51 protein-coding genes and 4 tRNA genes (2 of these 55 only partly in view) are annotated in these 56,778 nt (G+C 71.0%); 39 read left to right on the top strand and 16 right to left on the bottom strand.

The window, feature by feature from the left end; translation table 11 throughout:
- The 4 genes in view from nuoK (AB0C46_RS16985) to nuoN are tightly spaced (at most 13 nt apart) and all read left to right on the top strand, a layout consistent with a single transcriptional unit that may run on beyond the window.
- A protein-coding gene (gene nuoK / locus AB0C46_RS16985) for an NADH-quinone oxidoreductase subunit NuoK (RefSeq protein WP_018090964.1) crosses the window boundary here: on the top strand, positions 1 to 57 show its 3' portion. Its footprint begins 243 nt before the window's first position; the window shows 57 of its 300 coding nt (coding positions 244-300); its start codon lies beyond the left edge, outside the window; it ends in the stop codon at positions 55 to 57.
- A 13-nt stretch (positions 58 to 70) separates the two neighbouring features.
- Positions 71 to 1,954, top strand: coding sequence for an NADH-quinone oxidoreductase subunit L (nuoL, locus tag AB0C46_RS16980; RefSeq protein ID WP_362828572.1), 1,884 nt, complete (start codon positions 71 to 73; stop codon positions 1,952 to 1,954).
- A 3-nt stretch (positions 1,955 to 1,957) separates the two neighbouring features.
- Entirely contained in the window at positions 1,958 to 3,616 is a 1,659-nt protein-coding gene (locus AB0C46_RS16975; protein ID WP_362828571.1) for an NADH-quinone oxidoreductase subunit M, read from the top strand.
- Positions 3,613 to 5,265 (top strand): NADH-quinone oxidoreductase subunit NuoN, encoded by a 1,653-nt coding sequence (gene nuoN, locus AB0C46_RS16970; protein ID WP_362828570.1) that lies wholly within the window; start codon positions 3,613 to 3,615, stop codon positions 5,263 to 5,265. The genes AB0C46_RS16975 and nuoN overlap by 4 nt, the downstream gene beginning before the upstream one ends.
- 82 nt (positions 5,266 to 5,347) lie before the next feature.
- On the opposite strand, the gene AB0C46_RS16965 is transcribed toward nuoN, so the two are convergent.
- The 3 genes from AB0C46_RS16965 to fahA all read right to left on the bottom strand — a co-directional run bounded on the left by AB0C46_RS16965 (position 5,348) and on the right by fahA (position 7,857).
- A complete protein-coding gene (locus AB0C46_RS16965; RefSeq protein WP_362828569.1) occupies positions 5,348 to 5,833 on the bottom strand; it encodes a hypothetical protein in 486 nt (161 codons plus the stop codon).
- Between the two features lie 171 nt (positions 5,834 to 6,004).
- The gene (locus tag AB0C46_RS16960; protein ID WP_362828568.1) at positions 6,005 to 6,658 is read right to left on the bottom strand and encodes a GPP34 family phosphoprotein; all 654 of its coding nucleotides are present in this window, start codon (positions 6,656 to 6,658) and stop codon (positions 6,005 to 6,007) included.
- Positions 6,655 to 7,857 (bottom strand): fumarylacetoacetase, encoded by a 1,203-nt coding sequence (gene fahA, locus AB0C46_RS16955; protein WP_362828567.1) that lies wholly within the window; start codon positions 7,855 to 7,857, stop codon positions 6,655 to 6,657. The genes AB0C46_RS16960 and fahA overlap by 4 nt, the downstream gene beginning before the upstream one ends.
- Before the next feature lie 398 nt (positions 7,858 to 8,255).
- On the opposite strand from fahA, the gene AB0C46_RS16950 reads away from it, so the two are divergent.
- The 5 genes from AB0C46_RS16950 to AB0C46_RS16930 all read left to right on the top strand — a co-directional run bounded on the left by AB0C46_RS16950 (position 8,256) and on the right by AB0C46_RS16930 (position 14,508).
- Positions 8,256 to 9,458 (top strand): FAD-dependent oxidoreductase, encoded by a 1,203-nt coding sequence (locus AB0C46_RS16950; protein ID WP_362828566.1) that lies wholly within the window; start codon positions 8,256 to 8,258, stop codon positions 9,456 to 9,458.
- 489 nt (positions 9,459 to 9,947) lie between these two features.
- Entirely contained in the window at positions 9,948 to 10,961 is a 1,014-nt protein-coding gene (locus tag AB0C46_RS16945) for a polyprenyl synthetase family protein (RefSeq protein ID WP_362828565.1), read from the top strand.
- 261 nt (positions 10,962 to 11,222) lie between these two features.
- A complete protein-coding gene (locus tag AB0C46_RS16940; protein WP_362828564.1) occupies positions 11,223 to 12,488 on the top strand; it encodes a DUF2092 domain-containing protein in 1,266 nt (421 codons plus the stop codon).
- A gap of 93 nt (positions 12,489 to 12,581) precedes the next feature.
- On the top strand, positions 12,582 to 13,646 hold the full coding sequence (locus AB0C46_RS16935; protein WP_362828563.1) for an ABC transporter ATP-binding protein: 1,065 nt from the start codon (positions 12,582 to 12,584) through the stop codon (positions 13,644 to 13,646).
- A complete protein-coding gene (locus tag AB0C46_RS16930) occupies positions 13,633 to 14,508 on the top strand; it encodes an ABC transporter permease (protein WP_362828562.1) in 876 nt (291 codons plus the stop codon). Before AB0C46_RS16935 ends, AB0C46_RS16930 begins: the two co-directional genes overlap by 14 nt.
- Here the strand turns inward: AB0C46_RS16930 and rarD are convergent.
- The 7 genes from rarD to AB0C46_RS16895 all read right to left on the bottom strand — a co-directional run bounded on the left by rarD (position 14,498) and on the right by AB0C46_RS16895 (position 24,134).
- Positions 14,498 to 15,529, bottom strand: coding sequence for an EamA family transporter RarD (gene rarD / locus AB0C46_RS16925; protein ID WP_362828561.1), 1,032 nt, complete (start codon positions 15,527 to 15,529; stop codon positions 14,498 to 14,500). The genes AB0C46_RS16930 and rarD overlap by 11 nt on opposite strands.
- A 266-nt stretch (positions 15,530 to 15,795) precedes the next feature.
- Positions 15,796 to 16,656 (bottom strand): SDR family oxidoreductase, encoded by an 861-nt coding sequence (locus AB0C46_RS16920; protein WP_362828560.1) that lies wholly within the window; start codon positions 16,654 to 16,656, stop codon positions 15,796 to 15,798.
- 326 nt (positions 16,657 to 16,982) lie between these two features.
- Complete coding sequence (locus tag AB0C46_RS16915; RefSeq protein WP_362828559.1) at positions 16,983 to 18,077, bottom strand: 2-oxoacid:ferredoxin oxidoreductase subunit beta; 1,095 nt, start codon at positions 18,075 to 18,077, stop codon at positions 16,983 to 16,985.
- Positions 18,070 to 20,022: a 2-oxoacid:acceptor oxidoreductase subunit alpha gene (locus AB0C46_RS16910; RefSeq protein WP_362828558.1), complete on the bottom strand. Its 1,953-nt coding sequence runs from the start codon at positions 20,020 to 20,022 to the stop codon at positions 18,070 to 18,072. Before AB0C46_RS16910 ends, AB0C46_RS16915 begins: the two co-directional genes overlap by 8 nt.
- Before the next feature lie 295 nt (positions 20,023 to 20,317).
- The gene (locus AB0C46_RS16905) at positions 20,318 to 20,977 is read right to left on the bottom strand and encodes a response regulator transcription factor (RefSeq protein ID WP_362828659.1); all 660 of its coding nucleotides are present in this window, start codon (positions 20,975 to 20,977) and stop codon (positions 20,318 to 20,320) included.
- Between the two features lie 197 nt (positions 20,978 to 21,174).
- The gene (locus AB0C46_RS16900; RefSeq protein WP_362828658.1) at positions 21,175 to 22,488 is read right to left on the bottom strand and encodes a sensor domain-containing protein; all 1,314 of its coding nucleotides are present in this window, start codon (positions 22,486 to 22,488) and stop codon (positions 21,175 to 21,177) included.
- 368 nt (positions 22,489 to 22,856) lie between these two features.
- Entirely contained in the window at positions 22,857 to 24,134 is a 1,278-nt protein-coding gene (locus AB0C46_RS16895) for a sensor domain-containing protein (RefSeq protein ID WP_362828557.1), read from the bottom strand.
- Between the two features lie 232 nt (positions 24,135 to 24,366).
- On the opposite strand from AB0C46_RS16895, the gene AB0C46_RS16890 reads away from it, so the two are divergent.
- The 14 genes from AB0C46_RS16890 to AB0C46_RS16825 all read left to right on the top strand — a co-directional run bounded on the left by AB0C46_RS16890 (position 24,367) and on the right by AB0C46_RS16825 (position 40,238).
- On the top strand, positions 24,367 to 25,488 hold the full coding sequence (locus AB0C46_RS16890; RefSeq protein ID WP_362828556.1) for a secretion protein snm4: 1,122 nt from the start codon (positions 24,367 to 24,369) through the stop codon (positions 25,486 to 25,488).
- Positions 25,489 to 26,300: 812 nt separating this feature from the next.
- Positions 26,301 to 27,872 (top strand): hypothetical protein, encoded by a 1,572-nt coding sequence (locus tag AB0C46_RS16885; RefSeq protein ID WP_362828555.1) that lies wholly within the window; start codon positions 26,301 to 26,303, stop codon positions 27,870 to 27,872.
- 282 nt (positions 27,873 to 28,154) lie between these two features.
- On the top strand, positions 28,155 to 28,556 hold the full coding sequence (locus AB0C46_RS16880) for an NADH-quinone oxidoreductase subunit A (RefSeq protein WP_176740708.1): 402 nt from the start codon (positions 28,155 to 28,157) through the stop codon (positions 28,554 to 28,556).
- Positions 28,547 to 29,209 carry an NADH-quinone oxidoreductase subunit B family protein gene (locus AB0C46_RS16875; protein WP_362828554.1) on the top strand — a complete coding sequence of 221 codons (663 nt, stop codon included), beginning with the start codon at positions 28,547 to 28,549 and terminating at the stop codon, positions 29,207 to 29,209. Before AB0C46_RS16880 ends, AB0C46_RS16875 begins: the two co-directional genes overlap by 10 nt.
- Positions 29,206 to 30,747 (top strand): NADH-quinone oxidoreductase subunit C, encoded by a 1,542-nt coding sequence (locus AB0C46_RS16870; RefSeq protein ID WP_362828553.1) that lies wholly within the window; start codon positions 29,206 to 29,208, stop codon positions 30,745 to 30,747. The genes AB0C46_RS16875 and AB0C46_RS16870 overlap by 4 nt, the downstream gene beginning before the upstream one ends.
- Entirely contained in the window at positions 30,744 to 31,712 is a 969-nt protein-coding gene (locus AB0C46_RS16865; RefSeq protein WP_362828552.1) for a complex I subunit 1 family protein, read from the top strand. Before AB0C46_RS16870 ends, AB0C46_RS16865 begins: the two co-directional genes overlap by 4 nt.
- On the top strand, positions 31,709 to 32,317 hold the full coding sequence (locus tag AB0C46_RS16860; protein ID WP_362828551.1) for an NADH-quinone oxidoreductase subunit I: 609 nt from the start codon (positions 31,709 to 31,711) through the stop codon (positions 32,315 to 32,317). The genes AB0C46_RS16865 and AB0C46_RS16860 overlap by 4 nt, the downstream gene beginning before the upstream one ends.
- Complete coding sequence (locus AB0C46_RS16855; protein ID WP_362828550.1) at positions 32,314 to 32,937, top strand: NADH-quinone oxidoreductase subunit J; 624 nt, start codon at positions 32,314 to 32,316, stop codon at positions 32,935 to 32,937. Before AB0C46_RS16860 ends, AB0C46_RS16855 begins: the two co-directional genes overlap by 4 nt.
- Positions 32,937 to 33,299: an NADH-quinone oxidoreductase subunit NuoK gene (nuoK, locus tag AB0C46_RS16850; RefSeq protein ID WP_362828549.1), complete on the top strand. Its 363-nt coding sequence runs from the start codon at positions 32,937 to 32,939 to the stop codon at positions 33,297 to 33,299. Before AB0C46_RS16855 ends, nuoK (AB0C46_RS16850) begins: the two co-directional genes overlap by 1 nt.
- Positions 33,296 to 35,293, top strand: a complete 1,998-nt coding sequence (locus AB0C46_RS16845) for an NADH-quinone oxidoreductase subunit L (RefSeq protein WP_362828548.1) — start codon at positions 33,296 to 33,298, stop codon at positions 35,291 to 35,293. Before nuoK (AB0C46_RS16850) ends, AB0C46_RS16845 begins: the two co-directional genes overlap by 4 nt.
- A 98-nt stretch (positions 35,294 to 35,391) precedes the next feature.
- Positions 35,392 to 37,026, top strand: a complete 1,635-nt coding sequence (locus tag AB0C46_RS16840; RefSeq protein ID WP_362828547.1) for an NADH-quinone oxidoreductase subunit M — start codon at positions 35,392 to 35,394, stop codon at positions 37,024 to 37,026.
- Positions 37,026 to 38,582, top strand: coding sequence for an NADH-quinone oxidoreductase subunit N (locus AB0C46_RS16835; protein ID WP_362828546.1), 1,557 nt, complete (start codon positions 37,026 to 37,028; stop codon positions 38,580 to 38,582). Before AB0C46_RS16840 ends, AB0C46_RS16835 begins: the two co-directional genes overlap by 1 nt.
- A gap of 266 nt (positions 38,583 to 38,848) precedes the next feature.
- Positions 38,849 to 39,712, top strand: a complete 864-nt coding sequence (htpX, locus tag AB0C46_RS16830; protein WP_362828545.1) for a zinc metalloprotease HtpX — start codon at positions 38,849 to 38,851, stop codon at positions 39,710 to 39,712.
- Positions 39,713 to 39,845: 133 nt separating this feature from the next.
- Positions 39,846 to 40,238, top strand: a complete 393-nt coding sequence (locus tag AB0C46_RS16825) for a YccF domain-containing protein (RefSeq protein ID WP_362828657.1) — start codon at positions 39,846 to 39,848, stop codon at positions 40,236 to 40,238.
- A gap of 145 nt (positions 40,239 to 40,383) precedes the next feature.
- Here AB0C46_RS16825 and AB0C46_RS16820 read toward each other — a convergent pair whose 3' ends face one another.
- The gene (locus AB0C46_RS16820; RefSeq protein WP_362828544.1) at positions 40,384 to 40,872 is read right to left on the bottom strand and encodes a YajQ family cyclic di-GMP-binding protein; all 489 of its coding nucleotides are present in this window, start codon (positions 40,870 to 40,872) and stop codon (positions 40,384 to 40,386) included.
- Positions 40,873 to 41,062: 190 nt separating this feature from the next.
- Between AB0C46_RS16820 and AB0C46_RS16815 the strand changes: the two genes are divergently transcribed.
- A tRNA-Tyr gene (locus AB0C46_RS16815) sits at positions 41,063 to 41,144 on the top strand.
- A 215-nt stretch (positions 41,145 to 41,359) separates the two neighbouring features.
- Here AB0C46_RS16815 and AB0C46_RS16810 read toward each other — a convergent pair.
- Positions 41,360 to 41,752 (bottom strand): nuclear transport factor 2 family protein, encoded by a 393-nt coding sequence (locus tag AB0C46_RS16810; RefSeq protein ID WP_362828543.1) that lies wholly within the window; start codon positions 41,750 to 41,752, stop codon positions 41,360 to 41,362.
- A 98-nt stretch (positions 41,753 to 41,850) separates the two neighbouring features.
- Between AB0C46_RS16810 and AB0C46_RS16805 the strand changes: the two genes are divergently transcribed.
- The gene (locus AB0C46_RS16805) at positions 41,851 to 42,294 is read left to right on the top strand and encodes a MarR family transcriptional regulator (RefSeq protein ID WP_362828542.1); all 444 of its coding nucleotides are present in this window, start codon (positions 41,851 to 41,853) and stop codon (positions 42,292 to 42,294) included.
- Positions 42,295 to 42,376: 82 nt separating this feature from the next.
- On the opposite strand, the gene AB0C46_RS16800 is transcribed toward AB0C46_RS16805, so the two are convergent.
- Entirely contained in the window at positions 42,377 to 43,039 is a 663-nt protein-coding gene (locus AB0C46_RS16800) for an NAD(P)H-binding protein (protein ID WP_362828541.1), read from the bottom strand.
- A 77-nt stretch (positions 43,040 to 43,116) separates the two neighbouring features.
- On the bottom strand, positions 43,117 to 44,379 hold the full coding sequence (locus AB0C46_RS16795) for an amidohydrolase family protein (RefSeq protein ID WP_362828540.1): 1,263 nt from the start codon (positions 44,377 to 44,379) through the stop codon (positions 43,117 to 43,119).
- Between the two features lie 182 nt (positions 44,380 to 44,561).
- Between AB0C46_RS16795 and AB0C46_RS16790 the strand changes: the two genes are divergently transcribed.
- The 6 genes from AB0C46_RS16790 (at position 44,562) to AB0C46_RS16765 (ending at position 47,098) form a co-directional block, all read left to right on the top strand.
- Positions 44,562 to 44,634 (top strand) — tRNA-Thr (locus AB0C46_RS16790).
- A gap of 46 nt (positions 44,635 to 44,680) precedes the next feature.
- A tRNA-Met gene (locus AB0C46_RS16785) sits at positions 44,681 to 44,753 on the top strand.
- 89 nt (positions 44,754 to 44,842) lie between these two features.
- Entirely contained in the window at positions 44,843 to 45,007 is a 165-nt protein-coding gene (gene rpmG, locus AB0C46_RS16780) for a 50S ribosomal protein L33 (protein WP_006604855.1), read from the top strand.
- A gap of 84 nt (positions 45,008 to 45,091) precedes the next feature.
- Entirely contained in the window at positions 45,092 to 45,544 is a 453-nt protein-coding gene (locus tag AB0C46_RS16775) for a MaoC family dehydratase N-terminal domain-containing protein (RefSeq protein ID WP_362828539.1), read from the top strand.
- A gap of 1 nt (position 45,545) precedes the next feature.
- The gene (locus AB0C46_RS16770) at positions 45,546 to 45,980 is read left to right on the top strand and encodes a MaoC family dehydratase (RefSeq protein WP_362828538.1); all 435 of its coding nucleotides are present in this window, start codon (positions 45,546 to 45,548) and stop codon (positions 45,978 to 45,980) included.
- Positions 45,981 to 46,042: 62 nt separating this feature from the next.
- Positions 46,043 to 47,098 (top strand): UDP-N-acetylmuramate dehydrogenase, encoded by a 1,056-nt coding sequence (locus AB0C46_RS16765; RefSeq protein WP_362828537.1) that lies wholly within the window; start codon positions 46,043 to 46,045, stop codon positions 47,096 to 47,098.
- Between the two features lie 18 nt (positions 47,099 to 47,116).
- Here AB0C46_RS16765 and AB0C46_RS16760 read toward each other — a convergent pair whose 3' ends face one another.
- Both AB0C46_RS16760 and AB0C46_RS16755 read right to left on the bottom strand, forming a co-directional pair.
- Positions 47,117 to 48,160, bottom strand: a complete 1,044-nt coding sequence (locus AB0C46_RS16760; RefSeq protein ID WP_362828536.1) for an adenosine deaminase — start codon at positions 48,158 to 48,160, stop codon at positions 47,117 to 47,119.
- Between the two features lie 125 nt (positions 48,161 to 48,285).
- Positions 48,286 to 49,521: a pyridoxal phosphate-dependent aminotransferase gene (locus tag AB0C46_RS16755; RefSeq protein WP_362828535.1), complete on the bottom strand. Its 1,236-nt coding sequence runs from the start codon at positions 49,519 to 49,521 to the stop codon at positions 48,286 to 48,288.
- 182 nt (positions 49,522 to 49,703) lie between these two features.
- Here AB0C46_RS16755 and AB0C46_RS16750 point away from each other — a divergent pair.
- From AB0C46_RS16750 to rpoB, 8 genes are all read left to right on the top strand, one after another.
- A tRNA-Trp gene (locus tag AB0C46_RS16750) sits at positions 49,704 to 49,776 on the top strand.
- Between the two features lie 108 nt (positions 49,777 to 49,884).
- Positions 49,885 to 50,181 carry a preprotein translocase subunit SecE gene (gene secE, locus AB0C46_RS16745; RefSeq protein ID WP_159481505.1) on the top strand — a complete coding sequence of 99 codons (297 nt, stop codon included), beginning with the start codon at positions 49,885 to 49,887 and terminating at the stop codon, positions 50,179 to 50,181.
- Positions 50,182 to 50,254: 73 nt separating this feature from the next.
- The gene (nusG, locus tag AB0C46_RS16740; protein ID WP_362828534.1) at positions 50,255 to 51,121 is read left to right on the top strand and encodes a transcription termination/antitermination protein NusG; all 867 of its coding nucleotides are present in this window, start codon (positions 50,255 to 50,257) and stop codon (positions 51,119 to 51,121) included.
- A gap of 168 nt (positions 51,122 to 51,289) precedes the next feature.
- Positions 51,290 to 51,724: a 50S ribosomal protein L11 gene (gene rplK / locus AB0C46_RS16735; protein ID WP_030074757.1), complete on the top strand. Its 435-nt coding sequence runs from the start codon at positions 51,290 to 51,292 to the stop codon at positions 51,722 to 51,724.
- Positions 51,725 to 51,807: 83 nt separating this feature from the next.
- Complete coding sequence (rplA, locus tag AB0C46_RS16730; RefSeq protein ID WP_362828533.1) at positions 51,808 to 52,524, top strand: 50S ribosomal protein L1; 717 nt, start codon at positions 51,808 to 51,810, stop codon at positions 52,522 to 52,524.
- A 444-nt stretch (positions 52,525 to 52,968) separates the two neighbouring features.
- Positions 52,969 to 53,520 carry a 50S ribosomal protein L10 gene (rplJ, locus tag AB0C46_RS16725; RefSeq protein ID WP_362828532.1) on the top strand — a complete coding sequence of 184 codons (552 nt, stop codon included), beginning with the start codon at positions 52,969 to 52,971 and terminating at the stop codon, positions 53,518 to 53,520.
- 84 nt (positions 53,521 to 53,604) lie between these two features.
- Positions 53,605 to 53,991 carry a 50S ribosomal protein L7/L12 gene (gene rplL, locus AB0C46_RS16720; RefSeq protein ID WP_362828531.1) on the top strand — a complete coding sequence of 129 codons (387 nt, stop codon included), beginning with the start codon at positions 53,605 to 53,607 and terminating at the stop codon, positions 53,989 to 53,991.
- A gap of 622 nt (positions 53,992 to 54,613) precedes the next feature.
- On the top strand, positions 54,614 to 56,778 hold the 5' portion of the coding sequence (gene rpoB / locus AB0C46_RS16715) for a DNA-directed RNA polymerase subunit beta (protein ID WP_362828530.1). 1,321 nt of this gene lie beyond the right edge of the window; the window shows 2,165 of its 3,486 coding nt (coding positions 1-2,165); the start codon lies at positions 54,614 to 54,616; its stop codon lies off the right edge, out of view.

The following is a 56,778-nucleotide window of genomic DNA, read 5'->3' as shown; positions in this document are numbered from 1 at the left end:
ATCTTCCGCACCCGTCATACGGCCTCGGTCGACGACGCCAGCCTGATGAAGCTGTAAGGGGTCGCACAAAGTGGAGAACTTGATCGCGCTGCTTGTCGCGGCACCGCTGGTCGGTGCGGCCCTGCTGTTGTGCGGCGGCAAACGATTCGACCGCACCGGCCACTTGATCGGCACGCTGTTCTCGGTGGCGTCGTTCGCCATCGGGGTGGCGCTCTTCGCCGGCATGCTGGGCAGGGGCGCCGAGGACCGTGCCCTGCACCAGCACCTGTTCAGCTGGATCCCGGTCGGCGGCTTCCAGGCCGACATCGCTTTCCAGCTCGACCAGCTGTCCATGACGTTCGTCCTGCTGATCACCGGTGTCGGCTCGCTGATCCACATCTATTCGATCGGCTATATGGAGCACGACGAGCGGCGCCGCCGCTTCTTCGGCTACCTCAATCTCTTCCTCGCAGCGATGCTGCTGCTCGTCCTCGCCGACAACTACCTTCTGCTGTACGTCGGCTGGGAGGGCGTCGGTCTCGCCTCGTACCTGCTCATCGGGTTCTGGCAGCACAAGCCGAGCGCGGCCACGGCCGCCAAGAAGGCGTTCCTGGTCAACCGCGTCGGCGACATGGGCCTGTCCATCGCGATCATGCTGATGTTCACGACGTTCGGGACCTTCGCCTTCGGCCCGGTGCTCGCCGCCACCGGTGACACGTCCGAGGGCAAGCTGACCGCCATCGGGCTGATGCTGCTGCTGGCCGCCTGCGGCAAGTCGGCGCAGGTACCGCTGCAGTCCTGGCTCGGCGACGCGATGGAGGGCCCGACCCCGGTCTCGGCCCTGATCCACGCCGCCACGATGGTCACCGCCGGGGTGTATCTGATCACCCGCTCCGGGGCGGTCTTCAATGCCGCGCCGACCGCCCAGCTGGCGGTCGTCGTGGTCGGTGCGGTCACCCTCCTCTTCGGTGCGATCGTCGGTTGTGCCAAGGACGACATCAAGAAGGCGCTGGCCGGTTCGACGATGTCGCAGATCGGCTACATGATCCTGGCCGCCGGCCTGGGCCCGATCGGCTACGCGTTCGCGATCATGCACCTGGTCACCCACGGCTTCTTCAAGGCGGGCCTCTTCCTCGGCGCCGGTTCCGTGATGCACGGCATGAACGACGAGGTGGACATGCGCCGTTACGGCGGTCTGCGGAAGTACATGCCGGTCACCTTCGTCACCTTCGGCCTCGGCTATCTGGCGATCATCGGCTTCCCCGGTCTGTCCGGCTTCTTCTCCAAGGACAAGATCATCGAGGCGGCGTTCGCCAAGGGCGGCACCGAGGGCTGGATCCTCGGCGGCGCGGCCCTGCTGGGCGCCGCGATCACCGCCTTCTACATGACGCGGGTGATGCTGATGACGTTCTTCGGCGAGAAGCGCTGGGACCCCAGCGAGGTGCATCCGCACGAGTCGCCGAAGGTCATGACGGTCCCGATGATCGTGCTGGCCATCGGATCGGTCTTCGCGGGCGGGCTGTTCAGCATCAACGAGGCCTTTGTGACGTGGCTGGAGCCGGTCACCTCGTTCGCGCACGGCCACTCCCCGGTCAGCGCCACCACGGTCACCGCCTCGACGATCGTGGTGCTGCTCATCGGGGTCGGCATCGCCTGGCTGATGTACGGCCGCAAGCCCGTCCCGGCGCTCGCCCCGCGCGGCTCGCTGCTGACCCGGGCCGCCCGCCGCGATCTGCTCCAGGACGACTTCAACCACGTCGTGTTCGTGCGCGGCGGTGAAGAGCTCACCGGCACACTCGTCCAACTCGACCGCTCCGTCGTGGACGGCGCGGTCAACGGCACGGCGGCTTCGATGGGCGGACTCTCCGGCCTGCTGCGCCGGTTGCAGACCGGATTCGTCCGTTCGTACGCGGTCCAGATGCTGGGCGGGGCCGCCGTTCTCGTCGCCGCGACCCTGCTGATGAGGGGTGTCTGAGCCATGTCGTTTCCCCTGCTGACGGCGGTGGCCGTGGTGCCGGCGATCGGTGCGATCGCCACCGCCGCGCTGCCCGCCGCCAAGCGCACCGCGGCCAAATGGCTCGCGCTGGTCTTCTCGCTGGTCACCTTCGCGCTGGCGCTGCTGGTCGCGTTCCGCTTCGACCCGGGCGCCAAGGGCCCCTTCCAGCTCACCGAATCGCACGCCTGGATCAGCGACTTCGGTGTCCGCTACGAACTCGGCGTGGACGGGATCGCGGTCGCCCTGATCGCGCTGACCACCCTGCTGATCCCCTTCATCATCCTGGCGGGCTGGCATGACGCCGACCCCCTGGAGGAGGCCACGCCCAACCGGCGCTGGCGGCCCACCCAGGGCTTCTTCGCGCTGATCCTGGCGGTCGAGGCGATGGTGGTCATCTCCTTCGAGGCCACCGATGTCTTCCTCTTCTACATCTTCTTCGAAGCCATGCTGATCCCGATGTACTTCCTCATCGGCGGCTTCGGGGACCGGGCGGGCGGGGACGGCGAGGAGCGGGCCGCGAACCGGCGGTCGTACGCCGCGGTGAAGTTCCTGCTCTACAACCTCGCCGGCGGACTGATCATGCTGGCCGCGGTGATCGGGCTGTACGCCGTCACCGCCGACCAGCTCGGCACCGGCACCTTCTCGCTGCAGCAGATCGTCGAGGCACGGGCGGCCGGCAAGCTGGAGATCGCCACCGGCACCGAACGGCTGCTCTTCCTCGGCTTCTTCTTCGCGTTCGCGGTGAAGGCGCCGCTGTGGCCGCTGCACACCTGGCTGCCGGGCGCCATGGGCGAGTCCACCGCGCCGGTCGCGGTGCTGATCACCGCGGTGGTCGACAAGGTCGGCACGTTCGCGATGCTCCGCTTCTGCCTCCAGCTCTTCCCGGAGGCCAGCAGCTGGGCGACCCCCGCCATCCTGGTGCTCGCGCTGATCAGTGTGCTCTACGGCGCGCTGCTGGCGGTCGCCCAGCGGGACATCAAGCGGCTGATCGCCTATGCCTCGATCTCCCACTTCGGCTTCATCATCCTGGGCATCTTCGCGATGACCACCCAGGGCCAGAGCGGCGCCACGCTCTACATGGTCAACCACGGCATCTCCACCGCCGCCCTGATGCTGGTGGCCGGTTTCCTGATCAGCCGCCGCGGCTCGCGGCTGATCGCGGACTTCGGCGGTGTCCAGAAGGTCGCCCCGGTCCTCGCCGGTACGTTCCTCATCGGCGGCCTCGCCACCCTGTCGCTGCCCGGCCTGGCACCGTTCGTCAGCGAATTCCTGGTCCTGGTCGGCACGTTCAGCCGCTATCCGGTGATCGGCATCATCGCCACCCTGGGGATCGTCCTCGCCGCGCTGTACGTCCTCGTGCTCTACCAGCGGACGATGACCGGGCCGGTGAAGGCCGAGGTGAAGAGCATGCCCGATCTCCGGGTGCGGGAGCTGGTGGTGGTGGCGCCGCTGATCGCGCTGCTGCTCTTCCTCGGGGTGTATCCCAAGCCGCTCACGGACCTCGTCAACCCGGCGGTCGGCCACACCCTGTCCGTCGTGGACAAGAAGGACCCCAAGCCCCCTGTGCAGGTGGACGCCGTGACCGGCCAACACCGGCCCGGCCATACCGTGCATGATCAAGACGTGGAGGCCGCGAAGTGAGTTCCGTGGCAAGTGTCCACAGCCTGTGGACAGTGGCGGCCGGTGCACCGGGCAAGATCCCGGCACCGCACATCGAGTACGCCCAGCTGTCGCCGACGCTGATCGTCCTGGGCGCGGCGGTGATCGGCATCGTCATCGAGGCGTTCGTGCCGCGCCGCCACCGCTACTACTCCCAGCTGCTGCTGGCCGTGGTGGCGCTGGCGGCCGCGTTCGCCGCGGTGATCGGACTGGCGGCCGGCGGCTTCGGCTCGGCCAAGGCGCATATCGCCGCCATGGGCGCCCTCGCCGTCGACGGTCCCGCACTGTTCCTGCAGGGCACGATCCTGCTGGTGTCCCTGGTCGCCGTCTTCACCTTCGCCGAGCGCCGGCTCGATCCGGCGGCGCACGGCAACCGCGTGGACTCCTTCGCCGCGCAGCCCGCGGCCGTCCCCGGCGGGGCCGCCGAACAGGCCGCGGTCAAGGCCGGGTTCACCACCACCGAGGTCTTCCCGATCGCGCTCTTCGCGGTCGGCGGCATGCTGGTCTTCCCGGCGGCCAATGACCTGCTGACCCTCTTCATCGCGCTGGAGGTCTTCTCCCTCCCGCTGTACATCCTGTGTGCGCTGGCCCGCCGCCAGCGGCTGCTGTCGCAGGAGGCCGCGGTGAAGTACTTCCTTCTCGGCGCCTTCTCGTCCGCCTTCCTGCTGTTCGGTGTGGCCCTGCTGTACGGCTACGCGGGCACGGTCACCTACGCCGGGATCGCCGAGGTGATCTCGGTCGGCGCCAAGCAGATCGATCCGGCGCTGGCCGGCACGATGGGCAGTGACGCACTGCTGCTGATCGGTGCGGCTCTGGTGCTGATGGGGCTGCTGTTCAAGGTCGGCGCGGTCCCGTTCCACATGTGGACCCCGGACGTCTACCAGGGCGCCCCGACCCCGGTCACCGGCTTCATGGCGGCCGCCACCAAGGTCGCGGCGTTTGGTGCGCTGCTGCGCCTGCTGTATGTCGTCCTGCCGGGGATGCGCTGGGACTGGCAGCCGGTGATGTGGGGCGTCGCGATCATCACGATGCTGGGCGGGGCGATCGTCGCCATCACCCAGACCGACATCAAGCGGCTGCTGGCCTACTCCTCCATCGCGCACGCCGGCTTCATCCTCGCCGGTGTCATCGCCACCAGCGAGGAGGGCATCTCCTCGGTGCTCTTCTACCTCGGCGCCTACTCCTTCGTGACCCTCGGCGCCTTCGCCGTGGTCACCCTGGTGCGGGACGCCGGCGGTGAGGCCACCCAGCTGTCCAAGTGGGCGGGGCTCGGCCGCCGTTCGCCGCTGGTGGCCGCGGTCTTCGCGGTCTTCCTGCTGGCCTTCGCGGGCATCCCGCTGACCTCCGGGTTCACCGGAAAGTTCGCGGTCTTCAAGGCGGCGGCGCAGAGCGGCGCGGGCTGGCTGGTGGTGGTCGGTGTGCTCTCCTCCGCCATCGCCGCGTTCTTCTACATCCGCGTCATCGTGCTGATGTTCTTCAACGAGCCCAAGGCGGACGGCCCGACCGTCGCGGTGCCCAGCCCGCTGACGACCACGGCCATCGCCGTCGGCGTCGCGGTCACCCTGGTGCTCGGCCTGGCGCCGCAGTACTTCCTCGATCTGGCCGGCCAGGCCGGGGTCTTCGTGCGCTGAGAACGGGCGGCGCGGTACGGCAACGGCCGCCGCCCGGGACCCTCGGGGGGTTCCGGGCGGCGGCCGTTCGCGTGGCGGGCGGTCAGCTCTTGGGCATCCCGCTCGGCATCTCCGGCATGTCGGGGATCTTCACGCTGCCGTCGCTGGACTTGGTGTACTTCTCGGTGGGGCCGTTCTTCCAGTCGACGGTCAGGGTCTTGCCGTCCGCGCCGGGCTTGAGGGTGCCCATGGTGCGGGTGGTGTCCCCGTCGGTGCACTTGACCGCGGCCATGGTCATCCCGGCCATCTCCTGGACCTTGCCCAGACAGGCGGCCTTGTGCCCGTTGCTGAACGCGACGGTGCCCTTGGTGATCACGAGGATCAGCGGGCTGCTCTTCGGGCCGGACTTCCAGGCGCCCTCGACCGCGCCGGAGCCCCCGGGCTTGTCGGCGCCTCCCGGAGTCGACGGCGCGGCGTCCGGCGACTTGCTCGGCTTGCTGTCGTTGCCGTTGCCGCCGCTGCTTCCGCAACCGCTGAGCAGCATCGCGGCGATGGCTGCCGCCCCGGCGATCTGCGCTGCCTTGCGCACGTACGTCTCCTCCGTTGTGGGACAGGAGACGTGAGGCTAGCAGCGGCTCCGGGCGGCCGTCCGAGCCGTGGCCCGGATTGCCGCGGCGCCGGTACGGAGTTGGTGTGGTGCTGTGACGAAGGGGCGTCCATGAGGTGACAAGAAGGGATGTTGAGTGCGTATCGGTCTGATTCAGGCGGATCCCGCATTCGACGCCGCCTCCTTGTCCTGGCGGACCGCGCGCTGCACCGCACGGGTCGTCCAGAACTCCCGCGCGAACCGCTTCATCTCGCGGAGCACGGGACGGTAGCCGCGGCTCAGCAGGAGCCGGCGGTCCAGGTCGGTCGCCGAGGCCAGCGCGGCCATCAGCCGGCCCCGGCGGTCCGGGAACCCGGCGTGGAGCGCCTCGGCGAAGCGCTCCCGGGCCGGGCCGACGAGGTCCACCGCCCCGGCCGGGAAGCGTTCGTACGGGAACAGGCCCAGAGCGCGCCGGGTCTCCCGGCGCAGTGCGCCGCGCTCCTCCAGCCGGCGCACACACAGCTCCTGGACCGGCCGGCCGGCCCGGCGCACCCAGCGCTCCGCCTTGATGCCCCGGCCCCGCTTGTCCGGGCCGGGCAGCGCCGCCAGCGCGCCGTCCAGCACCGGATCGCCCAGCGGCAGGGGGTTGGTCACCGTGATCCGGTCGCCGCTCCCGACGGTGATCCGCCCGGCCTCCTCCAGATCGGCCAGCGCCGCGCCGGCCAGTCCGTACCGCAGGTATCTGGCGTGGTTCAGGAACCGGCCGCGTTCCGGTTCGAGGGCGAGCAGCAGCAGCTCCTCCGGGAGGGTGAGCGGCGCGGTGGTCATACCGCGGGCAGGATGCGGCCGGTGACCTCGCCCAGGCCGATCCGGGCGCCTTCGGCTCCGGGGGCCCAGGCCGTGAGGGTGACCTCGTCGCCGTCCTGGAGGTAGGGGCCCTTGCCCTGGGTCAGTTCCAGCAGGCAGCCGAGCTGGTCGGGGTCGGGCCCGGAGACGGTGCCGGAGGCGAACAGATCGCCGGTGCGCAGCGAGGCGCCGTTGACGGTCATATGGGCCAGCTGCTGGGCGGCCGTCCAGTACATGGCGGAGAACGGCGGCCGGGAAACCGTCTCGCCGTTGATGCGCACCTCGATACGGATGTCGATGCCGCCCGGCTCCGCACCCGAGTCGTCGAGGTAGGGCAGCAGCGGGAAGTCCCGGGCGGGCGGTGCCGTACGGGCCGCGTCGAGGGCGTCGAGCGGGGTGACCCAGGCGGAGACGGAGGTGGCGAAGGACTTGCCGAGGAAGGGGCCGAGCGGCACGTACTCCCAGGCCTGGATGTCGCGCGCGGACCAGTCGTTGAGGAGGCAGACACCGAAGACATGGTCGCGGAAGGCGCCCAGGGCGACGGGTTCGTGGAGCGTGGAGGGCGCGCCGACGACAAAGCCGACCTCGGCCTCGATGTCGAGACGGACGGACGGGCCGAAGGTGGGCGCCTCGTCCGCGGGGGCCTTGCGCTGGCCGTGCGGCCGTACGACCGGGGTGCCGGTGACGACCACGGTGCCCGCCCGGCCGTGGTAACCGATCGGCAGATGCTTCCAGTTGGGGGTCAGCGCCGCGTCGTTCGGGCGGAAGATCCGGCCGACGTTGGTGGCGTGGTGTTCGCTGGCGTAGAAGTCGACATAGTCGGCGACCTCGAAGGGGAGGTGCAGCGTGACCTCGGCCAGCGGGTGGAACAGCGGCGCCACTTCGCCGTGGTGCGCGGGGTCGGTCACGGCGCTGCGGACGGCCGCGCGGATCTGCTGCCAGACGGGACGGCCGGCGGCCAGCAGCGGGTTGAGGGTCGGCGCCGCGAGCAGTTCGGCGTGCGGATGGATGGCGGCGGGCAGCGCGCTCGGCAGGGCGCTCAGATCGAGGACCCGGTCGCCGTAGCGGACACCGAGGCGGCGCCGGTCGGGCGCGTCGGCGGTGCTGAAGACGCCGTAGGGGAGGTTGTGCGGGCCGAAGGGATCGCCTTCCGCCAGGTCGAACGGGCTCTGCTCGGGCATGGACAGCTCCTCGCGTTCGTCGTCGCCGGTGGGCGGCCGGGGCCTGGTGGCCCGCGGGCCGTGGGGCCGTCGATCAGAGTACGGCCGGGCGGTGATCAGTGGGGCGGTCCCGGGGCGCGATGGCGCGGATGCGTACGCAGAGCGTGGGCGGTGGCGCGGTGTGCTGCACCCCACGCATCGGTCATGTCGGGAAAAGCCTTGCCGCACTGCGCAATTCAGGCCTAACTTCCTTGCCCTGGTCCGCGGCATCCGTCCGCTGTCACCGCGTCCGCTTCGTCCGGACGGGGGAGGGCGGGGCCACCGGGCGGGAGGGGCCGGACCGGCGGGTGACGGGCTGTTGATCCCCACCGGCGACGCGGCGGCCGGGCTGCCGTTCTTCACGCGAGGGAGGGACCGAAGTGAGCACTCCGGTAGCGGTCATCGGGGCCGGTCCGTACGGTCTGTCGGCGGCCGCGCACCTCCAGGCGTACGGCCTGCCGGTGCGGGTCTTCGGACAGCCGATGGTGAGCTGGCGCACGCAGATGCCTGCGGGCATGCTGCTCACGTCGACGCCCGCGGCATCGAGTATCGGCGTCCCCCGGCCCGGCCACACGCTCGGCGACTTCTGTGCGGCGACGGGGGAGGGGCCCTACGCCTCGGACCGGGACCTGCTCCCCGTCGAGACCTTCGTCCGGTACGGCCAGTGGGTGCAGCAGCGGCTGGTGCCCGGTCTGGAGCAGGTCCGGGTGGTCTCGGTCGACCGGCGGGGCGACGGCTTCGAGCTGAAGCTGGACAGCGGTGAGCAGTTCGGCGCGCGGGCGGTGGTCGTCGCCACCGGCCTGAGCGGGCTGGCGCAGCTGCCGCCGGAACTGGCCGCCGCGCTCCCGGACGGCCCGTCCGCCACCGGGCCGGTCTCGCACAGCTCGCAGCACCACGATCTGTCCGTGCTGGCCGGCCGGGACGTGGTCGTGATCGGCGCCGGGCAGTCGGCGCTGGAGAGCGCGGTGCTGCTCACCGAGGCGGGCGCGGCGGCCGTACGGGTGGTGGCGCGCGGCCCCGCCGCGGTGGGCTTCGGCGCGCCGCCGGACCGCCGGCCGCGGCTGCGGCCGCCGTCGCCGTTCGGCAACGCCTGGTCGCGGTATGCGCTGACGCACCACGCCGGTGCCTTCCGCCGGCTGCCGGGGCCCGTCCGGCGGTATCTGGTGCGCCGGGTGCCCGTCCCGCTGGGGGCGTGGTGGCTGCGGGACCGCTTCACCGACCGGGTGCGGGTGACGCAGGGGCGGCGGATCGTACGGGCCACGGTCCGCGACGGCCGCCCCGTACTGGCGCTGCGCGGCGCCGACGGGCAGGGCGGGGAAGTCGTCGCCGACCATGTGCTGGCCGCGACCGGCTACCGGATGGATCTGGCGGCACTGGACTTCCTGGGCCAGGGGCTGCGCACCGGGATCGTGGCGCGGGCCGGCGGTCCGCTGCTGGGCGCCGGCTTCGGCTCGTCCGTGCCGGGGCTGTACTTCACGGGGCTGCCGGCGGCCGCGTCGTTCGGGCCGGTGATGCGCTTTGTGTGCGGCACGCAGTTCGCCTCGCCGCGGCTGGCGCGGGCGGTGGCGCGGGCGTACGGGTGAGGCGGGGGCGTCCGCGCGGGCCGGCCCCGGGGTGCCCCCGCGCCCGGGGCGTGCTCCGGAGCCCCGTACGCCGGAAGGCCGCCCCGCCCGGTCAGGGCGGCCGGCGGTGCGGCGGATGCGGAAGTCGTCCTGGACCACGGTGATTTCGGACGGGGCGGTGAGCGGTGTGCCCCCGCTCCGGGCGGGGCGGGGACGGGGTGGGGGTTTTCCGGCCATACCCGGTTCGTGGGGGCCTTGCCGGAGCGGAAGCGGACCGGGGATGCTTGCCGTTGCCGGTCCGCTCTTCCTTGTCACGCCCGCGTCTCTTCCTCGTCATACCCGCGTCAACAGATGATCCGGAACATCCCGGCCGGGGGTCGCCGTGCTTCCCGGGCGGTTCGGGGGGCGGGCGCTCACGGTGATCGAACTGCGACCGGATACGCTGGCCAGTGGTGGAGACAGCGACAGATCGACATTCAGTTTGATCGTCAGCAGACAGGAGTACCCCTCGTGACCGTCGTCGGGCCCTTCGGGCTGAGCGTGCGGGACCAGGCTCTTGAGGCCGATGTCCAGGCCGGGTTGGCGGCTGTCGAGGAGGGCCTGCTGGAGGCCACCAAGAGCGACGTGCCGTTCATCACCGAAGCCGCGCAGCATCTCGTGCGCGCGGGCGGCAAGCGGTTCCGGCCGCTGCTGGTGACGCTGGCCGCCCAGTTCGGTGACCCCTACAGCCCGGGTGTGGTGCCCTCCGCCGTCGTCGTGGAGCTCACGCATCTGGCGACGCTGTACCACGACGACGTGATGGACGAGGCCGATGTGCGCCGCGGGGTGGCCAGCGCCAACGCCCGCTGGGGCAACTCCGTCGCGGTGCTGACCGGCGACTTCCTGTTCGCCCGCGCTTCGCACATCCTCGCCGACCTCGGGCCCGAGGCGGTCCGGATCCAGGCCGAGGCGTTCGAGCGCCTGGTGACCGGCCAGATCCTGGAGACCGCGGGCCCGCGCGACGGCCGTGACCCCATCGACCACTACCTGGACGTGCTCGCGGGCAAGACCGGCTCGCTTGTCGCCGTCGCCTGCCGCTTCGGCGCGATGATGTCGGGCGCCGAGGAGCCGGCGGTCAACATCCTCACCCAGTACGGCGAGCGGCTCGGTACCGCCTTCCAGCTGGCCGACGACGTCCTGGACATCGCCAGCGACTCGCATGAATCGGGCAAGACACCCGGTACGGACCTGCGCGAGGGCATCCCGACGCTGCCGGTGCTGCGGCTGCGGGCGCGGGCCGAGAGCGCCACCGGCACCCCCGAGGACCGCGCGCTGTGCGAGCTGCTGGCCGGCGACCTCACCGACGACGCCCGGCATGCCGAGGCGCTGGCCGGTCTGCGCGCCCACCCGGCGCTCGAAGAGGCCCGCCGCGACACCGTGCGCTATGCGGAGGAGGCCCGCGCGATGCTGGCGCCGCTGCGCTCGTGCATGGCCAAGTCGGCCCTTGAGGGGCTCTGCGACGCGGTGGTGCACCGGGCGGGCTGAGCCCTCCGGACACGCCTGCCCCCTACGGACGGCCCCCGCATCCCCTAGGGAATGCTCCGCCTCCTGTCGTACGGCTTCCCACCTGAGGTGATCGTGCGTCATACCTCAGCAGTAGGACGAATTGCTCCCGAGGGCTGACGTTTTGCGCCGCGCGATTTGGTGAGATGGAACCACTTGAGCGCGGCGGACAGGTCACCATGAGCCCCAGGGGGGAACGCGTGGACAGCACAGCAGCCGCCGCACACGACGGAGGTAGGGCAGATGCCACGGAACGAACCGACCGAGGTCACCGACGGATGGGACGGGGAGCGCTCCCCGAGGCGCCGTAAGGCGGTGCGGTACGGCGTGCCGGTCGCGGTGGCGGGCGTGGCGGCGGCCACGATCGGGCTGGTCCCGGCGTTCGCTGGCTCCGGTTCTCCGGACCTGCCGAAGATCTCGGCACAGGACCTGATAGCCAAGATCGCCAAGTCGGATGTCCAGCAGCTCTCCGGCACGGTCCGGGTCAGCACCGACCTCGGTCTGCCGTCGCTGCCGGGCGCCGGTGGCGGAGCGGGCGGCTTCGGCGGTGCCCCGGGCGGCGGCGAGAAGGACGGGGACGGTGCCTCCGCGGCGCCCCAGAACAAGCTGATGGAGCTGGCGTCCGGTGCGCACACGCTGCGCGTCGCGGTCGACGGCCCCGAGAAGCAGCGGGTGTCGATCGTCGACAAGGCCGCCGAGTACAGCCTCGTCCACCGAGGCAATGAGGTCTGGGCGTACGACAGCGGCAGCAACACCGCCGTGCACAGCACCGCGCCCGACGCCGGCCGGCACGGCAAGCAGCACCGGGCGCCCAAGGACCTCCCCAAGGACCTGAAGAACGCCACCCCGCAGGACCTCGCGAAGCAGGCCCTGAAGGCGGCCGGTGACACGACCTCGGTCACCGTCGACGGCACCGCCAAGGTCGCCGGACGGGACGCCTACCAGCTGCTGATCAAGCCCAAGCAGAGCGGCTCCACGGTCGGCTCGATCCGGGTCGCGGTGGACGCCGAGAACGGCACGCCGCTGAAGTTCACCCTGACTCCCAAGAGCGGTGGCGCGGCCGCCGTCGACGTCGGCTACACCAACGTCGACTTCGCCAAGCCCGCCGCGAGCACGTTCGCCTTCACCCCGCCCAAGGGCGCCAAGGTCGTCGACGGCGACAAGGAGCGCGCGACGGCGCAGCGCGGGCACGGCAAGGACGCCCCGTCCCGCAAGGACCTCGCCAAGGACATGGGCGGGCTGAACGTCATCGGCGAGGGCTGGACGTCCATCGCCACGATCAAGGGCGAGGGCGCCGGTCTGCCCTCCGGCAAGGGCGAGGACAAGGGCGCGGGCGGTGACGCCGCGAAGTTCCTGGACAGCATCGGTGACAAGGTCAGCGGCTCGTTCGGCTCCGGCCGGGTCTTCAGCACCCGCCTGGTCAATGCCCTGATCACGGACAACGGCACGGTCTACGTCGGCGCCGTCGACAAGCAGGCCCTGATCAACGCGGCCAACGCCGCCAAGTAACGGGCCACCACGGCCTCGCGGGACCGCCGCGCCACCCCTTCACGGGTGGCGCGGCGCCGCCCGTGGGCCTTCCGTACGACGTCGGGGGAGCCGATGCCAGCACCGCCCGCACCGGGGCCCGATGGTGTGCGCCCGCCCGCCGACGGGCCCGGGTCCGGGCGTCCGCCGACCGGGGACCCGGCGATCGAGACGCGCGGGCTGACCAAGGCGTACCGCGGCGGGCGGCTCGCCGTCGACGGCCTCGATCTGGTCGTACCGCGTGGCAGCGTCTTCGGCTTCCTCGGCCCCAACGGCTGCGGCAAGACCACCACCATCCGCATGCTGATGGGCTTGATCGAGGCGACCGCCGGCCACGCCCGGGTGCTCGGGCAGCCGATGCCCGCCGCGGGCCGCCGGGTGCTGCCCAGGGTCGGCGCGCTCATCGAGGGCCCGGCGCTCTACGGCTTCCTCAGCGGGCGGGACAACCTCCGCCGGTTCGACGCCGCCGACCCGGCCGCCGATCCCCGCACCCGCGGTGCGCGGGTCGACCGGGCACTGGAGCGGGTGGGCCTGGCCGCGGCGGCCGGCAAGAAGGCACGCGCCTACTCCCTCGGTATGAAGCAGCGCCTCGGCCTGGCCGCGGCCCTGCTCCAGCCCCGTGAACTGCTGGTGCTCGACGAGCCCACCAACGGCCTGGACCCGCAGGGCATGCGGGAGATCCGTGCCCTGGTCCGCGAGCTGGCGGCGGACGGTACGACCGTCTTCCTCTCCTCCCATCTCCTCGACGAGATCGAGCAGGTCTGCACCCATGCCGCGGTGATGGCCCGCGGCCGGCTGATCACCCAGGGCACGGTCGCCGACCTCTCCGCCACGGTCCTGGGCCCGCGCGGCCACGGCAGGCTCACGGTCACCACGCCCGACACCGCGGACGCGGCCCGTGTGCTGAAGGAGCACGGGGTGACCGTCGTGGAGGTCACCGACGACCGGGTGACGGGCGAACTCCCGGCTCCGGACGCTCCTCTGGGCGGGCCGGACGGCGGGGCGCCGCGGGAAGTCGCGGACCTCAACGCCGCGCTGGTGCACGCCGGGGTGCGGGTCCGTGGCTTCGGCACGGCGCGGGCCTCGCTGGAGGATGTCTTCGTGTCGCTGACCGGGGAGGGCTTCGATGTCGCAGGCTGAGGCGGTGCGGCGAACGCCCCGGCCGCTGTGGTCGCTGGGGCTGCTGCGCAACGAGATCGCCATGACGTTCCGGCGCTGGCGCACCCTCGCGCTGCTGGCGGTGCTCGCGGGCGTACCGGTCCTGGTCGGCATCGCCCTCAAGATCGAGACCGGCGACGGCGGGCCGGGCGGCGGTGGCGGCGGCGAGGCCGGCCCGGCGTTCATCTCCCAGGTCACCCACAACGGCCTCTTCCTGGTCTTCACCTCGCTCGCGGTGACCCTGCCGTTCTTCCTGCCGATGTCCGTCGGCGTGATCGCGGGCGACTCCCTCGCCGGCGAGGCGCACGGCGGGACGCTGCGCTATCTCCTGGTCGCCCCCGCGGGCCGCACCCGTCTGCTGCTGGTCAAATACGCCACGACCCTGACGTTCTGCCTGGTGGGCGCCCTGGTCGTAGCGCTCTCCGCACTGGCGACCGGCGCGCTGCTCTTCCCCCTGGGCGAGGTCACCCTGCTCTCGGGCACCTCGGTGTCCTTCGGTGAGGGGCTGCTGCGGGCGCTGGCCATCGCGGTCGCGGTGGCGCTGTCGCTGACCGGGGTGGCCGCCGTCGGCCTGTTCGTCTCGGCGCTCACCACCAGCGGTATCGCGGCCATGGCGACCACGGTCGGCCTGCTGATCACCGTGCAGATCCTGGACACCATCCCGCAGTTGCACGCCATCCAGCCGTATCTCTTCCCGCACTACTGGCTGTCCTTCGCGGATCTGCTCCGCGATCCCGTCTACTGGGACCAGCTGCAGAAGAACCTCGGCCTGCAGGCGCTGTATGTCCTGGTGTTCGGCTCGGCGGCCTGGGCGCGCTTCACCACCCGGGACATCACTGCATGAGGCCGGGGGGCCGCGGCGGCGCCGTCTGCTCCCCGTCGTGCTGTGCCGCCGCCGCGGCCCGGGGCGCTCTGGTGGCCTGCGCCGCCCCGGCAGCCGCCTCGCCCGCGCGGGCCGCGGCCTCGGCCAGCGCCGTCCGCGCCCGCCGCGCGGTCCGCAGTGCGTCCCAGGTCAGCAGCGCCAGGGCCAGCCACACCAGGGCGAACCCGGCCCAGCGCTCCGGCGGCATCGCCTCGTGGAAGACCGTGAGCCCCAGCACGAACTGGAAGGTCGGCGCCAGATACTGCATCATCCCGATCGTCGTCAGCGGCAGCCGCACGGCCGAGGCGCCGAAGCAGATCAGCGGCACCGCCGTCGCGATACCGCAGGCCGACAGCAGCAGCGCCTGACCCACCCCGCCGGTGGTGAAACTGGACTCACCGCGCAGGCCGAGGAAGACCAGAAAGCCCAGCGCGGGCAGCAGCTGCAGGGCCGTCTCGGCGCTGAAGCCCTCGATCCCGTCGAGCTTGATGCCCTTCTTGACCAGCCCGTACGTCGCGAACGAGAAGGCCAGCGCGAGCGCGATCCAGGGCACCCGGCCGTAGGCGACGGTCATCACGATGACGGCGAGGGCGCCGATCCCCACCGCCGTCCACTGCAGCGGACGCAGCCGCTCGCGCAGCACCAGGACGCCGAAGGCGATGCTGACCAGCGGATTGATGAAGTAGCCGAGCGACGCCTCCAGCACCTGCCCGGCGTTGACCGCCCAGATGTAGAGGAACCAGTTCACCGAGATGACCAGGGCACAGAGGACGATCAGCCCGAGCCTTCGGGGCTGCCGCAGCAGCGGACCCCACCAGGACCAGCGGCGGAGCACGGCCAGCAGGAGGACGGCGACGGGCAGCGACCACACCATGCGATGGGCCAGGATCTCGGACGGTGAGGCGTCGTCCAGCAGACGCCAGTAGAGCGGCAGCAGGCCCCACATGGTGTAGGCGGCGAGGCCGTAGGCGAGTCCGGTGCGCTGATCGCTTCGAGGCTGCAAGGGGCCCTCCTGGTGGTGCTGCGTCGCCGCTGCGAAAGTAGCGCCGCCCGGACCACCTGTCATGCCCGTCTTGACATACGGCCATGACGGGCCGCGCGGCGGGCGGTACGGGCCGTACGGACGGTGCACGGGGTGCGGCTGGGGGGCGGTGCTGGGGGCGGTGCTCGGGGCGCGGCTGGGGGCGCGGCCGGGGGGCCGGCTCCGGGCGGGGCCGTTTCAGGTGGGCGGTCCCTTCAGCCCTTTCAGCCTTTCAGCCCCTCCAGCCCCTAAAGCCCCTTCAGCGCCTCCGCGATCGTCTCGGCGATCGGCGTGGTCGGACGGCCGATGAGCCGGGACAGCTCGCCGGGCGTCGCGGCCAGCTCACCGCGGGCGATCCCGGCGTCCGCGTCGGCGACCAGCTGTGCGCCCAGCGCCGGTACGCCCGCCTCCACCAGCAGCGCCACATACTGCTCCGGCGGCAGGTCGCGGTACGGGATGCGCCGGCCGGTCTGCCGCGAGACCTCGGCCGCGAACTCGGCCATCGTCCAGGCGGTGTCGCCGCTCAGCTCGTACACCGTGTTCGCGTGGCCGCTGCCGGTGAGGACGACGGCGGCCGCCTCGGCGTAGTCCCGGCGCGCGGCGGTGGCCACCCGGCCCTCGCCCGCGCTGCCGACGACGGCGCCGGTCTTCAGGGTGGTGGCGAGCGCGCCCGTGTAGTTCTCGTGGTACCAGCCGTTGCGCAGCAGGCAGTACGGCACCCCGGACGCGAGCAGCGCCTGCTCGGTGGCGAGGTGTTCCTCGGCGATGGAGAACGTGGCCGTCGGCCCGCCCAGCACACTGGTGTACGCGAGCAGCCCGACGCCCGCCTCCCGCGCGGCGTCGATGACGGTGCGGTGCTGGATGAGGCGCTGCCCCGCCTCGTTCCCGGAGATGAACAGCACCCGGTCACCGGCCGCGAAGGCGCCCTGGAGGGTCTCGGGCCGGCTGTAGTCCGCGTGCTTGATCTCCACCCCGCGGGCCGCGAGGTCGGCAGCCTTGGCCCGGTCGCGGGCGAGGGCGACGATCTCGCCCGGTGCGGTGCGCCGGAGCAGTTCCTCGATGACGAGTCGGCCGAGCGCCCCGGTGGCGCCGGTGACGACGAAGCTCATGAGTGACCCCCTGTGGACGTCGCTGGCTGAGGACCCGACCGTACGCCTGCCATAAACGATCGTCTATGACGGGCGTACGGACAGCTGGTGCGGGATCTCCTTCAGCATTACCCGACGGCGCGGGACCGGCATGGTGCAGGAGACGGGACCGGCATGGTGCAGGGCACGGAACCCGCTCGGCGCAGGAGACGGGACCTGCTCGGGGCAGAAGACGGAACCCGCCAGGCGCCGGAGAGGGGAAATCTGTCGTGATCACGGCATACAGCAAACGGGTGCCTCCGGAAGCGCCGTTGAACGCTCCCGGAGGCACCCGCGAAGCCGGTCGGTCAGCCGACGACCGTCCAGGTGTCATTGCCGGTCAGCAGCGTGGCGAGGTCGCCCTTGCCCTGCTGCTCGATGGCGGCGTCCAGCTGGTCGGACATCAGGGTGTCGTAGACCGGCCGGTCGACACTGCGCAGCACACCGATGGGGGTGTGGTGGAGGGTGTCGGCGTCGGCGAGCCGGGAGAGGGCGAAGGCCGTCGTGGGCGAGGGGTTGTGGGCGTCGTGCACCAGCACACCGCCCGTGCCCTCCTCCCGGACATCGATGACCTTGAGGTCGCCGGTGGCCGGGTCGCGGACCACGCCCTTGGAGCCGAAGCCGTCGGGGGCCAGCGCGCCGAAGCGGATCGGCTGCCCGTGCTCCAGCCGGATCACGGCCTCCTCGGCCTTCTCCTTGTCCTTGAGGACCTCGAAGGCGCCGTCGTTGAAGATGTTGCAGTTCTGGTAGATCTCCACCAGCGCCGTGCCGGGGTGGGCGGCGGCCTCGCGCAGCACCGAGGTGAGGTGCTTGCGGTCGGAGTCGACCGTGCGCGCCACGAAGGACGCCTCGGCGCCGAGCGCCAGCGACACCGGGTTGAAGGGCGCGTCCAGCGAGCCCATCGGCGTCGACTTGGTGATCTTGCCGACCTCGGAGGTGGGGCTGTACTGGCCCTTGGTCAGACCGTAGATCCGGTTGTTGAACAGCAGGATCTTGAGGTTGACGTTGCGCCGCAGGGCGTGGATGAGGTGGTTGCCGCCGATGGACAGCGCATCGCCGTCACCCGTGACGACCCACACGGACAGGTCACGCCGCGAGGAGGCCAGGCCGGTGGCGATGGCCGGGGCGCGGCCGTGGATGGAGTGCATCCCGTAGGTGTTCATGTAGTACGGGAAGCGGGAGGAGCAGCCGATGCCGGAGACGAAGACGATGTTCTCCTTCGCCAGGCCGAGCTCGGGCATGAAGCCCTGCACGGCGGCGAGGACGGCGTAGTCACCGCAGCCGGGGCACCAGCGCACTTCCTGATCGGACTTGAAGTCCTTCATGGACTGCTTGGCGTCGGCCTTGGGCACCAGGGAGAGCGCCTCGATCTGCGAGGGCCGCTCCGAGATCGCCTCAGTCATTGATGGCCTCCTTAAAGACCTCCGCGAGCTGCTCGGCCTTGAACGGCATTCCGCTGACCTGGGTGTGCGAGTGCGCGTCCACGAGGTACTTGGCGCGCAGCAGAGTCGTGAGCTGTCCGAGGTTCATCTCCGGCACGATCACCTTGTCGTAACGCGCCAGGACCTCGCCGAGATTCCGTGGGAAGGGGTTGAGATGGCGCAGATGGGCCTGCGCGATGCGTTCTCCCGCGCCCCGTACGCGCCGGACCGCCGCGGTGATCGGTCCGTACGTCGAACCCCAGCCCAGGGCAAGGGTCCTGGCGCCCTGGCCGCTCTCGTCGGCGGGGTCGTCGACCTCGAGGTCGGGAACCTCGACGCCGTCCACCTTCGCCTGGCGGGTGCGCACCATGAAGTCGTGGTTGGCGGGGTCGTAGGAGATGTTGCCGGTGCCGTCCTGCTTCTCGATGCCGCCGATGCGGTGCTCCAGGCCCGGCGTGCCCGGCACGGCCCAGGGGCGGGCCAGGGTCTGCTGATCGCGCTTGTACGGCCAGAACACTTCGGTGCCGTCCGCCAGCTGGTGGTTGGTGCCGGAGGCGAACTGGACCCGCAGATCGGGGAGTTTGTCGATGTCCGGGATCCGCCACGGCTCGGAGCCGTTGGCCAGGTAGCCGTCGGAGAGCAGGAAGACGGGGGTGCGGTAGGTGAGCGCGATACGGGCCGCGTCCAGCGCCGCGTCGAAGCAGTCGGCGGGCGTCCTGGGCGCCACGATCGGCACCGGCGCCTCGCCGTTGCGTCCGTACATCGCCTGCAGCAGATCGGCCTGCTCGGTCTTCGTCGGCAGCCCCGTCGAGGGCCCGCCGCGCTGGATGTCCACGATCAGCAGCGGCAGTTCGAGGCTGACCGCGAGACCGATGGTCTCCGACTTCAGCGCCACACCGGGGCCGGAGGTGGTCGTCACCGCCAGCGCGCCGCCGAAGGCCGCGCCCAGCGCCGCGCCGATCCCGGCGATCTCGTCCTCCGCCTGGAACGTCCGCACACCGAAGTTCTTGTGCTTGGAGAGCTCGTGCAGGATGTCGGAGGCCGGGGTGATCGGGTACGAGCCCAGATACAGCGGCAGATCCGCCTGCCTGCCCGCCGCGATCAGCCCGTAGGACAGCGCGAGGTTCCCGGAGATGTTGCGGTAGGTGCCGGTGGGGAAGTCCTTCGTCGCCGGTGCGACCTCGTACGAGACGGCGAAGTCCTCCGTCGTCTCACCGAAGTTCCAGCCCGCCCGGAACGCGGTGACGTTCGCCTCGGCGATCTCCGGCTTCTTGGCGAACTTCGCCCGCAGGAACTTCTCGGTGCCCTCGGTCGGCCGGTGGTACATCCACGACAGCAGCCCCAGCGCGAACATGTTCTTGCTGCGCTCGGCCTCCTTGCGGGAGAGCCCGAACTCCTTGAGCGCCTCGATCGTCAGCGTGGTCAGCGGCACCGGGTGGACGTTGTAGGCCTCCAGCGAGCCGTCCTCCAGCGGGCTGGTGGCATAGCCGACCTTCGCCATCGGGCGCTTGGTGAACTCATCCGTGTTGACGATGATGTCCGCACCCCGTGGCACATCGGCGAGGTTCGCCTTCAGTGCGGCGGGGTTCATCGCGACCAGCACGTTCGGTGCGTCACCGGGCGTGAGGATGTCGTGGTCGGCGAAGTGCAGCTGGAAGCTGGAGACGCCCGGCAGGGTCCCGGCAGGGGCCCGGATCTCGGCGGGGAAGTTCGGCAGCGTCGACAGGTCGTTGCCGAACGACGCCGTCTCGGAGGTGAACCGGTCGCCGGTGAGCTGCATACCGTCACCGGAGTCTCCGGCGAACCGGATGATCACCCGGTCCAGACGTCGGACTTCTTTGCCTTCGCCGCCGTTACCGGAAGCGCGCTGTTCCCCGACAAGCGCTGCGTCGGTCTGCTCGGCTGGGCTACTGACCTGGCTGGTCACTGCTTCGGACCTCCCTCGAGGGGTGCGGCGTCCCCGCCGGAGGCAGGGCTCGGGACGTGTCGTACCGACCGGTTGTCCCATAACCATCGTACGTGGGTAAGGGTGGCCTTCCTTGGGGCGATCGCATGGTGGACGTCAACATGAGACAGGGATCTGGTGCGTTTTGTCATGAAATCATCGCCCCCGTGCCCCCCTTGCTCATGACGCTCCGGACTCCTCCATTGGTTCTACGCCCAAAGTCCTCGACCTGCGCGGAAAACACCTCGGACAGCTCATCTGACAGAGTGTCAGACGCTCAGGAGTTGAGGTAGGTGAGCACGGCAAGCACTCTTCGGTGATCCCCGTCACTCTGCGCCAGGCCCAGTTTCAGGAAGATATTGCTGACGTGCTTCTCGACCGCACCGTCGCTGACCACCAGCTGCCGGGCGACCGCGGAGTTCGTCCGGCCCTCGGCCATCAGCCCCAGCACCTCCCGCTCCCGTGGTGTCAGACGGTCCAGCACCTCCTGCTTACGGCTGCGTCCCAGCAGCTGTGCCACCACCTCCGGGTCCAGCGCGGTCCCGCCCCCGGCGACCCGGACCACCGCGTCGACGAACTCCCGCACCTCGGCCACCCGGTCCTTGAGCAGGTAGCCGATGCCCCGGCTCGAACCGGCCAGCAGCTCCGTCGCGTACTGCTCCTCGACGTACTGCGAGAGGACCAGCACGCCCAGACCCGGGTGGTCCCGGCGCAGCCGGATCGCGGCCCGCACCCCTTCGTCGGTGTGCGTCGGCGGCATCCGTACGTCCGCCACCACCACATCCGGCAGCGCCCCCTCGTCCGCCAGCTCCCCGATCACCTTGATCAGCGCCTCGGCGTCCGCCACGCCGGCCACGACCTCGTGCCCCCGGTCGGTGAGCAGTCTGGTCAGGCCCTCCCGGAGCAGCACCGAGTCCTCGGCGATGACCACCCGCACTGTGTCCTCCACGGCTCAGATCCCCCCATGTGTCATCCCGTCCCTGCCGGACACCCAGCATCTCAGCATCCGGACGGAAGCGAGGCGGGTGAGGGGGATCAGGGGTGGAGACAGGGGGCACGAGGCCGTGGCCGGCGGGGAGCGGGCGGGCGGCTCCCGGGCGCTGGCCCGGCGACCCCTTCAGCGCCGCCCGGCGGTCACCCGCGCCACGGCAGTTCGGCGGTGATGCACGTCGGGCCGCCGACCGGGGAGTCCACTATCAGCAGGCCGTCGACGGCATCCAGCCGCTCGGCGAGGCCGGCCAGGCCGGTGCCGCTGCCGGTGTGCGCGCCGCCCCGGCCGTTGTCCGCGACCAGCACCATGAGCCGGTCCGCGGTGCGCCAGACGTCCAGCGTGGCGCCGGCGGCCCGGGCGTGCTTGGAGACGTTCTGCAGCAGCTCGGAGGCGGTGAAGTACGCGATTCCCTCGATCGCCGCGGCCGGCCGGTGGTCCAGATCCACGGTCACCGTCACCGGGACCGTGCACCGCGCGGACAGCGCGGACAGCGCCGGACCGAGACCCCGGTCGGTGAGGATCGCCGGATGGATCCCGCGGGCCAGGTCGCGCAGCTCCTGGAGCGCGGCCTTCACCTCGCCGTGCGCCTCGTCCACCATCTTGGCCGCGGCCTCCGGGTCCTCCGCCAGCTTCTCCTTGGCCAGGCCCAGGTCCATGGCGAGCGTCACCAGCCGGGCCTGTGCGCCGTCGTGCAGATCGCGCTCGATGCGCCGCAGGTCGGCCGCCGCGGTGTCCACCACCACCCCACGGTCCGACTCCAGCTGCGACACCCGGGTGGCGAGGGAGGAAGGCCCCAGCAGGCCATGGACCATGACCCGGTCCACCTGCGTCAGACCGTGGATCACCCACGGCCCGGCCAGCACCAGCAGCAGCCCGAACCCGCTGGTGAACCCGATGTCCGCCGGGGTGTCGAGATAGAGGCCGTTGCCGTTGCCGTCGCCCCACATCTGGATGCCGGGCTGGTCGATATACGCGGGGAGCGTCCAGCGCCACAGCGGATAGGCCAGCAGTCCCCAGCCGATTGACCAGAACGTCACCGAGAAGACGAAGGAAAAGATCGCCCACGGCAGGTGCAGCACGGAGTAGACGAGGTGCCGCCAGGACACCCCGCTCTTCAGCACGGCCCCGACCCACCCCATCAGGCCCGGTTTGGAGGCCCGGGGCGGCTCCGGATCGGCGACGTCCAGCCCCAGCAGGGCGCGGGCCCGCGCACGCTCCAGAACGCCCAGCGCACGGCTGCCGGCCAGACCGCCCGCCAGCACCGGGATGCCCAGGAACGTCACCAGCAGGCCGGCGCCCAGCGAGAGCACCGCTATCGCGTACGTGAACATCAGGACGGACATCGGGAGGCTGAGGAAGAGGTACAGGAACTCCCGCCAGGTGCGCCCGGAGAACGGGGCACGCAGCCCCACGGGCACACGGGAGCCGCGGGGATGCGGTGCGTATGCGGTGTCCATCGTCTCGTCGTCCGTTCTGCCGGGCGCGGCCTGCCCTGTCGGCGCCGCTGACTGCATCTGCCGCTCCGTGCGGCTTTTTCCGCCATGACAAGCGTCCGCGACCGGCGCCCCCCGCACCATGAGGGTCTTCGCAGTCTTCGCCTGGGGTTATCCCCACCCCCGGACCTGAGGCCGACCACAATCCGCCGCACCGGCCGACGCCCGGACGGGCCGACAGGCCGGTGCCCTCCCGGCCCATCGGCCCTCCCGGCCCATCGGCCCTCACGCCCCGTCGCCCGACGCGCCCTCGCCCCGGCGCGCCCTCGCCCCACGCGCCCCTCACCCCGCCCGCACCGCCGCCCCGGCCGGCCGACGCCCGGCATACGCCCTCAGCGGCCCCTCGACTCAGCCTTCGCCCCTGCTGCCCTCGCCCTCGTCCCCGAACCGCCCCCGGCCTCGGCCCCGGCCCCGCCCCCGGCCCCCGTCCGCGCCCGCCACGGCAGCTCCGCCGTTACCCGTGTGGGCCCGCCCACCGGCGAATCCAGCACGAACAGCCCGTCCACCGATCCCAGCCGCTCGGCGAGCCCGGCCATCCCGCTCCCGCCGTCCAGCCGTGCCCCGCCCTTCCCGTCGTCCGACACCTGGAGCAGCAGCCGGTCCTTCGCCCGCCACACCTCGACGGACGCCTGCCGCGCCGCACTGTGTTTGGAGACGTTCTGCAGCAGCTCGGAGACGGTGAAATAGGCGATGCCCTCGATGGCGGGCGCGGGCCGTTCGGCCAGGTCCACGGCCGTGGTGACGGGCACCGTGCAGCGCCCGGCAAGCGAGGTCAGCGCGGGCCCCAGCCCCCGGTCGGTGAGGATCGCCGGATGGATGCCCCGGGCCAGATCCCGCAGCTCCTGCAGCGCCAGCTTCACCTCGCCGTGTGCCTCGTCCACCATCGCCGCCACGCTGGCGTCGGCCTGGCCCTCCAGCAGCTTCTCCTTCGCCAGACCGAGCCCCATGGCGAGCGCCACGAGCCGGGCCTGTGCGCCGTCGTGCAGATCCCGTTCGATGCGCCGCAGATCGGCGGCCGCGGTGTCAGTGACCGTCACCCGGTCCGACTCCAGTTCGGCGATCCGCCGCTCCAGTTCGTCGGACGGCGAGAGCAGTCCGCGCACCATCGCCCGGTCCACGTTGGAGAGCCAGCGCGACACCCACGGCAGCGCCGGCCACCCCAGGAACAGCAGGACGAAGACGACCGTGAACGTGAGGACGGACCACGGCAGCCGGATGAACGTGAACAGGGCATGCCGCCAGGCGACCGGATCCTTCAGCCCCGTCCACAACCACGGCAGGAACCCCGGGTACCGGGCCCGCAGCCGGCTCGGCTCCTCGACCCGCACCCCGAGCAACGCCCGCGCCCGGGCCCGCTCCAGCCTCCCGTACTGCCGGCACGCCATCAGCCCCGTGGCCAGCAGCGGCAGCGTGATCACGATGACAGACAGCCCGAGTCCCAATGCGACCCACACCATCAGCACCGCGAACGCCATGAGGCCCAAAGGGAGGTTGGCCAGCAGATAGGCGATCTCCCGCCACGTCGTGCCGCTGAGCGGCGCTCTGGGCGGCGGTGGTGAGGCGCCGTCAAGGGCGTCCTCGGCAGCAGTGGGTCGGGAACTCTCCGTCATGCGCCCAGCCTGCCCGGCCGCCGCCCGGGGTGCCATGGGGCAGCTGGGGGGACTGGGGTGGGGTTTGCCCCATTCCCCTCCCCGCATCGAGCGTCCTGTCGCAGGTCACGGCACCTGAGCCGGGACGGGACGGGGGCGCGGCACAGTGCCCGTCCCGTTACCGGCGTGGTGGACACGGCGCGCCGACGGGACCGTAAGGTGTGGCGATGCACAACGGGAGGGGCGAGGGGCGATGGCGCGGGGTGACGACGGCCAGTTGCTGAAGCCGGAATACGCCGCGGGACGGCCGGATCCCGCCACGCGGGACCTCACCGACGCGGTGGCCGCCCCCCTCGATGTCCGCGGCTGGGGATGGGGCGAGCGGAGCAGAGTCTGGACGGCGGTGACGGCGAGTGTGCTGCTCGCGGCGGTCACCGGGGTCTGCGCGGGCAGTTGGTACGTGAACGGGGGCATCGCCCTCTGGCTCGGCGTCGCCGCCGTCATCGTCACCGCCGCCGGTGCGGCCGTCGGCGGGCTCGCCGCGCAGCGCGGGCAGCACGCCCCGGGAGCCGCCCTGTTGCTGCTCGGCGGGGTGCTCGGCGTGGCCGCGGCCTGGCAGGCGGTCCCGGACGGCAGCGGCAGGCTCGCCGCCGTCGGACTGACCGTGGCGGCGGTGCTCGCCCTCCTCGGACTCTGCACGGGGCTGGGGCGCGGCGGCCTGACCGGCGCCGCGGCGCTCGCGCTCGCGGTGGGCGCCTGGGAGCTGGGCCTGACACTGACCACCCCCGCACGTACGGGAGTTGTGCTCGGTTTCGTCTCCGTCCTCGTCCTGGGCCAGCTGCCGCGTCTCGCGCTGCGGGCGGCCGGCCTCACCCGGCTCGACGACCTGCGCGCCGGCGGAACGCCGGTCAGCCGGCACCAGGTGGCGGGCGCGCTGGGCGCCACCCACCGGGAGCTGGTCCCGGCCACGGCGGTCGCGGCGGCCTCGGCCGGTGCGGCGGGGGTGCTCGCGGTGCAGACCCCCGGCCTGTGGACGGTGCTCGCCGCGCTGCTGCTGTGCGGTGTGCTGTGCTCACGGGCACGTGCGTATCCGCTGGCGGTGGAGGTCGTCGCGCTGCTGGCGGCCGGCCTGGCGGTCTGCGTACGGCTGGTGCTGCTCTGGGCCACCGACGGCGGGGCGCCGGCACCGGCGCTGGCCGTGCTGGGTCTGCTGGCGGTGCTGCCGGTCGCGGTGCTCGCGGTGCGTGTGCCGGAGCCGTTGCGTGCCCGGCTGCGACGGTGGCTGGACCGTGCCGAGTCGGTGAGTGTGGTGGCGCTGATTCCGGTCACCCTCGGGGCCTTCGGGCTCTACGGCCTGCTGTTCGGCGCATCCTGACCCGGAGAGGCGGTGGAGGGGTCATGTCATCGGCGGAGTGCAACCCGGAAGAAGCGGGAGCGGGAGGGGGTGCGGATGCGGTGCATGCGATGAATGCGACTCCTGGGGCCTATACGGCAGGAGAGTTGGGCGCGGCGGGAAGTACGGGCGAGAGCGGCGAGTTGGGTATGACGGGCGAGGCGCGAGCGATGAGCGAGGCGGACGGCGGCGGTCCGGCCGGGCAGGGAAGTGCTCCTGGGGTGCCGGGGGTGCCGGGGATGCCTGGGGTGCCTGGGATTCCGGGGGTGCCGGGGACGCCGGGGGAGCCTGGGGGGCTGCCCGCGGCCGGTCCGATGCCTACCGGTGCGTTGATGCCTGCGGATGCGTCTATGCCCAGCAATGCGTCGATGCCTGCGGCCGGGGCGATGCCTGTGGCGGGGGCTACGCCTGCCGCCGGGGCGGTGCCTGTGGCTGGGGCGGTGCCTGCGACCGGGGCGACGCTTCCCGCCGGGGCGATGCCTGCCACCGGGCCGACTCCCGTCGCCGGGGCCATGCCTGCTGCCGGTCCGGTGCACCCGACAGCCGCTGCACCGTCCACACCGGTCCGGTCCGCGGCTCCGGCCCAGCCCGCCGCACCCGTTGGGCCCTCCGCACCCGCTGGGCCCTCCGCACCGGTCCAGCCGCCCGGCCCCGCCCCCTCGTCGCCCGCCGCCTCGCCACTCGCCCCCTCGGCTTCCGCTCCCTCGGCTCCCTCGGCTCCCGCGCCCGCCATGCCCGCGCCCGCTCCCGGCCGCTACGGCCGGCCAGGATTGCCGGCCCGGACGCCCCTCTCCGTGCCCCTCCTGCCGCCGGAACTGGCCGACGGTCAGCCCCGGCCGCGTCGTGGTGACCCCCTGGCCCGGCGTGCGGGCCGGGCGCTGCGCCGGGTCTTCGCCTCGTCCCCGGCCGCCGAAACGGCCGCGGTCACCCAGGCCGCGCACGCCATCCAGCAGCCCGTGACCACGGGCCGGCAGATCGCCGTGTCCAGCATTCGCGGCGGTGCCGGCAAGTCCACCGTCGCCGCCCTGCTCGCACTCACCTACGCGCACTACCGGTCCGACCCGGTCCTCGCCGTCGAGGCCGATCCGGCGCTCGGCACGCTGCCGCACCGGCTCGGCGCACGCGAGGTGCGGTGGTCGGGCAGCGATCTGGCGCAGATCGTCGAGCCGTCGATGCTGATCACGGACCTGACCGGCTATCTCCTCCCGTTCGCGGGCGGCGGCTGGCTGCTGCCCGGCAGCCAGGGCGCCATCGGTACCCGGCTGGACCTCGATACCTACCGCGTGGTGATGACCTCGCTCCGCCACCATTTCGCGGCCACCGTCGTGGACTGCGAGACGTTGCCCGCCGAGGTGGCGCGCACCGCACTGGTGACGACGCAGGCGCGTGTGCTGGTCACCCCGGCGACCCCGGAAGGCGTGGCGGCCAGCCGCTCCGTACTGGACTGGATCGGTGGGCTGCACTCCGGCCTGCTGCCCACCACGGTCGTCGTGCTCACCCACACCTCCCCCGACAGCGGCCTCGACGTCCGCAGGGCCGCCGAACATCTCGGTGCCGGCGGTGCGGCGGTGCTGCCGCTGCCCTACGACCGGCATCTGGCGGCCGGCGGCGCCATCCGTACGGAGCTGCTCGGCGAACGGACGAGGGAGGCGGCGGCGCGGATCGCGGCCGAGGTGATGGACCGTGCGGTCTCGCGGGAACCGGGCCGACGGCAACAGCAACGGCAGACGACGGTCCACCCGCCGGGCCAGCCGCCGGTGTATGTCCCGGGGCAGGCGACGGTCTCCGCGCCGTACCAGCAGCCGCGACAGTCGCAGGCCCAGTCCCCGGCCGGTCCGCAGGCCCAGTCCCCGGCTGGTCCGCAGGCCCAGTCCCCGGCCGGTCCGCAAGCTCAGGCCGGCCCGCAGCCGCAGGGCGGTTCGCAGGTCCATGCCCAGTCCGGTCCGCAGTCGCAGGCCGAGCCGCCATCGCAGCCACAGCCCTCGTCATACACAAGGGACGGGAGCCCTGCCCGGCCCCAGGCTCAGCATCGGCCCCAGCCGGCGCCCCAGTACTACGCGCCGCAGGCCACGCACCCGGCTCCTGTGCAGCACCAGCACCAGCCGCAGGCTCCCGCGCAGCACCAGCACCAGCACCAGCCGCACCCCCAGACGCAGGCGCCCACCCAACCTCCGTCTCCGCCTCAGCCGTCGGCTCCCTCGCAGCCTCACGCCCCGGCGCCGCAGCCGATGCCGACGATGCCGGTGGCGACCCCTGAAGCTGCCGAGTCCCCAGGAGGCGTCGGCACCCCCGCCGCACCCGCCGACCCCTCCGCCCCCACCACTGCCGACCGACGGAGCCCGTTCGACGGAGGCCCGATTCCCTGACCCGAGCCCTCCCATCCGGTCGCCCACCTGGTCGCCCACCCGATCGCACACCCCGTCGCCCGTCCTGTCTCCGCCCCGCCGCCCGTCCGGTCAGTGAGACAGGTTCTGAGACAACCGGCCGCTCGATCTACGCTGCCGGCCGCCCAGGTAGGGCGAAGTGGGGACAACCCCACCTGCCGCGACGATGCGGCTGCTCACCGGGGCGGGGGCAGGGCCTAGACTCCGGTCCGTACAGATCGTCGAAGTCGTTGAACAATCACAGTCAGGGAGCGAGGGGCGGACGTGCCGGACGCGACCGTACGCACCACTGTCGCCGCGGACTACTTCCAGGGCTACTCGGTCGTCGGGCTCATCGCCGTGATCGGTGTGCTCTTCGTCGCCGTGGCTTTTGGTGCCGGGCGGCTGCTGCGGCCCGTGGTGCCGACGCCGGAGAAGCTGCTGACGTATGAGTGCGGTGTGGATCCGGTCGGTGAGGGCTGGGCGCACACCCAGGTCCGCTACTACGTCTACGCCTTCCTCTATGTCATCTTCGCCGTTGACTCGATCTTCCTGTTCCCTTGGGCAACGATCTTCGCCGCCCCCGGTTTCGGCGGCGTGACGCTGGTGGAGATGTTCATCTTCCTCGGCTTCCTCGCCGTCGGCCTGCTCTACGCATGGAAGAAGGGCGTCCTGGAATGGACGTGACCCCCGCCTCCAACAGCTCCGCAGCCGCGGCCGAGGGCGCTGCCCCCGAGTTCCTGCCGGAGCCGCGGCGCCTGGGCACCCTCGCCCGGCTCGCGCCCGAACCGATGAAGGTGGTCCTCAACTGGGGCCGCCGCTACAGCCTGTGGGTCTTCAACTTCGGACTGGCCTGCTGTGCCATCGAGTTCATCGCCGCGTCCATGGCGCGGCACGACTTCATCCGGCTCGGCGTGATCCCGTTCGCGCCCGGCCCCCGCCAGGCCGACCTGATGGTCGTCTCCGGCACCGTCACCGACAAGATGGCGCCTGCGGTCAAGCGGCTCTACGAGCAGATGCCGGAGCCGAAGTACGTCATCTCCTTCGGGGCCTGCTCCAACTGCGGCGGCCCGTACTGGGACTCGTACTCCGTCACCAAGGGCGTCGACCAGATCATTCCGGTGGATGTGTACGTCCCGGGCTGCCCGCCGCGTCCGGAGGCGTTGCTGCAGGGCATCCTCAAGCTCCAGGAGAAGATCGCGCGCGAATCGCTGGGGGAGCGGTACGCGAAGGGCGGCACGGCCCGGCCCTCGGCGGCCGCGCTGCGCAGCGGACTCGTCACACCGCCCGCGCCGAAGCCGGCGGATGCGCCGAAGCCGGCGGGGGAGGAACCCCGATGAGCGAGCAGCCCGAGCAGCGGCCGGAGGCCCCTGAGCAGGCGACGTCCCCTGAGCAGGCGGCGGCCGCTGAGCAGGCCGCCACTGCTGAGCAGTCGGCGGCGCCGGACCGGAGCGATCAGTCCGAGCCGTCCGAGCAGCCCGCGGCCGAGCCGGTCGTCGGCTGGCTGCCGCGCCCGGCGAGCGAGATCTTCGGTCCCGGGGCCACGGCGGAGCTGGCGTACGACCTGCTGACCGTCGATGTCCCCGCGGACGGCTGGCTCACCGCGCTGACGGCCGCCCGCGACGACCTGGGCTGCAGCTATTTCGACTGGCTGAGCGCCGTCGACGAGCCCGGCACCGGCTTCCGGATCTGTGCCCATCTCGCGGACGTGGCGCGCCCCGGCACCGTCCACCGGCTGATCGTGCGGACGACCGTGCCGCATGACGCGGCCGCGCTGCCCACCGCCCTCGGTGTGTATGCGGGCGCGGGCTGGCACGAGCGCGAGACCCACGAGATGTTCGGCGTCGACTTCACCGGCCACCCGCACCTCGTACCGCTGCTGCTCCCGGAGAGCTTCGAGGGGCACCCGCTGCGCAAGGACTTCGTGCTGGCGGCGCGGGTCGCCAAGGCGTGGCCGGGAGCCAAGGAGCCGGGCGAGTCCGAGCACGGCGGGCCCAAGCGGCGCCAGATGCTGCCCCCGGGCGTCCCGGACCCGAACGAATGGGGCCCGTTGAAGGGCCAGCTGCCGCCTGCACCCGCGCGTCCGGCGCGGGGCGCGCGGGCGGCCGGCGGTGCCCGTGCAGCCGGTGCCGCCGCGGGTGAGCGTCCGGCACGGCGTACCCGCACGGCGGGCGCGGGCTCGGCCAGCCAGCAGGCGCCGGAGGGGACTGGAACTCCGGCGGCCCCGGCGGCCCCGGCGGGTGGCGAGCGGCCGGAGCGTCCGGCACGCCGTACCCGTTCGGTGAGCGAGGGGTCGGCCAGCCAGCAGCAGCCGGCGGCGGACGCGGCGGAGACCGCGGAGCCCCAGGCAAGCGGCGCCCCAGCGGCTGAGGCCCCCTCGAAGGACACCTCACCGAAGGACACCTCACCGAAGGGCGCCTCACAGGAGGTCACTTCCCCGAAGGAGGCGCCCGCCCAGGACGCCCCGACCCCGGCGACCCCCGCGAAGGAGGCGCCCCAGCGCTCCTCCGACGCACCCTGGCATCACGCCCGTCCGGCCTTCGACGAGCCGGAGAAGAGCGCGGATCCGGAGAAGAGCGCGGATCCGGAGAAGAGCGCGGATCCGGAGAAGAGCGCGGATCCGGAGAAGAAGGCGACTCCGGAAAAGAAGACGGAGCCCGAGAAGAAGACGGCTCCGGAGACGAAGACCGGGCCGGCGACACCGGAAGAAAAGCCGGAGCCCGCGCCCACCCCGGAGTCAAGCCCGACGAAACCGGCGCCCACCCCGGAGCCAAAACCCACCCCCCACCCCCAACAGGACGCGCCCCAGGACCAGCCCCCCGAGCCCCAGGACCAGCCCCCCACCCCCCAGGACCCGGCAGGAGGCGACACCCCATGAGCGACGCTCTCGACATTGCGCTGCGCCTCCTCGCCGTCTTCGCCGTCTTTCTGGTCTTTCCCCTGGTCATCGGGCAGACCGAGCACAAGGTCATGGCCCATATGCAGGGCCGGCTCGGGCCGATGTACGCGGGTGGCTTCCACGGCTGGGCGCAGCTCGTCGCCGACGGGGTGAAGTTCGCGCAGAAGGAAGACATCGTGCCGGCCGGTGCCGACCGGCGGATCTTCCAGCTCGCGCCCGCCGTGGCGCTGCTGCCGTACCTCCTGGTCCTGGTCGCCATCCCGATAGGCCCGCGCAACGCCGTGGGCCAGGACCTGGACGCGGGGATCTTCTTCGTCCTCGCCGTCATGGGCGTCGGAGTGCTCGGCTCGCTGATGGCGGGCTGGGCCTCGGCGAACAAGTTCTCGCTGCTCGGTGGTCTGCGGACGGCCGCGCAGCTGCTGGCGTACGAGCTGCCGATGCTGCTCACCGCGGCCTCCGTCGCGATGGCGGCCGGCACGCTCTCGCTGCCCGGCATCATCGAGGCCTTCCACTGGTGGTGGGTGCCGTGGCAGATCGTCGGCGGCGTGGTCTTCTTCACCGCCGGGCTCGCCGAGCTGCAGCGGCCGCCGTTCGACATGCCGGTCGCCGACTCGGAGATCATCTTCGGTGCGTACACCGAGTACACCGGACTGCGCTTCGCCCTCTTCCTGCTCGCCGAGTACGCGGGCATCGTCGTCCTCTGCGCCCTGACCTCCGTCCTCTTCCTGGGCGGCTGGCACGGCCCGTTCGGCGCCGACGGCCTGGGCTGGCTGTGGACGCTGCTGAAGACCGTGATCCTCGCCTTCGGCGTCATCTGGCTGCGGGTGACCTACCCGCGCCTGCGCGAGGACCAGCTGCAGAAGCTCGCCTGGACAGTCCTCATCCCGCTCGCCCTCGCCCAGATCGCCCTCACCGGCGTCGTCAAGGTGGTGATCTCGTCATGAGCTTCCCCGGTTCCGGCCTTGCCAAGGGGCTGGCCGTCACCCTCCGGACGATGACGAAACGATCGGTCACCGCGCAATACCCGGACGTCCAGCCCGACCTCCCGCCGCGTACCCGTGGCGTCATCGGGCTGTTCGAGGAGAACTGCACGGTCTGCATGCTGTGCGCCCGGGAGTGCCCGGACTGGTGCATCTACATCGACTCCCACAAGGAGACGGTGCCGCCGGCCGCCCCCGGAGGCCGGGAGCGCAGCCGCAACGTGCTGGACCGTTTCGCGATCGACTTCGCGCTGTGCATGTACTGCGGTATCTGCATCGAGGTCTGCCCCTTCGACGCGCTCTTCTGGTCACCGGAGTTCGAGTACGCCGAGACGGACATCCGCGAGCTGACCCATGAGCGCGACAAGCTCCGCGAGTGGATGTGGACGGTGCCCGAGCCCCCGGCGCTCGACCCGGCGGCCGAGGAGCCCAAGGAGCTCGCCGCCGCCCACAAGGCCGCGGACAAGCTCGCCGCCCAGCAGCAGGCCGAAGCCGAAGCCGAGGCCGCCCGGGCCGCGGCGGCGGAGCCGGACCAGGACCGACCGGACACCCCAGGGGAGGGACAGTGACGCTCGCCGCCACCGCAGCCGGCCAGGGCTTCCTCTCACCCACCGGTGTCGAGGTCGCCTTCGTCCTCGTCGGCATCGCCACCCTCGGCGCGGCCGTCATCACCGTCACCACCAGGCAGCTGGTGCACGCCGCCCTCTGGCTGGTCGTGGCCCTCGGCGGGATCGCCGTCGAATACCTCCTCCTCACGGCCGAGTTCATCGCCTGGGTGCAGGTGCTGATCTACGTCGGTTCGGTCGTCGTCCTGCTGCTCTTCGGGCTGATGCTCACCAAGGCGCCCATCGGCCGCTCCCCGGACGCCGATTCGGGCAACCACTGGGCCGCACTCGTGGTGGCCCTCGCCTCGGCAGGTTGTCTGGTCTGGGTCGTCGTGGACGCCTTCCGCGCCACCTGGATCAGCTTCGAGGGCGCCGCCCAGGGCTCCACCGAAGCCTCCGGGCGCAGCCTCTTCCAGTACTGGGTGCTGCCCTTCGAGGCGCTGTCCGTGCTGCTGCTCGCCGCGCTCGTCGGGGCGATCGTGCTGTCCCGCAGGACGGGGGAGGGCAAGGCCGCGGCGGCGGACCTCAAGAACGGCGCCTCCCGCGCTCCCGTCGCCCCCGCCCCGCGAGAGGAGCAGCGCTGATGCATCTCGCCTACCCGGCCGTCCTTGCCGTCCTCCTCTTCTGCACCGGTCTGTACGGCGTGCTCGCCCGCCGCAACGCGATCCTGGTGCTGATGTCCGTCGAGCTGATGCTCAACGCCGTCAACCTCAACCTCGTCGCCTTCGACGTCTGGCTGCGCGACACCCTGCACACCGGCCAGGCGCTCACCCTCTTCACCATCGCCATCGCCGCCGCCGAGATCGGCATCGGGCTGGCGATCGTGCTGCTCGTCTACCGCAACCGCGGCAGCTCCGACATCGACCGGCTCCGTGACCTCGCCGAGAAGGCGGACGCCGGGGACGGGGACCCGCAGCCGGACACCACGGCGGAGGCCGCCGCGTGACCCTCACGACCACTGCCGTTCTCGTCCCCCTCCTGCCCTTCCTCGGGGCCGTCGCCGGTCTCCTCCTGGGCGGGCGTGCGCCCGGATTCGTCCGGCCGCTGGCCGTGCTGCCGACGCTGGCCGCGGCCGCGCTCGCGGTGACCGTGGCGATCGAACAGGGCACCGGCCCGGCCACCGACGTCGCCACCGAACTCACCCCGACCGGCTCGATCCCCATCGACCTGGCCCTGCACATCGACGGCTTCGCCGCGCTGCTCGCCGTCCTGGTCGGGATTGTGGCGTCCTGTGTGCAGATCTACTCCACCGGCTATCTGCGCGACGATCCCCGCTACCCCTCCTATGCCGCGCTGGTCTCGCTCTTCACCTCCGCGATGCTGCTGGTCGTCTACACCGGTGACCTGATGCTGCTGCTGGTCGGCTGGGAAGTCATGGGCATCTGCTCCTACTTCCTCGTCGGCCACTACTGGGAGACCGAGGCCGCCCGTGCCGCCTCCCTCAAGGCCTTCCTCGTCACCAAGCTCGGCGATGTCCCCTTCCTCTTCGGCATCTTCGCGCTGGCCGCCGACGCCGGAACGTTCCGCATCACGGGCATCCTCAGCTCCGTCACCGACGGCGGCCTGGACCACCCGACGCTGATCGCGCTGCTGCTGCTGGCCGGTGTCGCGGGCAAGTCGGCGCAGTTCCCGCTGCACACCTGGCTCCCGGACGCGATGGCCGGCCCGACGCCCGTCTCGGCGCTGATCCACGCCGCGACGATGGTGGCGGCCGGTATCTATGTCGTGGCCCGTCTCCTCCCCGTCTTCGCCGCCTCCGCGGCCGCGCTGGTGGTGATGGCCGTCATGGCCGCGATCACCATGGTCGGCTCCGGTCTGGCCGCGCTGGCCCAGGACGACATCAAGCGGGTCCTGGCCTATTCGACGGTCGGCCAGCTCGGCTACATGCTCGGCGCACTGGCCGTCGGCGACCGCGGCGCCGCCGTCTTCCACCTCATCTCGCACGGTGCCTTCAAGGCCCTCCTCTTCCTCGGCGCGGGCGTGATCATCCACGCCGCGGGCACCAACTCACTGGCCGCCATGTCCCGGATGAGCGGCCTGGCCCGGCGCATCCCGGACGCCTACTGGACCGTCACCGTCGCGCTGCTCGCGCTCGCCGCGATCCCGCCGTTCGCCGGCTTCTTCTCCAAGGAAGCCGTCCTGGGCGCCGCCGAACACGCCACCACCGGTGCCGCGCACGGCATCCCCGGCGCGGCCGGCTGGACCGTCCTGATCTCCGGACTGCTCACCGCCCTCCTCACCGCGGCCTACGCCACCCGCCTGTGGCTGCTGGCCTTCAAGGGCAAGGGCGCCGAAGTCCCCGACCACGGCCCGCAGCCGGTCGTCATGAACGCCGTGCTGTGGGTGCTCTTCATCCCCACCGTCGCGCTCGGCCTCGCCGCCCCCCTGCTGCCCGACTGGTTCGACGGACGTTCGCTCGCACCGACCCTGACCACCTCCGTCCTGGGCACCGGTATCGCCCTCGTCGGCGGCCTGGTCACTTATGCGGCCTGGCGCCACACCACCGCCCTGGCCGCCCGCACCCCCATCGGCGCGGTCGTCACCGACCCGGACGCCTCACCCGGCCTCGCCGAGGAGACGGCCATCGCCACCCACGCCCCGGTCTACGGAAGCGTCGCCGGTGCCCCGGACCCGGCCGACCCCGGCCGCCTCCTCCTCGGCCCGCTGCAGCCCCACGCCGCCGTCGGCTTCCATCTCGACGCCGTCTACTCCGCGCTGTTCGTCCGGCCCGTACGCGCCGCCGCCACGCTCGTCCGCTTCCTGGACCGCGAGGTCGTCGACACCTACGTCCGCGGTGCCGGCACCGCGCCCCGCTGGCTGGGCGCCGCCGTCCGCCGCGCCCAGACCGGGAACGTGCAGACCTATCTCGGTGCGCTGCTCGCGGGCTCGCTCGTCCTGGCCATCGCCGCCGTCCTCGTCGCCACGGGCACGGGAGCCTGACCGTGCTGCCATCCCCCGGGGGCCGACCCCCGCACCCCCAGCCGACACACCTCATGGCCTGCCTCGCCGGAGCCGAAACCCTGAGGAGGGCCTGACCCGTGACTCACACCGCTCTGCAGATTCTCCTCGCGGCCGTCGTCGTCCTCCCCCTCGTCGGCGCGCTCGCCGCACTGTTCCCGGCCCCGCCCGGCCTGCGCGGCACGAACCCCGACCAGGCCGTACTGCGCCACGGCGTGACCGTCACCGGCGTCGTGCTCGCCGCCGCCATCGCGCTGGCCGCCGGCTTCGACCACGACCACCCGGCCCGTATGCAGGCCACCACCGACATCAGCTGGATCCCGGCGCTCGACATCCGTATCCACCTCGGCGTCGACGGCATCTCGCTCCCCCTTGTCGTCCTGACCGCGCTGCTGACCTTCCTCTGCGCGCTCTACAGCTACTTCCACATGCCGACGGGCCCGTCTCCCAAGGCATTTGTGGCGCTGCTGCTCACCCTTGAGGCCGGCACCCTCGCCACCTTCGCCGTCCTCGATCTGATGCTCTTCTTCCTCGCCTTCGAGATGGTCCTCATCCCGATGTACTTCCTCATCGCCCGCTGGGGCGGGGCGGGAAAGCAGGCGGCGGCCTGGAAATTCATCCTCTACACGCTGCTCGGCTCCGTCGTGATGCTGCTCGGCCTCCTCCTCATCGGCGTGAAATCCGGCACATTCGACATGGTGGCACTCGCCACTGACAACGGACCGAAAGCCCAGCTCAGCCACACGGTTCAGCTGCTCGCGGTGCTCGCGATCGGCATCGGACTGGCCGTCAAGTCGCCCCTGTGGCCGCTGCACAGCTGGCTGCCCGATGCCCACACCGCCGCCCCCACCGTCGGCTCGGTGCTGCTGGCCGGTGTGCTGCTGAAGATGGGCACCTACGGCTTCGTGCGGATCGCGCTGCCCATCACGCCCGAGGGCATGCACACCTTCGCGCCGTACCTCGCCGCGCTGGCCGCCGTCGGCATCATCTACGGCTCGCTCGCCTGCCTCGCCCTCGTACGCAAGGGCGCCAAGGGCGACCTCAAGCGTCTGATCGCCTACAGCTCCGTCGGCCACATGGGCTTCGTCCTGCTCGGCATCGCCAGCATGACCCCCACCGGCGTCAACGGCGCACTGTTCGCCAACATCGCGCACGGCCTGATCACCGGCCTGCTCTTCTTCCTCGTCGGCGCGCTCAAGGACCGCTGCGGCAGCACCGACCTCGACGCCCTCGCGGGCAGCACCGGCGCCGCCCTCTACGGCAGGGCACCGCGCTTCGGCGGTCTGCTCGCCTTCGGCGCCGTCGCCTCCCTGGGCATCCCCGGACTGGCCGGGTTCTGGGGCGAGATGCTGGCGATGTTCGGCGCCTTCCGGCCGGCCCCGGGCCTCAGCCGCCCCGCCTTCCTGACGTTCATGGTGCTGGCCGGCATCGGCACCCTGCTGACCGCCGCCTATCTGCTGCTCGTCGTCCGGCGCGTCTGCATGGGCGGCACCCCGCACCTCGCCCCGACCGCCCCGCTCGGCACCGCCGACCCGGCCGACGAGGCCCCGTCCGGACAGTCCGCACCGGCTCCCGCGATCCCCGACATCGCGCACTACGAATACGCGGCCTGGACCCCCCTCGCCGTCCTCACCGTCCTCGCCGGACTGTGGCCCGCGGCCCTCCTCGGCCTCACCGACCCGGCCGTCCAGCAGCTCCTCGGAGGCGGTAAGTGATGAGCTCGATCACCCCTCTGGTCCAGTCCGTCGACTGGCTCGCCCTCGCGCCGCCCACCCTCACCGCGGCCGTCGCCCTGGTGGTGCTCGTCGCCGACCTCTTCGTCCCGGCGGCCCGTAAGCCGCTGCTGGGCTGGCTCGCCACGGCGGGGCTCGCGGTCGCCACGCTCTTCCTGCTGCCCCTCCTGGGCGGCGGCCGCCGCACCTTCTGCCTGCCCGCCCACCCCGACGTGTGCAGCTATGTGGCCGACCCGTTCGCGCTGGTCATCCAGTTCCTGGTGCTCGGCGGGGCGCTGCTGACTGCCCTGCTGTCCATCGACACCATCAAGGACCAGGACCTGCCCACCGGCGAGTACTGGTTCCTGCTGCTCTCCTCGGCGGCCGGCGCCGCCCTGCTGCCCGCTTCCCGGGACCTCGCCACCCTCGTCATCGCCCTCGAAGTGGCCTCATTGCCCGCCTTCGCCCTCGTCGGGCTGCGACGCGGCGACCGGCTCTCCTCCGAGGCGGCGCTGAAGTTCTTCCTGTCCTCGGTGGCCGCCACCGCCGTGATGCTGCTCGGCGTGAGCTTCCTGTACGCGACCACCGGCAGCCTGCACCTCTCCCAGATGGCGCACGCCCTCACCGCGCTCCCCGACCCGCGGCTGGCCACCCTGGCGAGCGCCGGCGTCGCGCTCACCCTCGTCGGCTTCGCCTTCAAGACCGCCGCCGCCCCGTTCCACTTCTGGGTGCCGGACACCTACGTCGGCGCGCCGCTCCCCATCGCCGGCTACCTCTCGGTGGTCGGCAAGGCCGTCGGCTTCTCCGGCCTGATCCTCGTCACCGTGCAGGGCTTCCCGTCGTACGCGGACGTCTGGGGCCCGGCGCTGGCCGTCCTCGCCGCCCTCACCATGACCGTCGGCAATGTCGCGGCCATCCGCCAGGACCCCCGCCGCGCACACAGCGCCGTACGCCTGCTGGCCTGGTCGTCGGTCGGCCAGGCCGGCTACCTCCTGGTGCCGATCGCGGCGGCCGGCTACACCCAGGACCCGGCGCACGCCATCGGCTCCACCGTCGCCTACGCCCTGATGTACGCGGCCGTGAACCTCGGCGCCTTCGCGGTCGCCGCCCTGGTGGCCCGTACGTGTCCCGCCAACCGCATCTCCGACTACCGGGGCCTGTACGCCCGCCGTCCCCTGGCAGCGCTCGCCCTGGGCTTCTTCCTGCTGTGCCTGGCCGGGCTGCCGCCGGGCATCATCGGCCTGTTCGCCAAGGTCACGGTCTTCTCCGTGGCCGTCGACGCGGGCCTGGCCTGGCTCGCGGTGATCATGGCGGTCAATGTCGTGATCGCGCTCTACTACTACCTGCAGTGGACCACGATCCTCTTCCGGGGAGCCGAGGCCCCCGCAGCGTCCGGGGCCCCCGAGGCGTCCGAGGCCGCCCCGGCGGAGCAGCAGCCGCCCCGCGCCAGGATCCCGGCTCCTCTCGCCACCGCCATCGCCCTCGCCGCCGTCCTCGGCATCGCCCTCTCCGGCGCCCCGCAGCTCGTCCTGCGCTTCGCCTCCGGGGCGCTGCTCTAACGGGCCGAGCGGCGGGCACCCGCCCTAACAGGCCGAGCGGCGGCACCCGCACGCTCCGGGCCGCTCCTGACGGCCAGGAGCGGCCCCAGGCGGGCCGTACGGCGACAGGCCCCACCGGGCGCGGCTGGGTGCCCCGCCCGGCCCCGCCCCGCGCGTACCGGGGAACCAGGCTCGTTCATCTCACGTTGACCAGTGAGTAAGGCTCCACTGGTCAGTGGAGAAACGCAGCACAGGGTTCCCCTGCCGCACCGCTTGGAGGGCGTACCGTGCACCGCCGGCACAACGGGCTCAGGACCGCCGTACTCCTCGGGGGACTGTCCGCCCTCATCATCGTCATCGGCAGCCTGTTCGGCCGTACGGGCCTGATCATCGCCGTCGTCGTCGCCCTGGGCACCAACGCCTACGCGTACTGGAACAGCGACAAGCTCGCCCTGCGGGCCATGCGCGCCCGCCCGGTCAGCGAGTTCGAGGCACCACAGCTCTACCGCATGGTCCGTGAGCTCTCCACCGCGGCCCGCCAGCCCATGCCGCGCCTGTACCTCTCCCCGACCCAGGCGCCCAACGCCTTCGCCACCGGCCGCAACCCCCGCAACGCCGCGGTCTGCTGCACCGACGGCATCCTCCAGCTGCTCGACGAACGCGAGCTGCGCGGCGTCATCGGCCATGAGCTCAGCCATGTCTACAACCGCGACATCCTCATCTCCTCCGTCGCGGGCGCACTGGCCTCCGTCGTGATGTTCCTCGTGAACTTCGCCTGGCTGATTCCCATAGGCCGCTCCGACGACGACGAGGGCCCCGGCCTCCTGGGCATGCTGCTGATCATGATCCTCGGGCCGGTGGCGGCCGGCCTCATCCAGCTGGCCGTCAGCCGCTCCCGCGAGTACCAGGCGGACGCCTCGGGCGCCCAGCTCACGGGCGACCCCCTGGCCCTGGCCTCCGCCCTGCGCAAGCTGGAGGCCGGCACCCAGCAGCTTCCGCTCCCGCCCGAGCCGCGGCTCGAGACCGCCGGGCACCTGATGATCGCCAATCCGTTCCGGACGGGCGAGGGCATGTCCCGCCTGTTCTCCACCCACCCCCCGATGCGCGAACGCATCGCCCGCCTGGAACGGATGGCGGGCCCCCGCCCCTGAAGGGACCAGGGGCCGCGCGGAGCGGTGGCCGCCGCTCCCCGCCCGCCGCATCATGAACGCAACGCTTCACCCGGCCCAGGGCGTCCTGCCCGGCAGTTACGTTCTCCGCCGTGCCCGTGGAAGGCTGCTGATCATGAAGTTCATCCTCAACGTCCTCTGGCTGGTCCTCAGCGGCTTCTGGCTGGCGCTCGGCTACGTCTTCGCGGGCATCATCTGCTGCATCCTGATCATCACCATCCCGTTCGGCATCGCGTCCTTCCGGATCGCCGGCTATGCCCTGTGGCCCTTCGGCCGGACGACCGTGCCGCGCCATGACGCCGGTGCCGGCTCGGCGATCGGCAATGTCATCTGGATCATCTTCGCGGGCTGGTGGCTGGCCCTGGGCCACATCATCACCGGCATCGCCCTGTGCGTGACGATCATCGGGATCCCCTTCGGCATCGCCAACTTCAAGATGCTCCCGATCTCCCTCATGCCGCTGGGCCGCGACATCGTCCCCACGGACGAGCCTTTCGCCGCCCGCTGAGCGCCTACTGAGCGCCTGCCGGCCGCCCGCCCGCCCGGGGCCCTCGCGCCCTGCCGCCCGCTCCTCGTGGTGCCGCCCCGACACACAGGTGGGGCGGCACGCCGCGGCGCACCGCCCCATCCTGTGGCACCCGAAAACCGGGCTCCTACCGGTAGTTCACGAACTGCAGGGCGAAGTCCAGGTCCTTGCCCTTCAGCAGCTGCTGCACCGTCTGCAGGTCGTCCCGGCTCTTCGAGCTGACCCGCAGCTCGTCGCCCTGCACCTGCGCCTTGACGCCCTTCGGGCCCTCATCGCGGATGATCTTGGCGACCTTCTTGGCGTTGTCCTGCGAGATCCCCTCCTCGATCGAGGCGAAGATCTTGTACTCCTTGCCCGAGGCCTGCGGCTCGCCGGTGTCCAGCGCCTTCAGCGAGATCCCGCGCTTGACCAGCTTGGACTGGAAGATGTCGAGTACGGCCTTCACTCGCTCCTCGGCGTTGGCCCGCATCTCGATCTTCTCGCCCGACCACTCGATCGACGCGCCCACGCCCTTGAAGTCGTAGCGCTGTGAGATCTCCTTGGCGGCCTGGTTGAGGGCGTTGTCGACCTCCTGCCGCTCTACCTTCGAGACGATGTCGAAACTGGAGTCGGCCATGTTGAGTTGGCTCCTCGTACGTAGATCCGTCAGGGGTGCGGCCCGTCCCCGGACCGCCTGCCAAGCCTAGCCACCCGGCCAAGATCCAGCGCTCCCGAATCGAGTGGCGAACCACCCCCAGCCATCGGGTATGGTTTACGTCGTTGCCACGGAGCACCGCCCCACAGCGGCTCTCCCGGCAGCAAAACTTGGCGGTGTGCCCGAGCGGCCAAAGGGAGCAGACTGTAAATCTGCCGGCTCAGCCTTCCCAGGTTCGAATCCTGGCGCCGCCACAGTGGAGGAAACCCCCTCCGGCCTGTTGAAATAGCAGGCTGGAGGGGGTTTTCGCTTGCCCGGCCTGCTTGCCCGGCCTGCTTGCCCGGCCCGCTGGCCCGCCGACCCGCCTCGACCGCCGGGGTCCGGCCTGTCTCACCTGGCCCGTCTCTCTCCCCCCCCCGCATCCCGCTTGTGCCGCATTTCGCGTGCCGGACATCGCGCGCCGGCAGCCCTAGCGAGCGTTGCCGATATCGCGGTCGCTGTCGGAGCCCTGGAGCAGCAGGGTGGTCTCCTCGATGCGGCTGAACCGGCCGTCGGGCGCGAAGTCGGCGAACACGTAGACCTCCATGCGTACGGTCGAGCCGTCCTTCTTCGTGATGTGGGCGGTGTGCCGGTCGGCGTACTTGCCGCCGTCGTACAGCTCTTCGTGAACCTGGACATGGCCGCCGGCGACGGCGGTGCGCAGGTGGGTGATGTGCTCGAGGAACCCGGCGCGGTCGGCCCACTGCCCATCCGTGCGCTGGCGGTACTCCGGGGCGAAGTGGCGGTCGGCGGCCTCCTGCACGGTCAGGTCGCGGCTGAAGAGCAAGTCGTCCAGGGCGGGCTTGATGCCGGTGCGAGTCATGGGGCGTCCTTCCCAGGGAGCCAGAAGTGCGTGCGCTGCGCACGCATCTCCCGCACTGTAGCAGCAGATGCGTGCGCAGCGCACGCTATTCTTGTGGTGTGGAGAACGAGGTAGGGCATGAGATCGCAGACGCGCTGGGCATCCTGCTCCGGCGCACCACTCGTAGGCAGCTGCACCAGCAGCTCACCGAGGGCATGGGGGAGGCGGTGGACGAACTGACGTACCCGGTACTCAGCGCCCTGGCCCGGACCGGGCCGCGCAGCGCGGCCGACCTGGCGCCCGAGGCCGGCGTCGACCGCTCCGGTGTCACCCGGCGTGCCTCACGACTGGAGACCGCCGGCCTCATCCGCCGTGCGGCGGATCCCGCCGACCGGCGCGCGCATCTGCTCGTTCTCACCGAGCAGGGCGAACGCGCAGTGGCGGAGCTGCGGGCACGTCTGGCCGCCCACATCATGGCGAGCCTGTCCTCATGGCCACCGGGTGAAGCCGAGGTGTTCGCCCAGCACCTGCGCCGTTTCACGGTCGATGGCCCGTTTGCCTAGCGCCGGGGCCGCTACCGCTGGTTGACGGTCGTGGCCCCGGGGCCCGGGTGGGGTGGAAGCGGGGAGCGGCGGACGCCGCCCCTCAGCGCCCGGCCACCACCCGCACCGCTTCGTTCACCGGCACATCCCCGCTGATCAGCTCCAGCGTCCGGCCGATGGTGCCCGGCTCGTCGAGCAGCTCCACCAGGACGGCCGCCACATCGTCCCGTGGCACCTCGCTGCGGCCGGTCGCCTCGGCTAGCGCCACCAGGCCCGTTCCGGGGGCGTCGGTCAGCCGGCCCGGCCGCAGGATCGTCCAGTCCAGCCCGGCGCGGGCCCGTACGTCCGTGTCCGCGGCGCCCTTCGCCCGCAGGTACGCGGTGAAGACGGGGTCGGTGCCCTCGGGGGGCTCACGGTCCGCGCCCATGGAGGAGATGACGAGGAAGCGCCGTACGCCCGCCGCCTCGGCCGCGTCCGCGAAGAGCGCCGCCGCGCTGCGGTCCACCGTGTCCTTGCGTTCGATGCCACTGCCCGGTCCCGCACCCGCCGCGAAGACGGCCGCGTCGGCGCCCTCCATGTGCCGGGCGACATCCTCCACCGACGCCGACTCCAGGTCGCAGACCACCGGTTCGGCTCCCGCGGCCAGCACGTCACCGGCCTGTTCCGGCCGGCGGATGATGCCCGCGACCTCGTCCCCGCGCTTGGCGAGCAACCGCTCCAGCCGCAGCGCGATCTGACCATGTCCACCTGCGATGACAATGCGCATGATCCCGACCGTACGCCGAAGGGCCGCCGCGGAGCGCGGGACCGGCCGGGGTCCGGGTGCCTTCTCGCCGCCGCGGCTCAGCGCTGCGACTGCCGCGGCAGCTCCAGCGCCACATCCGCCGCCGAGTCGCAGTACTCGCGCACCGCGCTGGTGCGGGCGACCACCCGCCCGCGGTGGATCACGATCCGGCTGTACGCGAGCGAGAGCACCCCCGCGATCCGCTCGCCGCGCACCGCCAGCAGCTCCGCGGGGAAGCCCGCCTCGACACGTACCTCCGGCAGCCCCAGGGTCGCCCGCGCCGCCGAACTCACCGTCTCGTAGGCCGCCTCCGGCGTGGCCTCGCCCAGGGAGGCCAGCAGATACGCGGCCTCCAGCGGGTCACCGCGCCCCACCGGGTTCGCCACGTCCCGCAACGCCCCGCTGCCCGCCGCCACCTGGACACCGGCCGCCCGCAGCAGCCGTACGGGCGCCGGCCGCGACACCCGCGAGCCGTACCGTTCCAGGCCCGTACAGTCACCCTGCGGCAGACAGACGACGGCGACCCCGGCGGCCGCCAGTTGCTCGGCGACCCGCGCCGCCACGCTCCGCGGCATCCGCGCCATTCCGGCGCACGGCCCGAGGGCGACCCCCGGCCGCAGTCCGCCGGACATCGCTGCGAACCGCGCCAGCCGCGCCGGATCGTCACCGTCGGTGTGCAGATCCACCGGGCAGCCGTGTTCCCCGGCCAGCTCCAGCACCGTCTGGACGTACCCGGCCGGATCGGGGTCGAGGTCCGGGCAGCCGCCGAGGACCGAGGCGCCCATCCTCACCGCGTCCCGCAGCATCGCCAGCCCGTCCGCCCCGGCCACCCCGGTCAGCACCCGCGGCACCGCGACCGCCGCCAGATCGGCCAGCCCGCGCAGCGACCTGCGGGCCTGCAGCACCGCCTCCAGCGAACGCAGGCCCTGTACGTCGCCGACCCTGACGTGGCTGCGGGAGGCGGTGGCGCCGTGCCCCAACTGCAGCAGCGCGGCCTCGGTCGTCCGCCGCTGGACGTCTTCGGGGGAGCTGGAGGCGGGGCCGTCGGAGTCGGCCGTCAGGGCGGTGTCGCAGTGCGCATGGGGTTCGGCGGGGGCGGGGAGCAGGAGGTAGCCGGCGAGGTCGACACGGACGCCCTGCGGGGCGAGGCTGCCGGCCGTCCCGACGGCCTCGATGCGTCCGCCGCCGAGCCGTACGTCCACCGTCCGCCCGTCGGCGAGCCGGGCGCCGCACAACACCAGCGCACCGTTTTCCGACCTCGCGAACCGGCCGGGCCCGCCGGGCTTTCCCGGCTGCGGCTGCGGCGAACTGCTGTCGGACATCGCGCTCCTCGAAGGCACCGGCGTGCAAGATCACGCAGCGTTCTTCCGAGCCTAGGGCGCTGCCGGGAGAGCTTCGCGCAGGCGCGAAATAGTCGTACCGGTGTGGTGCGCGGGGCGGTTGGGGCACGGCCTGGATACGGATTTCACGTTTGGCGGCGGGCCGTGTAATGTCTTCATCGCTCGCCCCAATAGCTCAGTCGGCAGAGCGTCTCCATGGTAAGGAGAAGGTCTACGGTTCGATTCCGTATTGGGGCTCTGATGTGTGAGGTTCCCGCCTTCGGGCGGGGTCCCCTCGCATCACAGCGGTGTAGCTCAGTCGGTAGAGCAAGCGGCTCATAATCGCTGTGTCACCGGTTCAAGTCCGGTCACCGCTACTGACAGTAGCCGATTGTGGGGTCGGTCCTCCGATCGGCTACTCTTTTATGCGTTAATCCGACCACCCGTCCGTCCAAGGAGCACTCACGTGGCTGCCACCGACGTCCGCCCGAAGATCACGCTGGCCTGCGTGGAGTGCAAGGAGCGGAACTACATCACCAAGAAGAACCGGCGTAACGACCCGGACCGTCTTGAGATGAAGAAGCACTGCCCTCGTTGCAACTCGCACACCGCGCACCGCGAGACGCGATAACACAGGCTCGTCCGTGAGGCCGTCCCCATTCGTGGGGGCGGCCTCACGGCGTTATCACCACCAGTACAGGGAGGTTGCGAGCCCATGGCGCTCGACCAGTCTTTTGTCGGACGCACGTACCCGCCCACCGACCCGTACGAGGTCGGCCGGGAAAAGATCCGCGAATTCGCCGAGGCGATCGGTGACCCCAACCCCGCTTACACCGACGCGGAAGCGGCAAAGGCACTCGGGCACTCCGATGTGATCGCACCGCCGACTTTTGTGTTCGCCATCACTTTCAAGGCCGCGGGGCAGGTCATCGAGGACCCGCAACTGGGTCTGGACTACAGCCGGGTGGTGCACGGCGACCAGAAGTTCGCCTACACCCGGCCGGTGCGCAGTGGCGACCGGCTGTCCGTCACCTCCACCATCGAGGCCATCAGGACCATGGCCGGCAACGACATCATCGATATCCGCGGCGAGGTGCACGACGAGGCGGGCGAACACGTCGTGACCGCCTTCACCAAGCTGGTGGCCCGCGCCGAGAAGGAGGCCTGAGATGGCCGCGAAGATTTCCTATGACGACGTCGAGGTCGGCACGGAACTCCCGGCGCAGGCCTTCCCCGTGAGCCGCGCCACGCTCGTCCAGTACGCGGGCGCCTCCGGTGACTTCAACCCGATCCACTGGAACGAGAAGTTCGCCAAGGAGGTCGGGCTGCCGGACGTCATCGCCCACGGCATGTTCACGATGGCCGAGGCGATCCGGGTGGTCACCGACTGGGCCGGTGACCCGGGCGCGGTCGCCGAATACGGTGTGCGCTTCACCAAGCCCGTCGTCGTCCCCAACGACGAGACCGGCGCGCTGATCGAGGTCAGTGCCAAGGTCGCCGCCAAGCTGGACGACGACGACCGTACGGTCCGCGTCGACCTCACCGCGATGAGCGCCGGCCAGAAGGTGCTGGGCATGTCCCGCGCCGTGGTCCGCCTGGCCTGAGCCGGGGCTTCCAGGGGGCGTCCGGCCGAGGGCTGTCGGACCGCCCCCGTACCCTTGGGCGCGTGCAGGAACTCCACGACGCCCCCCTCGCCCCGCTGACCACCTTCCGCCTCGGCGGCCCGGCCACCCGCCTCGTCACGGCCACCACCGACGACGAGGTGATCGCGGCCGTCCGCGCGGCCGACGACGCCGGGACCCCGCTGCTGATCATCGGCGGCGGCAGCAACCTCGTCATCGGCGACAAGGGCTTCGACGGCACTGCCCTGCGCATCGCCACCCGTGGCTTCGCGCTCGACGGCACGGCCCTCACGCTCGCCGCGGGCGAGAACTGGTCCGACGCGGTCGCCCGCACGGTCGAGGCGGGACTGGCCGGCGTCGAGTGCCTGGCCGGCATCCCCGGCTCCGCGGGCGCCACCCCGATCCAGAACGTGGGCGCGTACGGCCAGGAGGTCTCCACCACGATCACCGAGGTCGTCGCCTACGACCGCCGCCTCGGCGAGACCGTCACGATTCCCCGCGAGGAGTGCGGCTTCTCGTACCGCCACAGCCGCTTCAAGGAGCACCCCGACCGGTTCGTGGTGCTGCGGGTGCGCTTCGCCCTGGAGGACGCCGGGGGCCTCTCCGCGCCCCTGAAGTACCCCGAGACCGCCCGCGCCCTCGGCGTCGAGGCCGGGGACCGGGTCCCGGCCGCCGTCGCCAGAGAGACCGTTCTGGCCCTGCGCGCCGGCAAGGGCATGGTGCTGGACCCCGCGGACCACGACACCTGGTCGGCGGGCTCGTTCTTCACCAACCCGATCCTCACCGAGGCCGAGCACACCGTCTTCGTCCGCCGCGTCCAGGACCGCCTCGGCCCCGACGTCGCCCCGCCCGCTTTCCCGGCGGGCGACGGCCTGGTGAAGACCTCCGCGGCCTGGCTCATCGACCGGGCCGGCTTCACCAAGGGATACGGCAGCGGCGCCGCCCGCATCTCCACCAAGCACACCCTCGCGCTCACCAACCGCGGCGCGGCCACCACCGAGGACCTGCTCGCCCTGGCCCGCGAGGTCCGGGACGGCGTGCACGCGGCCTTCGGCGTCACGCTCGTCAACGAACCTGTCACCGTCGGCGTGAGCCTCTAGCCGGCCTCTGGGAGGGCCCTACGCGGCCAGCCAGGCGTCGATCTCCGCCAGCAGCCGCTGCTGCTCGTCCTGCGGGGCGCGTGAGCCGCGGACCGACTGGCGGGCCAGCTCGGCCAGTTCGGCGTCGGTGAAGCCGTGCGCGGTGCGGGCGAACTCGTACTGCGCGGCCAGCCGCGCGCCGAACAGCAGCGGATCGTCCGCGCCCAGCGCCATCGGCACGCCCGCGTCGAAGAGCGTCCGCAGCGGCACGTCCTCCGGCTTCTCATAGACCCCCAGCGCCACATTCGACGCGGGGCACACCTCGCAGGTCACCCCGCGCGAGGCCAGCCGGCGCAGCAGCACGGGATCCTCCGCGGCCCGTACGCCGTGCCCCACCCGGCCGGCGTGCAGATCGTCCAGGCAGTCCCGGACGCTCGCCGGTCCCGACAGCTCTCCGCCGTGCGGCGCCGCCAGCAGGCCGCCCTCCCGGGCGATGGCGAAGGCGCGGTCGAAGTCCCGGGCGAAACCCCGGCGTTCGTCGTTGGACAGCCCGAAGCCGATCACGCCGCGGTCGGCGTAGCGCACCGCGAGACGCGCCAGCGTACGGGCGTCCAGGGGGTGCTTCATACGGTTCGCGGCCACCAGGACGCGGATGCCGAGACCGGTGTCCCTGGAGGCGCTGTGCACCGCGTCCAGGATGATCTCCAGAGCCGGGATCAGACCGCCCAGCCGCGGGGCGTACGAGGTGGGGTCGACCTGGATCTCCAGCCAGCGCGACCCGTCGCGGACATCCTCCTCCGCGGCCTCGCGCACCAGCCGCTGAATGTCCTCGGGCGTCCGCAGACACGACCGCGCGATGTCGTACAGCCGCTGGAAACGGAACCAGCCGCGCTCGTCCGTGGCTCTCAGCTGGGGAGGTTCACCGCTCCGCAACGCCTCCGGCAGATGGACGCCGTACTTGTCGGCGAGGTCCAGCAGGGTCGTGGACCGCATCGAACCGGTGAAGTGCAGGTGCAGATGGGCCTTCGGCAATCGGCGCAGGTCTCGAATGGCGGCTTCGCCGCGGGCACGAACGCTCTCCATCCGAAGATCTTGCCGTATGGGAGCGGGCGCCGGTAGGGCCTTTCCCGAAGGGGTGTCCGGCGGAATGCGCGTGCGGGCCCCGGAACAGGTTCCGGGGCCCGCACGCGAGACGCGACGGACGGTGCCTACTTGGCCTCCGCCAGCAGCTTCTGGATCCTGGACACGCCCTCGACCAGGTCCTCGTCGCCCAGCGCGTACGAAAGCCGCAGGTAGCCGGGGGTGCCGAAGGCCTCGCCCGGGACGACGGCGACCTCCGCCTCCTCCAGGATCAGCTCGGCCAGCTCGACACTGGTCTGCGGGCGCTTGCCGCGGATCTCCTTGCCCAGGAGCTCCTTCACCGACGGGTACGCGTAGAACGCGCCCTCCGGCTCCGGGCACAGCACCCCGTCGATCTCGTTGAGCATCCGCACGATGGTCCGGCGGCGCCGGTCGAAGGCGACCTTCATCTCCTCGACGGCCGTCAGATCGCCGGAGACCGCCGCGATGGCTGCGGCCTGCGCGACGTTGGAGACGTTGGACGTGGCGTGCGACTGGAGGTTCGCGGCGGCCTTGATGACGTCCTTGGGGCCGATCGCCCAGCCCACCCGCCAGCCGGTCATCGCGTACGTCTTCGCCACGCCGTTGACGATGATGCACTTGTCGCGCAGCTCGGGCACGACCACCGGCAGCGACGAGAACGCGGCGTCGCCGTAGACCAGGTGCTCGTAGATCTCGTCGGTCAGCACCCACAGACCGTGCTCGGCGGCCCAGCGGCCGACGGCCTCGACCTGCTCGCGGGTGTAGACCGCGCCGGTCGGGTTCGACGGCGAGACGAACAGCAGCACCTTGGTGCGGTCCGTACGGGCCGCCTCCAGCTGCTCCACGGTCACGCGGTAGCCCGTGGTCTCGTCCGCGACGACATCGACCGGCACACCGCCGGCCAGACGGATCGACTCGGGGTAGGTGGTCCAGTACGGCGCCGGGACGATGACCTCGTCGCCCGGGTCGAGGATCGCTGCGAACGCCTCGTAGATCGCCTGCTTGCCGCCGTTCGTCACCAGGACGTTCGCGGCCTCGATCTCGTAGCCGGAGTCGCGCAGCGTCTTCGCGGCGATCGCGGTCTTCAGCTCGGGGAGGCCGCCGGCCGGGGTGTAGCGGTGGTACTTCGGGTTGCGGCAGGCCTCGATCGCCGCCTCGACGATGTAGTCGGGCGTGGGGAAGTCGGGCTCACCGGCACCGAAGCCGATCACCGGGCGTCCGGCGGCCTTGAGGGCCTTCGCCTTGGCGTCGACGGCGAGGGTCGCGGACTCGGAGATCGCACCGACGCGGGCCGAGACCCGGCGGTCGGTGGGGGACGAAGCGGGAGGAGTGGCAGCGCTCATATCTGCATCGTCCCAGACCTCTGACGGGCCCGGCACATCGGTTTGCGGGGACCACCCGGGACGTTTCTGTTCGACGCCCGGCTCTGAAGCACGTACACTCGCTGACCGTTGGCCCCGACAGGTCGCCGCGGTGCACGCACGTAGTGCAGTCAGCCGCATGCGGTAGGTTGGGGGAACCACAAAGGGTCGTAGCTCAATTGGTAGAGCACTGGTCTCCAAAACCAGCGGTTGGGGGTTCAAGTCCCTCCGGCCCTGCTACACGCACTTCGTCACCATGGTGCGTGCACGCGTACGTATGAAATGCACCGCCGTGCGGCTCAACCGGGCGCGGCACGGCCACGACCCGGATTCAGGTGAGGACGAGTGACGGACGCCCTGGGCTCCATCGACATGCCTGAGCGCGGTCGTTCCGAGGACGAGACCGCGGAATCCCAGAAGAAGCCCCGCCGCGGCGGCAAGCGCGGCAAGAAGGGCCCCTTCGCACGTCTCGCGCTTTTCTACCGCCAGGTCGTGGCGGAGCTCCGCAAGGTCGTCTGGCCCACGCGCAGCCAGCTGTCGACGTACACCAGCGTGGTGATCGTCTTCGTTGTCATCATCATCGGTCTCGTAACCGTGATTGACTTGGGAATCAACCGAGTCGTCGGGTACGTCTTCGGCTGATCCCGCGGAGGGCGCCTCAGCGGGCGCCCCTTTCGCATGTTCAACCCCTTGAAGCCAGGAAGAAGCAGCCACCGTGTCTGACCCGAACCTGAACGACGCCGCCGACTCCGCCGAGACGGCAGCGGCCGACGTGGACGCGGCTGCCTCGGCCGAGGTCCAGGGCGACGACACCGAACTCGAGATCGTCCAGGCCGCCGACGAGGTCGACGAGCTGGACGCCGAGGAAGCCGCCGCCGGTGAGCCCGCCGAGGCCGCTGCGGTGCACGTCGAGGACGAGGACGAGGTCGTCGCTGAAGCCGCCGAGGAAGAGGAAGAGGAGCCGGTCGACCCGGTGGCCGCCCTCCGCGACGAGCTCCGCGGCCTCCCCGGTGAGTGGTACGTCATCCACACCTACGCGGGTTACGAGAACCGCGTGAAGACCAACCTCGAGCAGCGTGCCGTTTCGCTGAACGTCGAGGACTACATCTTCCAGGCCGAGGTGCCGCAGGAAGAGGTCGCCCAGATCAAGAACGGCGAGCGCAAGACCATCCGCCAGAACAAGCTCCCGGGCTACGTGCTGGTGCGCATGGACCTGACGAACGAGTCCTGGGGCGTCGTCCGCAACACCCCGGGTGTCACGGGCTTCGTCGGCAACGCCTACGACCCCTACCCGCTGACGCTGGACGAGATCGTCAAGATGCTTGCCCCGGAGGCTGAGGAGAAGGCCGCCAAGGAGGCCGCCGCGGCCGAGGGCAAGCCGGCGCCGTCCCGCAAGGTCGAGGTCCAGGTGCTGGACTTCGAGGTGGGCGACTCCGTCACCGTCACCGACGGCCCGTTCGCGACGCTGCAGGCCACGATCAACGAGATCAACGCCGACTCGAAGAAGGTCAAGGGCCTCGTCGAGATCTTCGGCCGCGAGACCCCGGTCGAGCTCAGCTTCGACCAGATCCAGAAGAACTAGGTTCTTCCGGAACACCAGCCAAATCGACCAGGTCAGACGGGCTCACAGCCGGTCTGACCTGCTCGGTTTTTGGCCGCACGACTATACCCGTTATCGTTGTGCGGTATGCCTCCATCCGGATGACCGGATGGAATGGCGAAACACCTCTCACTAGGACCCGGAGAGAGCATGCCTCCCAAGAAGAAGAAGGTCACGGGGCTTATCAAGCTCCAGATCAGCGCCGGCGCCGCAAACCCGGCTCCGCCGGTCGGCCCCGCGCTGGGCCAGCACGGCGTCAACATCATGGAGTTCTGCAAGGCCTACAACGCCGCGACCGAGTCGCAGCGTGGCATGGTCGTGCCGGTGGAGATCACGGTCTACGAAGACCGTTCCTTCACCTTCATCACCAAGACCCCGCCGGCCGCGAAGCTCATCCTGAAGGCCGCGGGCGTGGAGAAGGGCTCCGGCGAGCCGCACAAGACCAAGGTCGCGAAGATCACGCGTGACCAGGTCCGTGACATCGCCACCACCAAGATGCCCGACCTGAACGCCAACGACCTGGACGCCGCCGAGAAGATCATCGCCGGCACCGCCCGTTCCATGGGCATCACGGTCGAGGGCTGATCCTCAGCCCCTCTGGCACCACCCGTGGCAGGACCAGGCGCTGGTCCGCACCACGACTCCACCCCACTGCATCAGGAGCAGAAGTGAAGCGCAGCAAGACTCTTCGCAACGCGGACGCGAAGATCGACCGGGAGCGCGTGTACGCCCCCCTCGAGGCCGTCCGTCTCGCCAAGGACACCGCGTCCGTCAAGTTCGACGCGACCGTCGAGGTCGCCATGCGTCTGGGTGTCGACCCGCGCAAGGCCGACCAGATGGTCCGTGGCACCGTGAACCTCCCGCACGGCACCGGTAAGACCGCCCGGGTCCTGGTCTTCGCGACCGGTGACCGTGCTGCGGCCGCGGAAGCCGCCGGCGCCGACATCGTCGGCTCGGACGAACTGATCGACGAGGTCTCCAAGGGCCGTCTGGACTTCGACGCCGTCGTCGCCACCCCGGACCTCATGGGCAAGGTCGGCCGCCTCGGCCGCGTGCTCGGTCCGCGTGGTCTGATGCCGAACCCGAAGACCGGCACCGTCACCCCGGATGTCGCCAAGGCTGTCACCGACATCAAGGGCGGCAAGATCGAGTTCCGCGTGGACAAGCACGCGAACCTCCACTTCATCATCGGCAAGGTCTCCTTCGACGAGACCAAGCTGGTGGAGAACTACGCCGCGGCGCTCGAGGAGATCAACCGCCTCAAGCCGTCCGCCGCCAAGGGCCGCTACATCAAGAAGGCGACCATCACCACCACGATGGGCCCCGGCATCCCGCTGGACGCCAACCGCACCCGCAACCTCCTCGTCGAGGACGAGGCCGTCTGATCTCTCCGATCAGCGCCTCATAGCGTGTGACCACTGTCGTCAGGCCCCGCCCTCCCGCAAGGAGGGCGGGGCCTGACGCATGCTGTGCCGCCCCTCAGCGCCTCTCAGGGCCCCCACGCCGCCCTGGGGCGAGGCCGGCCGCGGGACGCGCTCCAGCAGCCGGCAGCGCAGCCGACGCCCCCTCTCGGCCGATTTGCCTGAGGCAGGGCTCTCCCGTACCGTATGCGGAAGCCAAAGACCGCTGGTTGTCTCTGCGCGTCCGGTCCCGGACGTGGAGTGGCCGAAGGATCCGCTAGCTGCGGACGGCCTGCGCAGGTGTGTATGGATGAACTCCCGGACGGAATTCCGTCCTGGTCGAGTACGCCCCGTGCGCCTGCGCCGGGGCGTTTGTTTTGCCCAGCCCCTTCTGCGCGGTCCTCATCACCCGGAAGGAGGCCGAGGCTCATGGCGACGTCTGACAAGATCGCAGCCGTTGAGGAGATTACTGAGAAGCTCCGTAACTCCAACGCAGCTGTTGTGACTTCTTACATCGGACTGACTGTGGCGCAGCTCAAGGAGCTGCGTCGTTCTCTCGGCGAGAACGCTCAGTACCGTGTGGTGAAGAACACGCTGACCCAGATCGCGGCCAAGGAGGCCGGGATTCAGCTGGACGAGCACCTCAAGGGCTCGACCGCTGTTGCCTTCGTGACCGGTGACCCGGTCACGGCGGCGAAGGGTCTTCGTGACTTCGCCAAGGAAAACCCCTCTCTCGTCATCAAGGGCGGTGTCCTTGACGGCAAGGCGCTGTCCGCCGACGAGATCAAGAAGCTTGCGGACCTCGAGTCCCGTGAGGTTCTGCTCGCCAAGCTGGCGGGTGGCATGAAGGCGTCCATGGCCAAGGCCGCGGCGACCTTCCAGGCCCCGCTCACGAAGTTCGCCCGCACCGCGGACGCGCTTCGCAGCAAGGTCGAGCAGGGCGGTGCCGGTACGCCGGCTCCCGCCGAGGCTGCCGAGTAATCACTCGGACGCCCAGCGGGCCCGTAGTACGCCCGCCAGACATGTACATCCGGCACCAGCCGAATTAGTGGAAGGACCGCCACCATGGCGAAGCTCAGCCAGGAAGACCTGCTCGCGCAGTTCGAGGAAATGACCCTTCTTGAGCTCTCCGAGTTCGTGAAGCTCTTCGAGGAGAAGTTCGACGTCGAGGCTGCTGCCCCGGTCGCCGTTGCCGCCGCCGGTGCCCCGGGCGCCCCGGCCGCCGCCGAGGCCGAGGAGCAGGACGAGTTCGACGTCATCCTCACCGGTGCGGGCGACAAGAAGATCCAGGTCATCAAGGTCGTGCGTGAGCTGACCTCCCTGGGCCTGAAGGAGGCCAAGGACCTCGTCGACGGCACCCCGAAGCCCGTCCTCGAGAAGGTCGCCAAGGACGCCGCCGAGAAGGCTGCCGAGTCCCTCAAGGGCGCCGGCGCCTCCGTCGAGGTCAAGTGACTTCACCGAGTCTCCGGACTCGCGTCCTGAGCGCCTGAGGCGCCAGGGACACCAGCCAAGGGCGATCACCCATGCGGGTGGTCGCCCTTCGGCGTGCTCGTCACGGCTGCGTTGTCTCGCGCCTGCGTGCGAGTATGGTGATCATCGTTGCCCGGACGTGCCCCCATGTGACGATCTCCCAGAGGTGGGGGGCCTTGACGAACCGGACGCGGCGCGCAATTCTCGGGACGCGACGCAGAAGCGATCCAGGGTTCGAGGCATGGATCGCGGACGAAGAGGGAAGCATCGGTGTGCGCCACTGGCGCAGGGCTTTCGGCAGGCGCATGGCATTGAGAAGAACAAACGAGGGCTTCCTCCGGTGCGGAGGGCATGGCCTCCTGGAGGGAGAAGATCGGTATCACGGTGCTGAACCGGTCTCCGGAAACTCGCTCTGGACATCAGTGTGCCAAGTGGCTACACTGACCCTTTGCGCTGCCTGTTAGCTGCTCCCTGCCCGTCACCAGGGGCATACCCGAGCCCGAGCAAAGCTGAATGATCCGCCCTGACCTGGGCTTTCCCTCAGTCTGCTCGATTCGGGACCGGTACGCGCGTAGTGAGTCCGAGCCCTCGGAAGGACCCCCTCTTGGCCGCCTCGCGCAACGCCTCGACTGCCAATACGAACAACGGCGACAGCACCGCCCCGCTGCGCATCTCTTTTGCGAAGATCAAGGAGCCCCTCGGGGTTCCGAACCTCCTTGCGCTGCAGACCGAAAGCTTCGACTGGCTGCTCGGCAATGCCGCATGGAAGGGTCGCGTCGAGGCTGCGCTGGAGAGTGGGCAGGAAGTCCCCACCAAGTCCGGTCTGGAAGAGATCTTCGAAGAGATCTCCCCGATCGAGGACTTCTCCGGGTCGATGTCGCTGACGTTCCGCGACCACCGCTTCGAGCCCCCGAAGAACTCCATCGACGAGTGCAAGGAGCGCGACTTCACGTACGCGGCTCCGCTCTTCGTCACCGCTGAGTTCACGAACAACGAGACCGGCGAGATCAAGTCCCAGACGGTCTTCATGGGCGACTTCCCGCTCATGACGAACAAGGGCACCTTCTGCATCAACGGCACCGAGCGTGTCGTCGTCTCGCAGCTGGTGCGCTCGCCGGGCGTGTACTTCGACAGCTCCATCGACAAGACGTCCGACAAGGACATCTTCTCCGCCAAGATCATCCCGTCCCGGGGTGCCTGGCTGGAGATGGAGATCGACAAGCGCGACATGGTCGGTGTGCGCATCGACCGTAAGCGCAAGCAGTCCGTGACCGTCCTGCTCAAGGCGCTCGGTTGGACGACCGAGCAGATCCTTGAGGAGTTCGGCGAGTACGAGTCCATGCGCGCCACCCTGGAGAAGGACCACACCCAGGGCCAGGACGACGCGCTGCTCGACATCTACCGCAAGCTGCGCCCGGGCGAGCCGCCGACCCGTGAGGCCGCGCAGACGCTGCTGGAGAACCTGTACTTCAACCCCAAGCGCTACGACCTCGCGAAGGTCGGCCGCTACAAGGTCAACAAGAAGCTCGGCGGCGACGAGCCGCTCGACGCGGGCGTGCTGACCACCGATGACGTCATCGCGACGATCAAGTACCTGGTCAAGCTGCATGCCGGCGAGACCGAGACGATGGGTGAGTCCGGCCGTTCGATCGTTGTCGAGACCGACGACATCGACCACTTCGGCAACCGTCGTCTGCGCAACGTCGGCGAGCTCATCCAGAACCAGGTCCGCACGGGTCTGGCTCGTATGGAGCGCGTCGTGCGTGAGCGCATGACCACCCAGGACGTCGAGGCGATCACGCCGCAGACCCTGATCAACATCCGGCCGGTCGTCGCCTCCATCAAGGAGTTCTTCGGCACCAGCCAGCTGTCCCAGTTCATGGACCAGACCAACCCGCTGTCGGGTCTGACCCACAAGCGCCGTCTGTCGGCGCTGGGCCCGGGTGGTCTCTCCCGTGAGCGGGCCGGCCTGGACGTCCGTGACGTGCACCCCTCGCACTACGGCCGTATGTGCCCGATTGAGACCCCTGAAGGTCCCAACATTGGTCTGATCGGCTCGCTGGCCTCCTACGGCCGGGTCAACGTCTTCGGCTTCATCGAGACGCCTTACCGCAAGGTCGTCGACGGCCAGGTCACGGAGGAGGTGGACTACCTCACCGCTGATGAGGAGGACCGCTTCCTGATCGCCCAGGCCAACGCCAAGCTGAGCGACGACATGCGCTTCTCCGAGCAGCGTGTGCTGGTCCGCCGCCGTGGCGGCGAGGTCGACCTCGTCCCCGCCGACGAGGTGGACTTCATGGACGTCTCGCCGCGGCAGATGGTGTCGGCCGCGACCGCCATGATCCCGTTCCTCGAGCACGACGACGCCAACCGCGCGCTCATGGGATCGAACATGATGCGCCAGGCCGTTCCGCTGATCAAGGCGGAGTCGCCGCTGGTCGGCACCGGCATGGAGTACCGCTGTGCGGTCGACGCCGGTGACGTCATCAAGGCGGAGAAGGACGGTGTGGTCCAGGAGGTCTCCGCGGACTACATCACCGTCGCCAACGACGACGGCACGTACACCACGTACCGCGTCGCCAAGTTCACCCGCTCCAACCAGGGCACCTCCTTCAACCAGAAGGTCGTCGTGGACGAGGGCGCGCGGGTCATCGAGGGCCAGGTCCTCGCCGACGGTCCGTCCACGGACGAAGGCGAGATGGCGCTCGGCAAGAACCTGCTCGTGGCGTTCATGCCGTGGGAGGGCCACAACTACGAGGACGCGATCAT

This window comes from Streptomyces sp. NPDC048637 (assembly GCF_040650675.1).
Lineage (GTDB): Bacteria > Actinomycetota > Actinomycetes > Streptomycetales > Streptomycetaceae > Streptomyces.
The sequence above is the reverse complement of the archived record's forward strand: the minus strand, read 5'-3'. Positions and strand labels throughout refer to the sequence as shown.

Coding starts and splice junctions, on each gene's coding strand:
- AB0C46_RS16825 (WP_362828657.1), top strand. CDS start 39,846: ATGAAGTTCATCCTCAACGTCCTCTGGCTGGTCCTCAGCGGCTTCTGG.
- rplJ (WP_362828532.1), top strand. CDS start 52,969: ATGGCGACGTCTGACAAGATCGCAGCCGTTGAGGAGATTACTGAGAAG.
- AB0C46_RS16875 (WP_362828554.1), top strand. CDS start 28,547: ATGGACGTGACCCCCGCCTCCAACAGCTCCGCAGCCGCGGCCGAGGGC.
- AB0C46_RS16975 (WP_362828571.1), top strand. CDS start 1,958: ATGTCGTTTCCCCTGCTGACGGCGGTGGCCGTGGTGCCGGCGATCGGT.
- AB0C46_RS16920 (WP_362828560.1), bottom strand. CDS start 16,656: ATGAGCTTCGTCGTCACCGGCGCCACCGGGGCGCTCGGCCGACTCGTC.
- rplK (WP_030074757.1), top strand. CDS start 51,290: ATGCCTCCCAAGAAGAAGAAGGTCACGGGGCTTATCAAGCTCCAGATC.
- AB0C46_RS16900 (WP_362828658.1), bottom strand. CDS start 22,488: ATGGACACCGCATACGCACCGCATCCCCGCGGCTCCCGTGTGCCCGTG.
- AB0C46_RS16870 (WP_362828553.1), top strand. CDS start 29,206: ATGAGCGAGCAGCCCGAGCAGCGGCCGGAGGCCCCTGAGCAGGCGACG.
- fahA (WP_362828567.1), bottom strand. CDS start 7,857: ATGCCCGAGCAGAGCCCGTTCGACCTGGCGGAAGGCGATCCCTTCGGC.
- AB0C46_RS16800 (WP_362828541.1), bottom strand. CDS start 43,039: ATGCGCATTGTCATCGCAGGTGGACATGGTCAGATCGCGCTGCGGCTG.
- AB0C46_RS16820 (WP_362828544.1), bottom strand. CDS start 40,872: ATGGCCGACTCCAGTTTCGACATCGTCTCGAAGGTAGAGCGGCAGGAG.
- AB0C46_RS16775 (WP_362828539.1), top strand. CDS start 45,092: ATGGCGCTCGACCAGTCTTTTGTCGGACGCACGTACCCGCCCACCGAC.
- AB0C46_RS16935 (WP_362828563.1), top strand. CDS start 12,582: ATGCCAGCACCGCCCGCACCGGGGCCCGATGGTGTGCGCCCGCCCGCC.
- AB0C46_RS16865 (WP_362828552.1), top strand. CDS start 30,744: ATGAGCGACGCTCTCGACATTGCGCTGCGCCTCCTCGCCGTCTTCGCC.
- AB0C46_RS16835 (WP_362828546.1), top strand. CDS start 37,026: ATGAGCTCGATCACCCCTCTGGTCCAGTCCGTCGACTGGCTCGCCCTC.
- AB0C46_RS16930 (WP_362828562.1), top strand. CDS start 13,633: ATGTCGCAGGCTGAGGCGGTGCGGCGAACGCCCCGGCCGCTGTGGTCG.
- AB0C46_RS16810 (WP_362828543.1), bottom strand. CDS start 41,752: ATGACTCGCACCGGCATCAAGCCCGCCCTGGACGACTTGCTCTTCAGC.
- AB0C46_RS16960 (WP_362828568.1), bottom strand. CDS start 6,658: ATGACCACCGCGCCGCTCACCCTCCCGGAGGAGCTGCTGCTGCTCGCC.
- AB0C46_RS16860 (WP_362828551.1), top strand. CDS start 31,709: ATGAGCTTCCCCGGTTCCGGCCTTGCCAAGGGGCTGGCCGTCACCCTC.
- AB0C46_RS16915 (WP_362828559.1), bottom strand. CDS start 18,077: ATGACTGAGGCGATCTCGGAGCGGCCCTCGCAGATCGAGGCGCTCTCC.
- AB0C46_RS16755 (WP_362828535.1), bottom strand. CDS start 49,521: ATGAGCGCTGCCACTCCTCCCGCTTCGTCCCCCACCGACCGCCGGGTC.
- AB0C46_RS16795 (WP_362828540.1), bottom strand. CDS start 44,379: ATGTCCGACAGCAGTTCGCCGCAGCCGCAGCCGGGAAAGCCCGGCGGG.
- rplL (WP_362828531.1), top strand. CDS start 53,605: ATGGCGAAGCTCAGCCAGGAAGACCTGCTCGCGCAGTTCGAGGAAATG.
- AB0C46_RS16770 (WP_362828538.1), top strand. CDS start 45,546: ATGGCCGCGAAGATTTCCTATGACGACGTCGAGGTCGGCACGGAACTC.
- AB0C46_RS16760 (WP_362828536.1), bottom strand. CDS start 48,160: ATGGAGAGCGTTCGTGCCCGCGGCGAAGCCGCCATTCGAGACCTGCGC.
- AB0C46_RS16940 (WP_362828564.1), top strand. CDS start 11,223: ATGCCACGGAACGAACCGACCGAGGTCACCGACGGATGGGACGGGGAG.
- AB0C46_RS16890 (WP_362828556.1), top strand. CDS start 24,367: ATGGCGCGGGGTGACGACGGCCAGTTGCTGAAGCCGGAATACGCCGCG.
- nuoK (WP_362828549.1), top strand. CDS start 32,937: ATGCATCTCGCCTACCCGGCCGTCCTTGCCGTCCTCCTCTTCTGCACC.
- AB0C46_RS16895 (WP_362828557.1), bottom strand. CDS start 24,134: ATGACGGAGAGTTCCCGACCCACTGCTGCCGAGGACGCCCTTGACGGC.